A 41,582-nucleotide genomic window follows, 5' to 3' on the forward strand; every position below is an offset into this window, starting at 1 on the left:
TTTATCTACCCTTGACATCAACGCTACCACCTCAACATGCGCTGTATACGGGAACATGTCGACTGGTTGTACTTCTTTTGTTTTGTAGCCGCCGTCTTCTAAAATACGAAGGTCGCGGGCTAGTGTTGCTGGGTTGCATGATACATAGACAACCTTCTTCGGCTTTTGTTTTAAGATGGTTGTTAAGAGCGCTTCGTCACAGCCTTTTCGTGGTGGATCTACCATCAGTACGTCTGCTGTTTTGCCTTCTTTATACCAGCGAGGAATCACTTCTTCTGCTGGGCCTGCTTCAAAGTATGTGTTCGTAAAGCCATTCAGTGCTGCGTTACGTTTGGCATCTTCAATCGCTTGTGGCACAATCTCAACACCCATCACTGATTTAGCTTGTTTCGCAAGAAATAGCGAAATCGTTCCAATACCACAGTACGCATCAATTACGGTCTCATTACCTGTTAAATCTGCGTAAGCTAATGCTTGTTCATACAATACTTCTGTTTGGATTGGGTTCACTTGATAAAATGAGCGCGCTGAAATTTCAAAGCGGACATCTCCAATATAATCCTCAATTACTTCGTCGCCCCATAGAGGTAGTGTTTCGTTACCGAAAATGACATTCGTATCTTGTCCGTTCACATTTTGCATAATCGCGCGTACATTTGGTACAAGTGTACGAACCGTCTCAATGATGGCTTCTTTTTGCGCGAGTTTACGTTTTTTCGTTACGAGTACGACCATCACTTCATCCGTCGTACGTGCTTTACGAACGACCACATGGCGCAGTAAGCCTTGTTTTGTTTTTTCATCATAAGGTGTTAAGCCGAGCGCCCATAGTTTCGGTTTTAAGCCTTCTAAAATGGCATCTGCTTCAGCTGTTTGAATCAAGCAGCGATTCGTATCGACAATCGCATGTGACTTCGTTTTATAAAAACCAGCTACAGGTACTTCTCCCTCTAATCCGAATGGAATTTGCGCTTTATTACGATAATGCCATGGCTCTGTCATTCCTTTTACAGGGTGAACAGGTACATCGAGCTTACCGATTCGTTTCATCACATTTTCAACCATGTTTTGTTTCCACTTTAGTTGTCCTTCGTATGACAAGTGTTGTAGTTGGCAACCACCGCATTGATGAAAAATCGGACAGGGTGCTTCGACACGATCTGGTGATGGTTCGATGATGTCGATTATTTTCGCAAAACCATAATTTTTCAATGTTTTTAATACATGTACTTCGGCTGTTTCTTCTGGTAAACCACCTTGGATAAATAACGGGTAGCCGTCTACTTTTGCGACACCCGCACCGTCATGTGTTAAATCTTCTATATGAACCGTTAATCGGTCATTCTTCTTTACAGGTACAGTCATTGTTCACATTCGCAATCGAAAATTTATAAAATCTTATAATGTTACGTCTTTTCGATGTGCGTTCTCCTTTTTAACTTAGTTGTATCCAGTGATACAAAACGCCGTAACGAGCGTATGCACAGTTGCTTCATTCAATCTTATTATTGTACCACGAAACAAACAGGCAAAAAAGAAGGAATCGATTGAATCGACTCCCTCTTTCATATACGAACTATTCTTTTTCATCTCTTGTAGCTGGACCATCCATTTTTGCAATCCAGAAACTGATGATAATCGCTACGACTACAATCACAAATGGTGCATAGAATATTAAAAAGTTTTCCATTTGGAACACACTCCTTTAAGCGTGATGATCTTCTTTACCTTCTGTATAATTTTTATTGAAGACGAATAATTTTAAAATTAACCATAAGGCTGGTACGAGTAAACAAAGACCTAAAACGAATGTAACAACAAGCGCAATCGCCATTGTTTGGTTCGTGAATGAATCATATAGTGTGAGATGTGGATACATCAAGTACGGGTAATGGCTAATACCGTATGCGAAGAACGCAAGTAGGAATTGACCAATTACTAAACCGATCGCTAAACCAAACTTCATCTTTTTGAATAATAGATAGATTGTACCGATGAACATGAGCGCTGATAGTGCGAGTAGATACCATAGGTCTACCATACGATCATAGTGTTCTGGATTATGGCTTTTTAATTCAACCATAATACCGATTACTGAGATGACTAATGGGATTGCCCAAATTAACGCATATTTGCGTAGTAAGTCACGCGCTGCCATATCTTTTGCTTCATTCGCATACCATGTTAGGAATGTTGCAGAGATATACAGACAAGCTGAGATAGATAGTACAACGATACTCCACGTTAATGGGCTTGTGAATAATGCTTTATAATTCAATTCAGGTTGTCCTTTTACAATCTCAACAAATCCACCTTCTGAAATTGTTAATACGATTGATAGTGCGGCTGGCATTAAGACACCTGCAATACCGTACATCGTTGCATATCCTTTATGCCCTCTTGCACCGTATGCTTCAAATGCGTAATACGAACCACGAATACATAAAAGAATTAAGATGATACTTCCTGGAATCAACATCGGTTGACCGAAGTAGACAGCTGTTTTCGGGAAGAATCCGATAATTCCAACGAAGAAGAATACGAAGAATACATTCGTTACTTCCCATACTGGTGATAAATAGCGTTGGATGATTTTAGACAGGATGTGTTGCTTCCCTGTCATAATTCCATGTGCGTTGAAGAATCCTGCACCGAAGTCAATTGAACCAACAAGGATATAACCGAATAGGAAGATCCAAAGTACCGTAATCCCTAAAATTTCGATGTTCATTTCGAATCCCCGCCTTTCATTTTACGATCCGCTAATTCACGTTCTACAGGGTTTGATTTAAACATTCTAACTAATACGACCACACTACCGATTCCAAGAATGACATATAGAATACCGAATAGAATCGCCATTAAGCCGACGTTTCCGCTCGTTGTTGCGGCATCTGCGACTTTCATATACTTCACAAGAATCCATGGTTGACGACCAACTTCTGCTAACCACCATCCTGCTTCAATTGCTAAGAATGTTAGTGGTCCACCAAGTACGATGAGCCAGCGGAACCATTTTGAATCAACGAATAACCATTTTCTAATTTTCGCAATGACATACACTAAACTTAATAGAATCATGAACACGCCAATTGTTACCATGAAGTCGAATAGATAGTGAATGTAAAGCGGTGGTGTTTCATCTTTCGGAAATGCATTTAGACCTGTTACTTCTGCGTTAAAGTTATTATGTGCAAGGAAACTTAACATTTTTGGAATACGAATTTCGTATTTAATTTGCTCTGTTTCTTCATTTAACACCCCAAAAAGTATGAGGTCGGCATCTTTTTCTGTTTCAAAATGCCATTCTGCTGCTGCTAATTTTTCTGGTTGGTATTCTGCTAAATATTTTGCTGAGAAGTCCCCGATAATGGCTGTTGCAATAGAGAATACTAAACCAACCTTCATAAATAAGAAAAGTGATTTCTTATAATAAGCATGTCTTGAACCGCGAATCATGCGATACGCTGCAATCGCTGCAAGTAAGAATGCTGATGTCATAAAGGCTGATACAAGTACATGCCCTACTTTTGTAGGCATAGATGGTGAGAACATCGCTACAATCGGTTGAATATTAGTTAACTGACCATCCTGAATATCAAATCCTTGAGGTGAGTTCATGAATGCATTTACGATTGTAATGAATACTGCTGACATTGCTGAACCAACTGCTACTGGAATTAATAATAAGAAATGTTTTTTCTGATTCTCAAATCGATCCCATGTGTACAAGTAAATTCCTAGGAAAATTGCTTCAAAGAAGAACGCAAATGTTTCCATGAAGAGTGGTAACGCAATAACATTACCTGCTACTTCCATAAAACTTGGCCATAAGAGTGATAGTTGTAAACCGAATGCGGTCCCTGTTACAACCCCAACTGCTACGGTAATTACATAGCCTCGCGCAATACGTCGTGCGAGTAAAATATAGTGTTCGTCGTTCTTTTTAATCCCAAGCCACTGTGCAATCATAATCATTAAGGGTACTCCGACACCGATTGTTGCATAGATAATGTGGAATGTTAACGTGAATTCCGTTAACAGACGACTGAAAAATACTGAACTTTCATTCACCATGTTGCTTAGCCTCCTTAGCTAAAAAATGTAACTAACTACAATTGATATGAGCATAATAATTGCTGCAATGCCACAAGTCCAAATTAGAATCCGTTCTTGCTTTTTGTACATAGGCTTCTCCCCTTCATACGCTTATTATACCCCTCTAAAACGTCTTTAAATCGCTAATTCTTGACAGAAATGCTACGTATTCATGTGAAAAGTGTGAGGAAAAATTGCCATTCATGTGACAGTGATGAATGTCACACAAATGCCCTTGATTTTTAAAATGACGCGTGATTTTTTATCGTGAAATATTAATGAAGTTATAAACAGACAATATAAAAAAGACGCATCTATTGCCCACTAAACCCCTTCTTATTTTTCTTACAAACTCATTTTCTGTTTAAATTCTATAGAACAATAAAAAGCTGTAGAAAACATTTATCTCAAAATGTTTCTACAGCTTCCATATTTCTAAACTTATTCTGCTTCTATACGATCTTCTGCACGAATATCTTCAATTGGTACAAATAATTCAATATGGCGTTTTAAATTTTTAAACACAGCTGGTGCATCTCCACCATATTCACCATCTAAATTCAATTGAATCTTATCCTCTGAATAAACTTTAACCTCTTTTGCTTTTGTATAAATCACATGTGAATCTTTTAAATGTTCACCGCGTACAGCAAGTGTAACAAGTTTAATAAAATCAGCGATACTGCATTTTTTTAAGATGAATACAGAGAATAACCCATCATTAATACTTGCGTCTGGTGCTAACTTTTCAAATCCACCAACTGAATTCGTTAGACCGATTAAAAACATCATCGCTTCTTCTTCAAAAACTTCACCATCATATTCAATACGCATATTCGTTGCTTTAATTGATGGTAACATCTCAATACCTTTTAAATAATATGCAAGTTGACCTAAAACAGTTTTCAATTTACTTGGTACTTCATAGGTTAACTCTGTAATACGACCACCACCTGCAATATTAATAAAGTAGCGGTCATTTGCTAAGCCAACATCAACGGGTAATGTATCACCCTGTAAGATAATATCGACTGCTTTGTTAATGTCTCGTGGAATTCGGACAGCTCGAGCAAAATCATTCGTTGTTCCCATTGGAATCAAACCGATTTTCGGACGATTTTCAAACTCACTTACACCTGCAACGACTTCGTTCAATGTGCCGTCACCACCAACTGCTACGATTAACTCAAAATCTCTTTTAACCGCTTCTCTCGCTGCTACAGTCGCATCTCCTTCACAAGTTGTTGCATGACAAGAAGTTTCATAACCAGCAATTTCAAACTTCTCTAATACTTCTGGTAGATGTTTTTTAAAAGCTTCACGACCAGAAGTTGGATTATATATGATTCTTGCTCTTTTCATTCTTATACCTTCCTGCTTCTCAAAATTTTCCCTATTGCTAAAACGAATTCTCTCCTTAAGATGTTGCACTTTCCGTTCATTTTTTCCCTAAAATACATATTCCACTCTTTTCGAATGGAATATGAGTTGTTATATGAAATTAGATTACTTTTTCTAAAGCTTGTTTTTGACTTGCATACACCCAATGCCAAAATTGGTCGTTTGAAGCATTTTCCTCACCAATCATCGTATACATCTCTTTTTGAGCGGCATCGAATTCTTCTGATTCTTTTGGTGGTAATGCTTGACGACACTTCATTACGTAAGCTTGTAATTCCGGTGCGCGTGGTCCCCATGTTCCTAAAACTTCACCTTCTTCAGATAAGAAGATATAAATCGGAATAGCGCGTCCACCATTTGTTAGATAGCGATCAATCAAATCAAGGTTCTCATCGCGTAACACAGCACGTACGTCTAAGTCGGCGGCTTCTGCAATCTTGCGTAAGATGGCATTGTTAATCATCGCGTCCCCACACCAATCTTCTGTAATCACTAAGATATGTGGGCGCTTTGCTTTTAATGCTTCAATAAATGCTGAATCATCTGGTAATGTAAATCCATTATAAACACGATATGAATTATCCTTTAAAGTCGACATTTCGTCCATATATAAAGCAAGTGGTTTTCCTTCTTCAAAATACTGTTGTTCTGTTTTCATTCCATTCCCTCCTCGTTCTTTTTATTTCTTTTATGTCTTTATTGTAACAAATTCGTTTACTATTGACTATTTCCATATTTTTAACTAAACTGAATTTCTTATTCTTCTTACTGAAAGGACTTGATTTTATCCAAAAGTCACTCATCAAAAGCTATAATTTTTTATTATTTGGAATGCTCGCCCTCTTTATTCCGTTTCTTCCCGTTTTTATGAAAGCACAGGGAATGTCGGAAACAAAAGTAGGGCTTTTAATTAGTATAGGTAGTCTTATTACAATCATTGTGCAACCTACATTCGGTATGATTAGTGATCGTTTGAAAACGATTCGTAAAGTAATGCTCGTTTTAATTTTACTCACAACCATTAGTGGTTTTTTCTTATATCAAGCATCTAGCATGAGCTGGATCGTTATTTTTACGTTATTGGTGTATGCTTTTTTAATGCCTTTAGATCCACTTTGTGAATCATTAAGTTTTACAACAGCTGAAACATTAAAAATCTCCTATGGCTCTGTGCGCACATATGGCGCACTTGGTTATGCAGTTCTATCATTAATTGTCGGCTACATAATGGACTGGTTTGGTCTACATAGTATTTCTTATTTATTTGCTGTAGCTGGAATACTTGCCTTTCTATCTGTCTGGTTATTACGTGATGCACCACCAAGCCCTGTACCTGTAACGATTGAAGGTTTTAAAAAATTGATTTTAAATAAAGAAATTTTACTGTTTCTTCTATTAATATTAATCGCTTCTATCTCTGCACGTATGAATGATACATTTCTAGGTATTCACGTAATTACGTTGAATGGCGATAACAAACTTGTTGGGCTTGCGTTCTTTATCGCAGCGGCAAGTGAAATTGTCATCTTCGCTTTAAGCTTTATGTGGTTAAAGCCTGGGAAAGAATTATTACTCATCACGATTGCCATCTTCTTCTATGTAGTACGATTCTTCTTATCAGGAATTGTAGATAATCCTTATGCATTAATTGCTGTACAACTGCTACAGATGGTAACATTCCCAATCTTCTATACAGCGGCAATTCAGTACTTATATAAATTAGTACCACGCGAATGGCGTGCAACAGGACAAACTTTACTTGCACTCTTATTCTTTGGGTTTTCAGGTATGGTAGCATCCGCAATTGGTGGTTATGTGTATAATGTATTCGGCGGACACAACTTCTACTTCATGCTAACAGGTATCTCAGCAGTTGCTTTTTTATATGGAATTTTCCTATTAATTCGTCAAAAACGACAAACATCATAAAAAAAGACTTCGACATTTTTACGTGTCGAAGTCTTTTTCTATTAGCGATTGTGATTCCAAAAATCATCCATTGCGTGGTCCATATAGACCCAACCTTTCCAACCAATGTGTAGTGTGTCTGTGAACATGTAATTTTCATTTTCATGTTGTGACATATCTACATAAGCATAACCTGATTCACGCAAGAATTTATTCATTTTTGCGTAATAATCATCACGACGTTCTTTATCAAATTCTGCATAATCATACCACTTTCCATTCATTGGAATAGAAACAAACATTGGTTTTGCACCAACATCTTTAAAAGCATCCATAACTAATTTTAAATCTGCATACTCTGGTGAGTTGGTATATTCTTCGTCTTTTTTATAACCTTTTAATTCTTGTAGATTAGGCTTAACTTTTTTATCATAATAGCTTGTTTTAATACTATATTCATTATTCACACGCGGTTTACCGAATTCTTCTGCATTAGCAAGTTGTTGCTCAAATGTAAGACCTTTCACTAATGTGTCATCTGCTTTGAGATTACGTGGATTATGTCCAATAAATAGCGAATAATACAAATCTTTTTTATGTTGAATACTACGCGTCATACTTCCGACAGCCATCGCTATTTTACCGACAATCGGATATTTTTTATGGTTGGATAACTCATATTCATACATGGTGCGTAATACTGTATCACGTTTAACTGTATCAAATGTTAGCAGACGCTTCATACCACGCTTTTTAATCTCTGAATCGATTTCTTTATTGAAAGCTAAATCATAAGATTGCAACATCGAGTAGTTCGGTGAAAAATGGAATTCATCTAATCCCTCTTTTACAAACCATTGTGGTGAAACAATGAATACAACTTTTTTGTCTTTTAAGTTTTTCTTCTGTTCCACAATATTTAAAAAGTGAACTAGACTTTGCATACCACCACGCCCTACAAGATACGTATCGTATGGTGCGTCAGTAGCTTTTGCATAATTGTACGGATGGAATGGATCAAATCGTACAAGTTCAGATGAACCTAAAATCGGCATCATATTATCTTGTTGTAACATACGCGATTGCATATATTTCCCTTGATAAACAAGTGGATTCATTTCTGTTTTTGCAGCATCTACTTGTTCATCTGAAATCATTTTTTCAAGCCATTTATTCGGAAAGAATAAGAAGACTAGAAAGAGTGCAACCGCAACAAACAGCGGTACAAACGTTACTTTTTTCATGCAAGCTCTTCTAATTGCATTACAATATTATTCGGTGTATTCCATTCTTCACGATTAAATACTGTAATTGGTACATTGATGCCTAATTCATCTTCGAATGCTACTAACAAGTTGATTGTACCGAATGAATCAAGTAAACCTTCTTGGAATAAATCTAAATCGCGCTCCTCTAAAACAACATCGTCCTCACAAACATCTGCAATAATTTGAATTACTTTTTCTTTATCCATTTTTAAAATCTCCCTTACGTATTAGAATAGTGCGCCTGAGAAAATATAGAAACCAAAACATACAAAATTGAATGTAATGAATACTGAAATCGCATGCGTCCACTTATTATTTTTCCAAAATTTCTTCTTCTTGTTCCATCGTTCGAATACATCGAAACAAATAATGAGCAATGCTTGATACAGACCATACACAATGTAGTGAAGCTCTAAGCCATGCCACGCACCCATTAATAAGAACAATAAGAAGTAACCGATATACGATACTGTATAACGATTTTTAATCCAACGGTTTTTCATCATCCAAAATACAAAGCGCATGTATACGTAGTCACGGAACCAGAATGACAGGCTCATGTGCCAACGTTCCCAGAACTCTTTAATATTTCGGCTAATGAATGGTAAGTTGAAGTTTTTAGGTGTACGAATCCCCATTAGATAACTGACACCAATCGCAAAACAACTATACCCAGCAAAATCAAAGAATAAATACAGACTATATACATACATGTACGCTAGATGCCCTCCAAAAGAATCTAGAACACCGTATGTACGATCCGGTAAGAACACTAAGATTTTGTTATAAAGTAAAAAGGCTAAAATAAATTTATAAAGGAAACCTAAGAAAATCTTATTAATCCCTTTATAAACTAGCTCTCGGTATTCCTCTTTCGTTGGTACTTTTTTAAAATCACGATCAAATCGTTTCCAACGGTCGATTGGACCAGATGAAACAGTCGGGAAGAATAGTAGGAAATAAACCAATTCTGTAATTGGAATATCCTTCTTCATCATGCCGTCTCGTGTTTCCATAATCATTTGTACCGCTCTAAATGTAATATATGAGATACCTAAGAATCCGAAGATGTGTAAATTAAAGAACGGTAAAACTTTTACAAGAACTAACGGTAAAATCGCTAGTAATACACCAATGACAAAAACGGCTGTATGGTTTTTATTTTTACGATACGAATGGTAACCCTTAATTAATAACACTTGGAAAAGTGTAAATAATAAAATCGAAATGGTTGCCTTCCAATTAATCGTATAATTCCCCATATCTAAACCGAAAATCAATGCTAACATAACAACTGTAATAAACAGATTATATTTTCGAGATGATTTTCCTAAGAAACCAAGAATAATCGTTGGTAACAGCGCAATTGCTGTAATTAAGAAGAATAGAAAATCACTATATGGAATCATAAGCCTACTTCAACCGCCAATCTTTTACGGTCTACTTTACCATTCATATTGAGTGGTAGTGAGTCTAAATAGACAAACTTTTTCGGAACCATATAGTTTGGAATGGCTTTTAACAGCTTTTCCTTTAAATTCTTTGTTACTTTAAATGGCTTCTCAGTCATTTCATTGTGCAATGCAACACATGCTGTAAGTGCAGTTACTTCTTCTCCTGATTTAACAGGTAACACGACACACGCACCGACCTCGTCTAAAGCTTCAATTTGCTTTTCGATTTCCTCAATCTCCATACGATAACCATGTAATTTAATTTGGAAGTCCGAACGCCCTGCATAGAAAATATGTCCATCTTGGATATATCCTAAGTCGCCTGCCTTATAAACACGTTCGCCTTCATGCGTTTTGAAAACTTTATTCGTCTGTTCTTCTGCATACAGGTAACCTGATGTACTTACAGTTGGTCCAAAGATGACAAGTTCACCCTTTTCTCCATCTGTTACTTCTTCCATTTGTTCATTCATGATTTTTAAAACCCCTGTATCGACTGGCGCAATTGGTAAGTGTTCATATGTCTTAATCATATCATCTGTTACTTCAACAGCTGTCACAGCTACTGTTGTCTCTGTTGGACCATACAAATTATAGATTGTCGCTTTTTTGAATCGTTGTTTTAATTCTTTAACAACTTGTAACGGTAGTACCTCTCCACAGAACAAGAATGTTTGTAAATCAGGCATTTGTTCATCGTTCCACTCTGGATTCATTAAACAAATCTTCGCGAATGAGGGTGTAGATGTCCATACATTAATTGAGGAATCATGTAATTCTTCAAATAATAAACCAGCATTTTCAATTTGAGATTTTGTTATCGCATGTAACTCTCTTCCACCTGTTAAGGCTGGATATAAGTCCATTACGGATAAGTCGAAGGAGTAAGGTGCTTGATTTAAATACACACCATTTGGAAGCGAGCAAGCTTCGTTAATCCATGCAACAAAATGTCGTAAATTTGATTCAGAGATTTGTACGCCTTTTGGCTTTCCTGTACTACCTGATGTATAGATGATATAAAATACTTCATCTTCGCTAACCCATGTAGTTGGATTGTTTTGAGCTCCTTCTCCCTTTACAATCAAATCATTAGCTGCTTGTTGTTGCACAGCAATTTCTAAATCGAATTGCTCCGTTGTGATCATAAATGAAGATTTCGATGCCTCAACGATATGTGTAATTCGTTCTGAAGGAATCGAAATATCGAGTGGGATATATGGGTGACCTGCTTTTACAACTCCTAAAAATGCGATAATTTGTTTAGGAGACATATGTCCGTAAACTGTAATCGGGCTATTTTTAGGCAAATTCATTTTTTTTATGGTATGCGCCAATGCGTTTGATTGTTCCCAAAGTTCACCGTAGGTAACGGTTTGACCTGCTGATCGGTACGCTACTTTTTCTGGATGTTCCTTTGCAACAGATGCAATTTGTTGTAGCACATTCATAATATGCACTTCCTTTCACTAAAACTCGGTATATATAAATGGACCCGCGCTCATATCATGGAAACCGTAAATTAATACAAGTAACACCATAATGGCAAAATAAAAGAACGTTTGACCAATTGCTCGCGGAACACTCATTTTTTCTTCTTCTTTTTTTTCTTTATTTACCATTTGTACGCTCCTTTCCACCTTTTATTCTAACGATTTAAGCTTTAAAAAGTTTCATTTTCTTCGCTAAATATAACATTTATTACACCAATATAAATTTTATATTACAAAAAGGGCAAATGATAGTGGAAAATAGTCACAAATCTTTTCCATACTTTATTACCTCATTTAAAGTAAATGCTTATTAAAAAAATAAAAAAGACGTTCAGTGGTATCAAACGAACCATGAACGACTTTTTCAACTTATTAACGTTTGTTAATTTCTTCAATTAGTAATTTATTTACCATTTGAGGGTTAGCTTGACCGCGTGATGCTTTCATGATTTGACCTACTAGGAAACCAATCGCACGATCTTTACCATTTTTAAAGTCTTCAATTGATTGTGGATTATTATCTAGGACTTCTGTCACCATTGCTAATAAAGCACCTTCATCAGAGATCTGTACTAAACCTTTTGCCTTAACGATTTCTTCTGCGTTACCACCGTTTTCAACAAGCTCTTTGAAAACTTTCTTCGCAATCTTAGAAGAAATAGTATCTGCAGAGATTAATTTAATCATACCTGCAAGACCTTCTGGTGTTAAGGCTGTATCGGCTAATTCTTTTTGCTCTGCATTTAAGTAAGCATTTACTTCACCCATTAACCAGTTTGATGCTAGTTTTGCATCTGCACCAGCTGCAACAGTCGCTTCAAAGAAATCAGCTGTTTCTTTTGATAAAGTTAATACGTGCGCGTCATAGGCTGGGATGCCCATCTCTGCTACATAACGTTCTTTACGAGCATCAGGTAATTCTGGAATCATTGCTTTTTCGCGCTCTAACCATGCGTCATCAATTACGATGTCTACTAAGTCAGGCTCTGGGAAGTAACGGTAATCATCTGTACCTTCTTTTACACGCATTAATACAGTTTTACTTGTTTTCTCGTCGAAACGACGTGTTTCTTGCTTGATTTCGCCGCCTGCTTTTAGTACAGCTTCTTGGCGCTGTGCTTCATACTCAATCCCTTTACGAACGAAGTTGAATGAGTTTAAGTTTTTAAGCTCTGTACGTGTACCGAATTCTTCTTGACCGTAAGGACGGATTGAGATGTTCGCGTCACAACGTAGAGAACCTTCCTCCATACGAACGTCTGAAACGCCTGTATATTGGATAATCGCTTTTAGTTTTTCAAGGTACGCATATGCTTCCTCTGGTGTACGAATATCTGGCTCAGAAACGATTTCAACAAGTGGAGTTCCTTGACGGTTATAATCCACTAATGAAGCGTTCGTACCATGTGTTAATTTACCCGCATCTTCTTCCATATGAATACGTGTAATACCGATACGTTTCTTTTCGCCATTTACTTCGATTTCAATCCAACCGTTTTCACCAATTGGTTTATCAAATTGTGAAATTTGATATGCTTTTGGGTTATCAGGGTAGAAGTAGTTTTTACGGTCGAACTTTGTATGTTGGTTAATATCCATGTTTAGCGCAAGAGCTACACGCATCGCATAGTTCACAACTTCTTTATTCACAACAGGTAATACGCCAGGATATCCTAAGTCGATTACTGATATATTTGTATTGGGTTCAGAACCAAATTTGTTTGGAGATGGTGAGAAAATTTTTGAGTTGGTTTTTAACTCAACGTGTACTTCTAAACCGACAACTGTTTCAAAATTTGTCATGTTATTTTACCTCCCAAGTTTGAGGTGTTTTTGTATGGAAATCTGTTACGCGTTCGAATGCATCTGCAACACGGTAAACAGTTCCTTCTTCGAAATAGTTACCAATGATTTGTAAACCAACAGGAAGATCACCGTCAAAACCACATGGAATTGAGATAGCTGGAACACCTGCTAAGTTAATTGGAACCGTTAAAATATCATTCGCATAAACAGTCATTGGATCTTCGATATTTTCGCCTAGCTTGAATGCAGTTGTTGGTGTTGTAGGTCCAACAATGACATCATACGATTTGAATACTTCATCAAAGTCTTGTTTGATTAATGTACGAACTTGTTGTGCTTTTTTATAGTAAGCATCATACGTACCAGCTGATAATGAGTAAGTTCCTAACATAATACGGCGTTTTACTTCATCACCAAAACCTTGCGCACGTGTTTGTAAGTATAAATCTTCTAAGTTATCTGCTTCTGCACGGAAACCATAACGGATACCGTCAAAACGGGATAGGTTAGATGAAGCTTCAGAAGAAGAAAGGATATAGTAAGCTGCTAAAGCATATTTAGAATGTGGAAGTGATACTTCGTCTACAGTAGCGCCAAGTTCTTTTAACTTGTCGATCGCTGCTTGTACTTGTGCTTTCACACCAGCAGAAACACCTTCACCTAAATATTCTTTTGGAACTGCTACTTTAAGACCTTTAATATCGCCTGTTAATTGTGCAGCGAAATCAGGTACTTCTACGTTTGCAGAAGTTGAGTCATTTGCATCAACGCCTGAAATCGCTTCTAATAATAATGCGTTATCACGCACGTTGCGTGTAATTGGTCCAATTTGATCTAAAGAAGATGCAAACGCTACTAAACCGTAACGAGATACGCGACCATATGTAGGTTTCATACCTACTACACCACAGAATGCTGCTGGTTGACGGATTGAACCACCTGTATCAGAACCTAATGTGAATGGTACTTCGCCTGCTGCTACTGCTGCTGCTGAACCACCTGAAGAACCACCAGGTACATGATTGAAATTCCAAGGATTGTGAACAGGTTTGATGCTTGAGTTTTCGTTTGCAGAACCCATCGCAAATTCATCCATGTTAACTTTACCAACCGTAATCATGCCTGCATCACGTAATTTTTGTACAACTGTTGCATCATAAATTGGGTTGAATCCTTCTAAAATTTTTGAAGCACAAGTTGTTTCAAGTCCTTCAGTTACAATGTTGTCCTTTACACCGATTGGTAAACCAAATAGTGGTCCACGTTCTTCGAAAGGTACTTTGTCCATCTCAGCTGCTTGTGCAGTAGCTGCTTCTTTGTTTAGTGCTAAAAACGCACCTACTTCGCCATCAAGTGCTTCGATACGAGCAAATGCTTCTGCTGTTAAGTCTGCAATTGTTACTTCTTTGTTTTTTAGAAGTTCTTGCATCTCAGCAGATGTATGTTTAAACAATGACATCCGTATTGTTCCTCCTTCAATTAATTTATTCAGACATAATTGGTGGTACTTTAACTAGTCCATCTTGTTGTTCCTTGACGTTTTTCATCATCAAATCACGTGATAAACCTTCTGCTGCCACATCTTCACGAAATACGTTTACAAGCGGTAGAACATGCGTTGTTGGTTCTACATTCGTTGTATCTAATTCGTTCAATTGTGCCGCAAAATCAGTAATTGCAGCGAGTTGACTTGCGAATTTTTCCGCTTCTTCTTCTGTGATTGCAAGACGAGCCAATTTTGCTACGTGTTTCACTTCTTCTACTGAAAGTTTTGCCATTTGTTACACCTCCAAATTCGATAACCATACCTATGATAATATCATTTCTTTCATACAGTAAGCAAGGTACTTTTATGTAGTAAAGCGCTCGTAACATCTTGAAAATAAAGGGTTTTCTAAAAGTTTTGAGTTTGTTCACAGCTTAACATCGGTTTTAGTACATGAAAAAACGTAAGTGATGGATGTCACATCACTTACGTTTTTTTATTCGTTATAAAGATGGACAAACGTTTCGGATTCGCCACTCTTTTTAACAATCAATGCCTCTGGTCCATTTACAGACGTAATACTTACTTCTACTTTTAAATCTTTCGGGAATTGCTTCACGACTTCAGAAGCTGCATATTGTGTAAAACCTGTAATTTCTGAAGAACCATAAAACTTAATTGGAATTTTGATTTTTAGACTCTGCATACGATCTTGTGTATAGTAACCTGTACCGATGATATTCGCTGAGTTTGTAAAGTACGAATCAATTTTCTCTTTGAATGTGATGAAGTTGTCATTTACTTCACGGTACTTATCTTCAGGGTTTGACATTGGGAACTGTAAATACTTTTCGCTAACATTTTTCCAATCGTTAATTGTTGACTTACCTTCGCCTACTTCTGCATAGGCAATATACGTTCCTGGTACAATATCTCCCCGTGCAGATTGTTTATACAGTCCAATCGTAATAGGTATATTGGCTAAACCATCTATATCTCGTAGACGCTTTACAACTTTTGCAGCAATTTTTTTACCTTCTTCATTTAATGTAGCGTCTGGAATCGGCTCATCATACGTTGCGCCATAATCTTCCTTTTGATAGTAGTAAACTGAATTTAACGCTAAACCAATTGAAATGCCTGCTAATTTCACTTTATTCGAACCCGATTGTTTTAAATAGTCTTGTTCGATAATGTGTGCTAAGTAAACAGGAGCTTTTTTTGCACGCTCTGTTGGGCTCATACCTTTATCGCTTGGATTTAGACCTTCATCGGATTGATTTCTACGCGCCAACCACGATTGTACGGTTTCTTTATCTAAATATTGTCCTTCTTGGAAGAAGTATTCGTCTGGGTCATATACATTACGCGAGATACGTGTTAATCCTTGTTCTGCTTCTTGAATATCATAATTTGAATAGATATTCGATACAATGAGACCACGACTTGCACTTTCTTTATAAGGTAATAATGTACGATAGTATTTTCCTTCTGTAACTGTATTCGGCACAATTGTTGATTGACTATCATCTTTGTCTTGCGTTACAACTTTCTTCTCTTCTTTTGAAAGAGGACTTGTACATCCAGCTAATAAAGCAGCAGCTAGTATCGCAGGAATTAAGCGGCGTTTTTTCATCATTTCCTAAAACTCCTTCATTTAAGATAATTCTTCTATGAGACGTTCCTCATTCCACACTTCAATTCCGAGTTGTTCAGCTTTTGTTAATTTAGAGCCCGCATCCTCACCTGCAATGACAAGGTCTGTTTTCTTACTCACACTCCCTGTCACTTTGCCGCCAAGCTCTTCAATTTTCTTTTGAGCTTCTGAGCGATTTAATTGTGAAAGCTTACCTGTTAATACAATCGTCTTTCCATTAAATACACTATCAATTTCTTCGGTATTGATTTTCTTACCAGTATAATATACATTGACGCCTAATTGGCGTAAACGTTCGATTAATTCACGAACTTCTTCTTTTTCAAAATACGTGACAATAGAATCAGCCATCTTATCACCAATCTCAAACACTGCTGTCAACTGCTCCACTGTCGCATCCATTAACGCATCAATTGATTCAAATTCCTCTGCTAACAGGCGTGCTGCTTTTGCACCTACGTGACGAATCCCTAAACCAAATAATAATCTTTCTAGTGAGTTTTTCTTAGAAGCTTCAATTGCATCTAATAAATTTTGTGCAGATTTTTCACCCATTCGTTCAAGGGCAATTAATTCTTCCTTATTTAAGGTATATAAGTCTGAAACGTCTTTCACAAGTCCTTCGCGTAGTAGCTGACTAACTACACGTTCACCGATACCCTCAATATTCATCGCGTTACGTGAAACGAAGTGCGATAATCCCTCTGCGACTTGTGCAAAACAACTTGGATTTACACAACGGAGCGCAACTTCATCATCAATACGTACTAATTCACTGCCACAAGCTGGGCAGTGCGTCGGCATTGTAAAAGGCTCTAGTCCTTCAGGTCGTTGGTCGAATAATACTTGTTTTACTTCTGGAATAATATCACCAGCTTTACGAATAATGACCGCATCACCAATACGAATATCTTTTTCGCGAATGATGTTTTCATTATGTAGCGTTGCACGCTGGACAGTTGTTCCAGCAACTTGAACAGGTTCTAAAATCGCAGTTGGTGTAACAACACCTGTACGTCCAACTGTTAAGTCAATATCCAAAACTTTCGTCATGACTTCTTCAGCGGGGAATTTGTAAGCGATTGACCAACGCGGTGCTTTCACTGTATTCCCAAGCTCTTGTTGCTGGTCATAGCGATCTACCTTTACTACAATCCCATCAATTTCATAAATTAAGTTTGGTCTTTTTTCTGTCCATTCTTGAATGTATGCAAATACTTCTTCAATTGTTTGGCATTTTTTACGTTCGTGGTTCGTAGTGAAGCCAAGTTGATCTAAATAATCTAGTGCATCACTATGACTTGCGAGACCATAATCTTCACCACTACCGCCAATAGCATAGATGAATGTTGAAAGATTACGCTTTGCTGCAATTTTCGGGTCAAGCTGGCGTAAAGAACCCGCAGCTGCATTACGTGGGTTCGCGAACAGTTCTTCCCCCTGTTCAGCACGTACTTTATTTAAATTTGTGAATGACTTCTTCGGCATATAACATTCGCCGCGCACTTCAATTGTCACAGGTTCTTTTAAGCGAAGAGGAATCGAATGCACTGTTTTTAAATTCTCTGTAATATCTTCACCTACAAAACCATTTCCACGTGTTGCACCACGAACAAATAGACCATTGTCATACATTAGCGAGATGGCTAAACCATCTATTTTTAATTCACATACATAAGAGAAATTATCGCCAATCGATTGGCGAACACGCTCATCAAAGCTTTTTAAATCAGCTTCACTGAACGCATTCCCTAGACTAAGCATCGGATAACGATGTTCTACTTTATTAAATCCTTTTAAAATCTCGCCACCGACACGTTGGGTTGGAGAATCTGGATAAATCAAATCCGGATATTCTTGTTCAATCGCAAGTAATTCATGTAGCATCTTATCATATACATGATCAGGTACAGTCGGTTGGTCTAATACATAATAGGCATGTCCGTATTCATGTAATAACCGATTATATTCTGCGACTTTCTGTTCCAGTTCTTTTCTGTCCATTCTTTTTCCTCCATCTATTTCAGACTATACTTTTTCAATTGGTGCAAATTTCGCAAGTAAACGCTTGATGCCTGTTGGACTTGGGAAAGCAATATCGAGTTCCATTCCTTCACCCTCACCTTTAACACTTACTACTGTACCAATACCCCATTTTTTGTGTGACGCCTTATCTCCAGCAGCCCATGTTACTTTATCGCCACCAGATTCTTTATAATTCGTTGTTGTTTTTAATTTTGTTCCTGTATTCATTGGCTTGCGATAGCCAGATGACTGACGACGTGGTTCTCTTGAAGTTGCTTGATAACCGAAGCTTGTAGAAGCAATCTCCTCTAAAATCGCAGAATCAATCTCTTGAATAAAACGCGATGGACTATTAAAGCTACTACGTCCGAATAATGTACGTGTTTGCGCACATGTAATAATTAGCTGCTGCTCCGCTCGCGTAATGCCAAATGGTGATAGGTAACCCTTTGATATGATCTCCAGGTTTTCCCCCACCCCACACCGTGCTTGCGAGTTTCCCCGCACACGGCGCTCCATCTAATCATCAATAGTCAAATTCGCATTATTTTAATACTTCATAACCACATAATTTTCTATATTTGTTCAATTGTTTTAAATTAATATAGGCAGGTAAATCTTTTAACTTCAAATTCACATCATGTACGAATTTATGCGATGTTTTACTCAACATTATGAGATTACTATAATTATCCGTACCACCTAGACTTAACGGTATTTTATGATGTATATGAATTTCTTGTGGATCCATATATAGATATTCTTTATCTAAAATCGGATCTTTCTTTTGTTGATTCAAGAGACTTGGGATATAAATAATGTTACTACTATTTTTCCCTGTTTTTGTTCGATTTTCAAAGAAATAGTCCAACCATTCAAGTGCCTTATATCTCGTTTGATTCGGTTCCCATAGTTTGTGTACTTCATACATATAATCTGCTGTACTTTTCACACTATGTTGTCTCATTTCCCACAGATTAAGTAGTTGTCCATTTATGATAAAGCTAACATGAGGATTTCGAACTTTATCAATTTTTACTTTTTGTCGACTTCTACACATCTTTTTTATAAGCAATAAATGTATTCTACTTATTAGCCATGTTAAATTCGTACAGATATTGTAATAATTAAATATTCCTCTTATATATACGATGAAGTAATCCAAATTGCCTTTCCATAAACACCATTCAAGCCTAAGTTTAGTTTCTCTCCAAAGTTTCTTTTGGTCTTTTACCGAAATGATAAATGAATTTTGTTTGGTACTGTATGTTTTTCGATATTTATATCCTAAGAACTTCAGTTGTGCATCACCATGAATTGGTATTAACTTTGTTTTATCACGATTTATTTCTAATTCGTTTTCTTTACACCAATCTTCTAGCATCATTATTGCATCGTATATATCATATTTCCCTTTGCTAATTAATACAAAGTCATCTGCGTATCGAATAATTTTTACTACTCTACGATGTTTCAACCAATTAAAGTAAAATTCACGTCCACGTTTGTAATTTTTACCATGGTTTTTATGAATATTGGGGTTTTGGATAATTTGACGACCATTTTCTCGCTCAAAATCATTTATTTTATGAAGGCGAAGCTCAAAATCATGAAACATAACGTTGGCGAGTATTGGTCCTAAAATTGTTCCTTGTCTTAATCCAACTCCATTATATTTTTCTTTTGGTTGTATCAGGTCAATCCACATTAATCGCTTTATACATTTTAGAAATGCTAAGTCATGTATATTGTGGTTTAACTTTAACTTATCAAGTACTTTATCAATTTTTACAGTATCAAAGTATTCTTTCAAGTCGCAATCGTATATATGACCTTCATTATTATATTGTAAAGTAGTTGCGATATAGGACATACACTCTTGAGCATTACGATTTTTCCTAAATCCAAAACTTTCAGGATTAAATTGTGCTTCAAGAATAGGTTCAAGGATATTTTTAACACATTGTTGTGCAATCCTATCATATAAATTGGTTATGCCTAAAGATCGCATTTTTCCATTGCTTTTCGGTATCATTACATTTCTTGCTTTACCTCGTTTTGAACCAAATAATCGATTTTTGATTTCCTTTATAACATCTTCAATATCTAATTTCATAATGTCATTAAAGGTTATACCATCTGGACCTGCTGTTTTCTTGCCTTTATTACTACCTATAATTTTAATTGAACAAATAATATTTCTTTCATCAATGACATATTGCCACAAGTGGTTAAATCGTGTTTTAGTTAATGCTTTATCAAATAATATTTGTTCGACATCATTAATACCATATCGCCAAATATCCTTGTCTTTGACCTTCATATTCATCGCCTTCTTTCCACATGGGATAGCGATTACTATTGATGTTAGACTTGGGGCCTTCCCTCCACTTCCATTACAGAAGCTTCTGCAGTACTATGCCCCTACTGACTCCCCTATTCATGCTCTTTCATGCAATTTGCAATCCCCAAGCAATTACTAAACGTTAGGGGTCTCAAACGTTCCGATATTATTAGGTGTATAACTGTACTTAGGTTCCACCTTTATCCCGACTATATCTTTCCAGTAGAACAACCCGTTAGTTCTATCCATCAGAATTCCATACGATAAATCTTTTGGAATATAGTTAATTAGACAATATTTCTATCGCCCGCTCTACGAGACGTACATTCAGTGGTTCGTCATTAGCTATCTAAATCCTAACCATATACAGTTCCCAGCCCGCACCATGTTCACAGTATGTTTAACCTTTCCTCAGCTTGACCTGTTAGGGCTACTTAATGCGTCTTCACCCAACTTCACACAATCTGTTACCAGTATTGCATGTGGGAGTATTAGCTTCCATCTAGTCACGGAGATTATTTGGGTTCTCCGCCGTGGTGTCATAATATCAGTTGTTGCTAGTAAAATTTTTACTAACCCTGCCAATCCTTCACGATTTACGCGATTTCTGACAAACGTTTCATACCATAAGCCAAGCGTCTTTCCTCTTCCATCTCATCGTCATCTTGTAATGAACGTGAGTGTGGGAAGACATTCTCTTCCATACCGATAATGAAAACTACTGGGAACTCTAGACCTTTAGCTGAGTGCATCGTCATTAAGATGACACCTGTTCCTTGTTGTTCTTCTTCCTTACCTAGTGAATCAATATCTGCAATTAATGCGAGGTCTGTTAGGAATGCAACAAGTGATTTATCTTCACTTTGTTGTTCAAATGCTTGTGTTACCGATAAAAATTCATTGATGTTCTCTAAACGGCTTTGTGCTTCAATCGTCTTATCATTCTTTAACATCTCGCGATAACCCGAGCGCTCTAAAATTTCTTCAACTAATTCTGTGACAGACATATATTCTTGCATTTGCGTTAGATTTTGAATCATTGAGTGGAAATGAATCGCAGCATTTGTCGCCTTCCCTGATAGTCCCATAAAGTCGACTTCTGCTAGTGCATCGAAAATCGAACGATCTGCTTCTAATGCATTCACTGCAATACGGTCAAATGATGTCGCACCAATACCACGCTTTGGCTCATTAATAATACGCGCTAATGATAAGTCATCATCATTATTTGCAATAAGACGTAAATAAGCTAGTAAATCTTTAATCTCTTTACGATCATAGAATTTTGTACCGCCAACAATCGTATAGCTCATATTCGATTTTACAAGCATTTCTTCCATAACACGTGATTGTGCATTCGTACGATAAAGAATCGCAAAATCTTCTGGCTTACGATTATTCATAAGCATTTGCTCTTGAATCGTTTTGACAACGAACTGCGCTTCTGCTTTTTCATCATATGCGCGGAACACCGCAATTTTTTCGCCCTCTTCATTATCAGTTCGTAACTCTTTTTTTATGCGGCTTGTATTATTTTGAATCACATCATTTGCTGCTTTTAAAATCGTTTTAGTTGAACGATAATTTTGTTCTAACATAATTGTTCTAGCAGTTGAGTAGTCTTTTTCGAATGATAGGATATTTTGAATATCAGCTCCGCGCCAACGATAAATCGATTGGTCTGAGTCTCCTACCACACAAATATTTTCATGTTGTCTTGCTAATAACTTAACCAACGTATATTGTGTATGGTTCGTATCCTGATATTCGTCTACGTGGATATATTGGAAGCGTTGTTGATAATACTCAAGTACATCTGGTACTTCTTTAAATAATCGAATGGTCATCATAATTAAATCATCGAAATCCAGTGATTGATTTTTGCGTAGACGATGTTGATAGTTCTCATATACTTTCGCTACAGCTTGGTCGTATGGATTATTTGCGTCAGCTTGTTGTGAAAAATCACTTGATGTAATGCCTTCATTCTTTGCTGAGCTAATCGCATTTAAAAGTGAACGTGGCTCATGTTGTTTCGGGTCCATATTCAATTCTTTTAATGCGTTTTTAATAACAGAAAGTTGATCTGTTGTATCTAAAATCGAAAAGTTTTTATTATAACCAATTCGATCAATATCACGACGTAAAATACGTACACACATCGAGTGGAAAGTTGAAACCCACATGCGATCGCCTGTACCGTTACCTAAAATACCATCAATTCGTTCGCGCATTTCACGTGCTGCTTTATTCGTAAATGTGATAGCTAAAATATTTGACGGTTTAATCATCTTTTCAATTACCAAGTAAGCAATACGATGTGTTAATACACGCGTCTTACCAGAACCGGCTCCCGCCATGATTAGTAAAGGTCCTTCTGTAGCTTGAACAGCTTCAGCTTGTTGTTCGTTCATACCTTTTAATAAATTTTTTGTTAGTTGATTCATCATGCACCATCCTTCTACAAACATTTGTTCTTAAATTATATCGTACCTTTTACGGCTTTAACAGTTTTTAAAGCCTTTTTTAAATCTGTATAAATAATATTCCCTACAACGACTGTATCTGCAAATTGCGCCATCTTTTGTGCTTGTTCTGGCTCCGAAATGCCACCACCATAAAACAGTTGTGTCTGTTCTAATTCATGGGATACAGCTTCTACTACTTCCTCTGAGCCATACATACCGCTATATTCTAAATAAAGAATTGGTAATTTAAAATAATGTTCTGCCATACGTGCATAGGCTACAACATCTTCGAGTGATAAGTCTGTTTTTGCAGTTGTTAAGGTTGCTGCTTTACAGTCTGGATTCAAAATAACATAGCCCTCAGCAACAAGTTCATCCCAGTTCATCAGCTCACCAAACTCTTTAATAGCCTCATGATGTAAATCTTTCACCCACTCTGTTTTTGTACTATTAAGTACCGTTGGAATGAAGAAATAATCGTAACCTGGTGTGACCGATTCAATTGTAGAAACTTCTAAAATAACAGGTACTGAATAACGACGTACACGCGCGAGTAAGTCCAGTACACCATCCTCTGTTACATCATCTGAGCCGCCTACCAAAATACCATCTGTACCTGATTCACAAATTTTTTCTAAATGTTCATCTGAAATTTCTTTCGCAGGATCCAATTTAAAAACATGCTGCCAACTTTTAAATTCCATGACCTTACCACCTATTCTCTCTATTCTTATCATTAGTATACTAAAACTCACATGAAAATGAAGGGATTCAATAAAAATGAGAAATCGCTCGAAACTGCGATTTCTCATTTTGTCTTGTCAAAACACATCTTCATATTGTTTTAACATTTTCTGTTCTTTTCAAGCTGAAAGCCTATTTACGAGATGCGTCAAATGGTTGTTCATCTGGATATAAACGTCCAAGCATCTCATCATACGTATCATTTCCATAGTCGAAACAACGACGTACGCGTGAAATTGTTGCTGTAGATGCGCCTGTTTCGTTTTTGATTGTTTCATATGTTTTTTTCAAGCGTAATAAGTGCGCTACTTCAAAACGTTGCGCAAGTGATTGAATCTCACTCATTGTGCATAAATCATCAAAAAACTTATAGCACTCGTCTAAATCTTTTAGTTCTAATACAGCTTTAAATAATTGGTCTGTTTGATGACCCTTAATTTTTTCAATTTGCATCGTAAACGAAGGCCCCCTTCCACTTCTATTCTATAATTGCATCGTTTTCTTTACAATTCTATTTTAACACCAGAACTGCTTAGAAAAAAGTATTAACACTTTCATTCTGTAAATCATTAAAGTATTTTATCGCATTACAGATGGGAAGAGTACGCGTTTTTTCAAAACGTCGAAAATACCGCGTTGTGTTACACGAATATATGGTAAATGTGTTGATTGTAAAAATAACAGTGTATAGATGGCATCACCATGATGGAAACCACGCTCTTTTAACGCTTCTTTTAGTGCTTTTTCTTGTTCAATAATTTCTTCAACTGGTTGTTTTGACACATATCCACCCATTGTTAGTGGGATAGAAGCTAGCACTTTATGATCATCAATTAAGACGATTCCGCCACCCATTTTTTTCATTTCGTTGAAAGCTTGGTGCATCGCATGAATATCTTTACCAATTAAAATAATATCGCCCGTACAAGAGTACGACGTCGCAAAGCCTTGTAATGAGCTAGCAAAACCTTTAATAAGTGTATTTACACGCCATTTACCTTCTCGGTCAACAAGCATTAAATAACATTCATCATGGTCGTAACTTAATGTACCTTCATTAGTATGCAAGTTCGTGCTATACAACTTCGTAATGACATCGTTCACCATCTCAATTCCAAATGGCATTGAGAATTGGAAGTCGTCATCTGTCAATTCAACTGGCATTGAAAACTTATTAAAATCGCCCCAATCAATATCTTCCATTGTATGAACGCGTTCATTTGAGCGCTTCAGCCATACACCTTTTGATAATACATCTGTTGGTGTTGGATGGTATTCATCTTCTAAAATATTTAATGTAGCAAAGCGACCTGTCGCAATTAGACCATGTGAATGTGTCACATCGTAGTAGTTCGCAATATTATAAGATGCCATTTGATATGCATCAATTGGTTCTACGCCTGCATCGAGTGCCACTTGAATACATTGATCCATCAAGCCTTTTTCATAAAAGCTTGGTGTTGCACCGTCTGTTGTCATCATTAAGTGTTCAAAAATTTTCAGTTTTCGTTCCACAATTCCCTTTAATAAATCAGGAAGATCTGGACGAATCGATGAATAACGTAATGTCACTGCATAGCCATGAAGAATACGTTCTTCTACTTCTTCTACTGTCATCGCTTCATGGTCACCATCTGCACCGAATAATTTTAAACGAGCTAATGTACGTGAAGAAGCACCTGGTAGATGTGTTTCAATCTTTTTATGATGCGCACGCGTTCCTTGTAGCCAGTATAATAGTTGGTCATCTCCAGCTAGTAATCGTGGCCAAGCTGTTAATTCGCCGCCCATCAATACATCTTGACGCTCTCCCCATTCCATTAATGAAGCTGACGTAAAGAGATTGTGTTCACGTAGCAATTCTGTTTGTGAATCGTAACGCATCCACCAATAAAAGTGGAATGGTCGTTCTTTTAATGCATCCATAATACGAAATGCTTCTTCATTTTTTAATGATAAAAATAATGTTAAATTATCTGAAAGAAATGTCGTTGTTCCTGTCTGTCCTGCATAGTCTGCTAATGTTAATGGGTTATAGAGTTGATATGGATGAACATGTGGCTCAATGTAACCCGGTACAACTGTTTTACCTGCTGCATCCACGATTTCTGTGCCTTCCATCTTCGGTGGCATTTTAGGTCCTGCATATACAATACGCTCTCCTAAAATCCAAATGTTTCCCTCTACCCAATCTTTATAAATACTGTGCAAATAGCGAGCATTCGTAATCACCATTGAAGGAGATTTCTTTCCATCAATGACTGCGACTTGTTCGCGTATGTCATGTATTTTCCAATTTATGTGCTTCATACCTTAAACATCTCCTCCTATAAGTCTGTTGCATTAATTTATGATGATTAATGAATACAACGCATGAGTGATAATATGCTATCACACTCGTCGTTCATGGAACAAGCTTAATTTAGAATGTACAAACTTTTGTTGAATTTCGAATCAATTTTCTATTTTATGCATATTCTATTTTATAACTTCGTCTATGAAAACGCTATCATTAACCTTTAAGTTGTAAAAATATTTACATAACTATACATTTTAGATTTAACAAGCGAAAAAATAAAGGTAGAAGATGAAGTCATCCTCTGCCTTTATTTAGATTATTTATTTTACAGCTGAAAAAGTTCGCCAACCGATATCTTTTCTAAAGAAGAAATGTTGCCAATCTTTCTGTGCTAATCCTGCATATACTTTTTCTTGTGCTTCTTTTAAGTTTCTGCCTGTCGATGTTACTAATAAGACACGACCACCGTTTCCGACAAAACCTTCTCCTGCTGCTTTTGTTCCTGCATGGAAGATATTATGTGTCTTCGCTAACTCCGTTAAGTTCGGCAGTGCATGTCCATTTTCAACAGATTGCGGATAACCTTCTGAAGCAATGACAACACCTAGAACCGATTCATCCGACCATTGTAAATCAAATGGAACACCCGCAAGTAGGGCATCCATAAATAAACCGAAATCAGAAGCCATACGTTGTAATACGACTTGTGCTTCTGGATCACCAAAGCGTGCATTAAACTCAATCACTTTTGGACCATTCTTCGTTAAAATTAATCCTGCATATAAAATACCTGTGAATGGTGTACCTTCTGCATCCATCGCTGCAACAGTCGGCTTCACAATCGTCTCAAATGCTTCATCAACAATTGACTGCGGAATTTGTGGAACGGGTGAATAAGCACCCATACCGCCTGTATTTGGCCCTTTGTCGCCGTCATATGCACGTTTATGATCTTGTGCAATTGCCATTGGGTAGATTTGTCCTGCATGAACGAATGACATGAACGAGAATTCTTCACCATCTAAAAATTCCTCAATAACAACACGAGAAGATGAATCACCAAAACGTTGGTTGCCAATCATATCTTCTACTGCTTCAATGGCTTCTTGTTCCGTCATCGCAACAATAACACCTTTACCTGCTGCTAAACCATCTGCTTTAATCACAATTGGTGCACCTTGTGCGCGAATATAAGCAACTGCCTCATCTACTTGTGAGAATGTTTCATATGCTGCTGTTGGAATTTCATATTTCTTCATTAAATCTTTCGCAAAGGATTTACTACCTTCTAATTGTGCTGCTTTTTTACGAGGACCGAATGCACGAAGACCTGCTTCTTCAAATGCGTCGACAATTCCTTCAGTTAAAGGTTGCTCAGGTCCAACAAATGTTAAACCGATTCCTTCTGTAATCGCAAAATTAATTAACTCATCAAAAGAAGACTGTGCGATTGGCACAATGGTTGCATCTTCTTTCATTCCGTCATTTCCTGGTGCGACAAAAACTTGCTCAACAGATGGTGCTTTTTTAAACTGTTTGACAATCGCGTGTTCACGACCGCCACTACCAATTACAAGAACTTTCATACTCCTTATTCCTCCTGTTAAAAATAGGGACTATCCAATATGATAGGACAGCCCCAATTTAATTTAGATTAATGTTTAAAGTGACGAACGCCTGTTAAAACCATTGTGATGCCTGCTTTATTCGCTGCATCAATTGATTCTTGGTCACGTTTTGAACCACCTGGGTGGATGATTGCCGTAATGCCTGCTTCAATAGCTGCTTCAACTGTATCTGGCATTGGGAAGAATGCATCAGATGCAAGTGCTGCACCCGCTGCTTTTTCACCGGCTTGTTCTAAAGCGATTTTTGCAGAACCTACACGATTCATTTGACCAGCGCCAATTCCAAGTGTCATTTGCTCATCTGTAATTACAATGGCATTCGACTTCACGTGTTTCACAACAGACCAGCCTAAGCGCATAGCCGCCCATTCTTCTTCTGTTGGTTGACGATCTGTTACAACTTGAATATCTGCTTCATCAAAACCATAGCGATCTGGCTCTTGTACTAATAGACCACCTTCTACAGATACTGTATTAAATGCATCTTGTGTATGTTGATCGAAAGAGATTGTTAGTAAACGAATATTCTTCTTCACTGTTAATAGTTCAATCGCTTCTTTTGAGAAAGAAGGTGCAATAATAATTTCTAAGAAAATAGAAGCTAATTGCTCTGCTGTTTTTGCATCAACCTCACGATTTAGCGCAACAATACCGCCGAAGATTGATGTTGCATCTGCTTCGTATGCTTTATTGAATGCTTCTGCAATCGTTTCACCTGTGCCAACGCCACATGGGTTCATGTGCTTCACCGCTACAGCTGCTGGTTGTTTAAATTCCTTGATGATTTGAAGTGCTGCATTTGCATCTTGAATATTGTTATATGATAATTCTTTACCATGTAATTGCTCTGCGTAAGCAACAGAGAAATCAGAAGCAAGACGTTTTTGATAGAACGCAGCTTTTTGATGTGGGTTCTCACCATAACGTAATGTTTGTTTTAATTCATAAGTTAAAGTCATTTGTTCTGGGAATTCTTCGCCTAATTCTGCTGATAAATAATTCGAAATATATGAATCATATGCTGCTGTATGACGGAATACTTTTGCTGCTAAACGACGACGTGTTTGTAAAGTTGTTTGACCTGCATCTTTTAATTCAGCTAAGACACCTTCATAGTCATTTGCATCAACAATTACTGTTACATATTGTTGGTTTTTTGCAGCTGAGCGTAGCATTGTTGGACCGCCAATATCGATGTTTTCAATTGCATCTTCGAATGTTACATCTGGTTTTGAAATTGTTTCAACAAATGGATATAAGTTGACACATACAATCTCAATCGGTTCAATACCATGTTCTTTCATTTGTGCTTGGTGTTCAGCGTCATCATATTTTGCAAGAAGTCCACCATGAATCATCGGATTTAATGTTTTTACACGTCCACCTAAGATTTCTGGGAATTTCGTTACTTCATCAACAGATGTCACAGGTACACCATTATCTTGAAGATGTTTTTTCGTACCGCCTGTTGATAATACTTCGTAGCCTAATGCTACAAGTTCTTTTGCAAATTCTAATACACCTGATTTATCCGAAACACTAATTAACGCTCTTTTTGTCACAATTTTTCCTCCTCAGATTTAAGCGGGAAATTCCCTCTATGTAAAGATTTAATGCCACAATTTTTGTAAAGCTGCTTTATACACATCATGCTCAACTGCATGAATTGCCGCTTCTGTTCGCTCTCTATCTCCATCAATCACATCAACAGCCTTTTGCATAATAATCGTGCCTGTATCCATTCCTTCATCTACATAATGAACCGTTACACCTGTCACTTTCACACCGTGATTGAGTGCTTGTCCAATTGCATCTTTCCCTGGGAAAGAAGGCAATAATGAAGGATGAATATTCACGATTCGTGAACGGTATGCGTCTAATAATGTTTCACCAATTAAACGCATATATCCCGCTAGTACAAGCCACTCCACTTCTTTTTCTTCTAATACTTCTAAAATCGCTGCTTCATAAGCTTGTTTAGAAGAAAAATCTTTTGGACGAATGGCTAGTACTGAAATCCCCTTTGTTTTTGCACGTTCGATCACGTACGCATCTGGTTGATCTGTTACAACTAAACGAATCGTTGCTTGCAGTTCCCCTTGTTCAATTGCTTCAGCAATGGCTTGAAAATTCGAACCACTACCTGAAGCAAATACTGCAATGGACTTTTTAGTCATTACACTAAACTCCCATCATGCTCACCGTTGAATCGCACACCTTCACCAGCAACCACACGACCAATTGTGTAAGCTTTTTCGTCATGTTTTTCGACTAACTCAATGACTTTTTCAGCTTGTGCTGCTGGAACAGCTAAGACAAAACCGATTCCCATGTTGAACACATTATATAAATCTTTTTGTTGTAACTGTCCTTGTTCTGCTAGTAAATCAAAGATTGGTAGAACTGGCCAAGTGCCTAAATCAACTTCCGTTGCTAAACCTGCTGGCATCATACGTGGTAAGTTCTCATAGAAACCACCGCCTGTAATATGTGCCATACCATGTACATCCACTTCTTTTAATACATCTAGTACCGGTTTTGCATATAATTTTGTCGGCGTTAATAATGCCTCACCAATTGGACCAAGTTGCTCGTAACCTGCTACAACTGTATCTGGTGTGAAGCCTGCATCTGCAAACATGATTTTACGAACAAGTGAATAACCGTTTGAGTGAACACCACTTGAAGCAATCCCTACAAGTACGTCACCTTCTTGGATTTTTTCACCTGTTACAATATTTGCTTTTTCAGCTGCACCTACTGCAAATCCAGCTAAATCATATTCATCTGCTTCATATAGACCAGGCATCTCTGCTGTTTCGCCCCCGATTAATGCAGCCCCTGATTGTACACAACCATCTGCTACACCTTTAACGATTTGCTCGATTTTTTCTGGTACTGCTTTACCTACTGCTACATAATCTAAGAAATAAAGTGGTTCTGCGCCTTGTGCGACAATATCATTTACACACATCGCAACACAGTCAATTCCGATTGTGTCGTGCTTATCCACCATAAATGCTAATTTTAATTTTGTTCCTACACCATCTGTACCTGAAATTAATACAGGTTCTTTTAAATTCAGTTCAGATAAATCGAACATACCACCAAAACCACCGAATGTACCCATGATGCCTTTTCTTGCTGTGCGTTCTACATGTGATTTCATACGTTGTACAGCTTCATAACCTGCTTCAATATTTACGCCTGCTTGTTCATATGCTTTTGACAAGATCTTGGCCTCCTAGACTAATAATTCTTTTTCGTGCGGTAAAATCGTATCTGGGAAAATTTCTGTTGGATACTTACTTGTGAAACAAGCTAAGCAAAGTCCTTTATTCTCCCCTTCATATGGACGGTCAATCGATTCAACCATGCCCTCTACTGATAAAAATGTTAAGGAATCTGCACCAATCGCTTCACACATCTCATCCACTGAATGACTTGAAGCAATCAATTCTTCATGTGTTGATGTATCAATACCGTAATAACATGGATCTGTCATTGGTGGTGAGCTGATGACAACATGTACCTCTGCTGCGCCAGCTTCTTTTAACATTTTGACAATACGACGTGATGTTGTACCACGTACAATCGAATCGTCTACCATGATGACACGTTTGCCTTTTACTACTTGAACAACTGGTGATAATTTCATCTTCACACCACGTTCACGTAATTCTTGTGTTGGTTGAATGAATGTACGACCAACATAACGGTTTTTAATTAAACCTAATTCATAAGGAATACCACTTTCTTCTGCAAAACCAATCGCAGCAGAAATACTTGAATCAGGAACGCCTGTTACTACATCCGCTTCGATATGAGCGCATTCTTTTGCTAATTGTTTACCCATACGTTTACGTGCCATATGCACATTAATGCCATCAATATTCGAATCTGGTCGTGCTAAGTAGACATATTCCATCGCACACATCGCACGATTTTGAATTTCTGCAAAGCGAACTGATTGAACACCTTCATCATTGATGATCAGCATCTCACCTGGTTCCACTGAACGAACTGTTTCAGCACCGATTAAATCGAATGCACATGTTTCTGATGCTACGACATAAGCCTCGCCTAGCTTACCTAATGAAAGTGGGCGTAAACCATTACGGTCACGCGCTACAATCATTTCGTCTTTCGTCATCACTAAGAATGAATAAGCGCCTTCTAATAACGTCAATGCATTTTTAACTTTTTCGCTGAATGTTGCATGTGTACTCTTTTTAATTAAATGCGCTAATACTTCCGTATCTGAACTTGAATGAAAAATACTACCTTGTCGCTCTAAATATTTTTTCAAGCGATTCGCATTTACTAAGTTACCATTATGCGCAATCGATAAACTACCTGTAGATGAGTGGAAAAGAAGGGGTTGAACATTTTCAATCCCCGCCCCTCCTGCTGTTGTATAGCGAACATGTGCAATCGCTGCTTTACCATCTACAGACTTTAACTTTTCTTCATTGAATACATCATTTACAAGTCCTTCGCCTTTAACTGCTTTTAGATGATGACCATCTGATACAACAATCCCAGCGCCTTCTTGACCACGATGTTGTAAAGCATGTAAACCATAGTAGCTTAGGTGCGCTGGACTTTGATTACCCCATATCCCAAAAACACCACATTCTTCATTTAAGCCTCTGATTTCAGCAAGCATGGTATTGCCCCTTTCCAAGCATCTTGGAATTCTGCTACAGTGCCTTCAATTAACGGTTGTTGTTCGGATGAATTGATGACAATGTTGGCTTCTTCTGTTACGACACCGATTTGTTTTGCATCTGTTACCACTTCTTCAAAACGAGCTGCAAATTCTGGTTTTACGGTTACAACAAAGCGCGATTGTGATTCACTGAATAGAGCAGTTGTTGCCGATCCTTCTAACGTTACATTCACACCTAAGTTTGTACCGAATGTTGTTTCTGCGATTGCCACAGCTAAACCACCTTCTGCTACATCATGCGCTGATGCAACAAGTCCTGCTTGGATTGCTTGTAGTAATGCTTTTTGGCGTGCTGCTTCTACTTCTAAATCAATTGATGGTGCTTGTCCGAAAATACGACCGTTCATTAATTTTTGTAATTCTGAACCACCGAATTCTGTTTTCGTGTCACCAATTACATAAACAAAGTCACCTGCATGCTTCACTTCTTGCGTTGTTGCGTGTTGTAAATCTTCTACTAAACCGACCATACCGATTGTCGGTGTTGGGTAGATGGCTTCATTACTACGTTCGTTATAAAGTGATACGTTACCGCCGATTACAGGAGATTCTAATGCTAGACATGCTGCTGCAATACCATCTGCTGATTTTTCGATTTGCCAGAAGATTTCAGGCTTTTCTGGGTTACCGAAGTTTAAGCAGTCTGTAATTGCTAATGGACGACCGCCTGAACATACGATATTACGTGCTGCTTCTGCAACTGCAATTTTACCGCCTGTTTCAGGGTCTAAGTAGATATAACGTGAGTTACAGTCAGTTGTCATTGCTAAACCTTTATTCGTACCACGTACGCGAATAATCGCTGCATCTGAACCTGGTTTTACAACAGTATTTGTTCTTACTTGATGGTCGTATTGTTCATAAACCCATTCTTTTGAAGCGATTGTTGCTTGTTGTAATAATGCGCTTAATGTCTCTTTATAATCTGTTACTTCTGGTTCTGCATTTTCGATTTGTTGGAACTCTGTATAGTAAGCTGGAACTGCTGAAGGTTTATGGTAAACAGGGGCATCTTCTGCTAATGCATCTGCTGGCACTTCTGCAACAATCTCACCTTTATGTTTTAAGCGGAACATTTTATCGTCTGTTACAACACCTACTGATACGGCATCTAATCCGTATTTTGCAAATAGATCAATGATTGGTTGTTCTTCACCTTTTTTCACAACGACTAACATACGCTCTTGAGATTCAGATAACATCATTTCATAAGCTGTCATACCTGTTTCACGTTGTGGAACAGCATCAAGATTCATCTCAATACCCATGCCTGCTTTAGAAGCCATTTCTGCTGCTGAAGAAGTTAAACCTGCTGCACCCATATCTTGAATACCAACTAATGATTCGAACTTCACAAGTTCTAAACAAGCTTCTAATAATAGTTTCTCCATGAATGGATCGCCTACTTGAACTGCTGGGCGCTTTTCTTCTGCATTCTCGTCTAATTCTTCTGAAGCGAATGTTGCACCATGAATACCGTCACGACCTGTTTTTGCACCTACATACATCACTGTGTTCCCAACACCAGAAGCAACACCTTTTTGAATGTCTTTATGATCGATTAAACCCACACACATCGCATTCACAAGTGGATTTCCTTCGTAGCAAGGGTCGAACTGAATTTCGCCACCTACTGTTGGAATACCGATACAGTTACCGTAACCAGCGATTCCTGCGACAACTTCTTCAAATAAGAATTTCACACGTTTTGAAGCATCTAACTCACCGAAACGAAGAGAGTTTAACATTGCTACTGGACGTGCACCCATTGAAAATACGTCACGAATGATTCCACCAACACCTGTTGCCGCACCTTGGTATGGTTCAATTGCTGAAGGGTGGTTATGTGATTCCATTTTAAATACAACCGCTTGTTCATCACCAATATCCACGATTCCGGCACCTTCACCAGGGCCTTGTAGTACGTGCTTTCCTTCTGTTGGGAATTTACGTAGAACTGGTTTTGAGTTTTTATATGAGCAGTGTTCTGACCACATAACAGAGAATAGACCTGTCTCTGTCCAATTCGGTGTGCGTCCTAAAATCGATTCCACTGACGCAAATTCTTCATCTGTTAACCCCATAGAAGCATATAATTTTTGCTCCTTAATTTGTTGTGCTGTTGGCTCAAGCTTGGTTGACATTTGATTCCCTCCACTGTTTTACAATTGATTTGAATAAAGTAAGACCTTGTGTATTCCCAAGTACTTCATCTGCTGCACGCTCTGGGTGTGGCATCATGCCTAAAACATTCCCACGTTCGTTCACAATACCTGCGATATCCGCTAAACTACCGTTTGGATTTTCTGATTCATATGTGAACACGATTTGATTGTTTTGTTGTAGTTGTTCCAATGTTTCTGCGTCACAGTAATAGTTTCCTTCACCATGTGCAATTGGAATTGTGATAACCTCATCTTTGTTGTACTGATTTGTAAATAACGTATCATTATTCACAACGCGTAAATTTACGTCCTTACAAATGAATTTTAAATTCTTATTACGTAATAATGCACCAGGTAGTAATCCTGCTTCCGTTAGAATTTGGAATCCATTACATACGCCTAATACTGGTTTTCCAGCTGCTGCTGCTTTCTTTACTTCTTCCATTACATTCGATTGGTTCGCCATTGCGCCACAACGTAAGTAATCACCGTAGGAGAATCCACCAGGTACTAAAATACCGTCATATGCACTTAAATCTGTTGCATCATGCCATACGTATTCCACTTCTTCGCCTAATACGTCTTTAATCGTATGATACATATCTAAGTCACAGTTTGAACCTGGGAATACAAGTACTGCGAATTTCATGTTAGTTGGCCTCCTCGACTTCATAACGATAGTCTTCAATCACTGTATTTGTTAGTAGTTTTTCACACATTTCTTTAATTAACGTATCCATGTCGCGCTCTTTTGGTTCGATTTGTAGCTCTAAATATTTACCGATTCGTACATCTACTACTTCCTCGTACCCCATGTTATGTAGGGAACCTTGTACTGCCGAGCCTTGTGGATCAAGAATGCTTTCACGAAGTGTTACATAAACTTTTACTTTTTTCATTTTGTAAATCCTCCTAGACGAGATAATATGATTTCGTATACTTCTGTTAAACTTCCTAAATTACGGCGAAACACGTCTTTATCTAAGTGTTGCTTTGTTTCTTCATCCCATAGACGACATGTATCTGGTGAAATTTCATCTGCTAATAGTACAGTGCCTTGTTCATCGCGACCAAATTCTAATTTAAAGTCAACGAGCGTTACACCGATTTCATGGAAAAATGGTTGTAACACAGCGTTTACTTCTAAGCCTTTTTGATAAAGTGTTTCCACTTCTTCTGGTGTTGCAATTTCTAAAATATCAATATGTTCTGTTGTAATGAACGGGTCTCCTAATGCATCATCTTTGTAGTAATACTCAACGATTGGACGTTTTAGTTTTGTACCTTCTTCAATTCCTAATCGCGTTGCTAAACTACCTGCTGCAATATTACGTACAACTAATTCAATTGGAATAATCTCAACTTTTTTCACCAATTGTTCTGTATCGGAAATTTGACGGATGAAGTGTGATGGAATACCTGCTGCATGAAGCTTTTCAAAAATAAGTGATGTAATCTTATTATTTAAAACACCTTTACCAGCAATTTCTTCTTTCTTTTCTCCGTTGAAAGCTGTTGCGCTATCCTTATAAGCTACAAACAATACATTTCCCTCATCTGTCGCATATAATCTTTTTGCTTTACCTTCATACAATAGTTGACCTTTTTCCACGTTCATTCCCCCGGTAAATAATTTTGAGTATTGTGTTTTTTTGAAATATTAAAACTTTTAAAAGTTCATCCATTCCTTTCTCATCAACGAATTGAATCGTTGATGAGATGGAATGAAATAGATTCTTTAGTTTAAGCCTAATCTTTCAAAAATCATGTCTACATTTTTCAAATGATAGTTATAATCGAAGCAGTCTTCAATTTCAGCAGGTGATAGTAATGAAGAAATTTTTTCATTCTCTTCTACTAACGGACGGAATTGAATTTGTTCATCCCAAGAACGAGCTGTTAATGGTTGAACTGTATCATATGCTTCTTCACGAGATAGACCTTTTTCAATTAACGCAAGTAACACACGTTGTGAGTAAATTAAACCAAATGTACGTGTCATGTTACGCTTCATGTTTTCTGGGAATACTGTTAAGTTTTTCACAATGTTACCAAAACGATTTAGCATATAGTTCAGTGCAATCGTTGTATCTGGAATAATGACACGTTCTGCTGATGAGTGTGAAATATCGCGTTCATGCCATAAAGGAACATTTTCAAATGCAGTTACCATATGACCACGTACTAAACGTGCCATACCAACCATATTTTCTGAACCGATTGGATTACGTTTATGTGGCATTGCTGAAGAACCTTTTTGTCCTTTTGCAAACCCTTCTTCCACTTCACGTGTTTCAGATTTTTGTAAGCCGCGAATTTCTGTTGCAAACTTCTCGATTGATGTTGCGATTAGTGCAAGCACTGAGAAATATTCTGCATGACGATCACGTTGTAATGTTTGTGTTGAAATCGGTGCAGGTGTTAAACCTAATTTTTCACATACATATGCTTCTACGAATGGATCGATATTTGCATACGTTCCAACTGCGCCTGAAATTTTACCTGCTTCAATCGTTTTAGCAGCTGCTTCAAAACGAACTTGGTTACGACGCATTTCTTCTAACCAAAGTGCTAGTTTTAAACCGAAAGTTGTTGGCTCTGCATGCACACCATGTGTACGTCCCATGCAAACCGTCATTTTATGTTCTTTTGCTTTTTCAGTGATAATATCAATAAAGTTTTGAATATCTTTACGGATAATATCGTTCGCTTGTTTAATTTGGTAAGAAAGAGCTGTATCAACGACATCTGTTGAAGTTAAACCGTAATGTACCCATTTACGTTCCTCACCTAATGTTTCTGATACTGCACGTGTAAATGCAACAACATCATGACGTGTTTCTTTTTCGATTTCTAAAATACGATCGATTTCAAACGATGCATTTTCGCGTAATTTTTGAACATCTTCTTTTGGAATAACCCCTAACTCTGCCCAAGCTTCACATGCTAGAATTTCTACTTCTAACCATGCTTGATAGCGATTTTCCTCTGTCCAGATAGCTCCCATTTCAGGTCGTGTATAACGTGCGATCATAAATAAAGTCTCCTTCTACTCTGCCCATATACCAGAGTTCTTGATTTCGTCTAGGGTATGATTTACATCATCCGTCATTATTGTAACATGACCCATCTTTCGATTGTTCTTTGCTTCTTGTTTTCCGTAAAGATGAATGGACCAATCAGGGTATTTTGAGATTGAATTCGTTACAGGTACGACATGTTGCCCTAAGATATTCACCATAATCGATGGACTCCATAATTTTGGTTTACGTAATGGCCAGCCACAAATGGCACGAATATGTTGATGGAACTGCGAAATATTACATGCTTCAATTGAATAATGACCTGAGTTATGAGGTCGTGGTGCTAATTCATTAATCAAAATTTCTCCTGACGCTAATACAAACATTTCAACAGCAAGTGTTCCTATTAAATTCAGTTCGTCTGCAATTTTCTCAGCAGCCTCTATGGCTAATTTTTCGGTACTTTGTGTAATACGTGCTGGCACGATTGTTTCATGTAGAATATGATTCACATGAATATTTTCACCAACTGGTAAGCAATATGTTTCACCATGTACATTACGTTGTACGATAACTGAAACCTCCATTTCAAATGGAATAAATGCTTCTGCCACACAAGCCGAATGTGTGAATAAATCTTTTGCTAGCGATAAATCTTCAGCTGTCTTTACAATTTGCTGGCCCTTACCGTCATAACCTCCGCGTGCTGTTTTCACAACACAAGGATAACCAACTTGCTCAATTTTCTGCTCTAACTCTTGAAAATTGCGAGCTGTAATATAAGGTGCTACTGGTGTTTCTGCATTCGTTAAGGCAGCTTTTTCTAAAATACGATCTTGCGTCGTTTGTACAAGTTCTGCCCCCTGTGGTACGTACGCAATCTCTGTTAATCTTTTTAATCCTGCATAATCAATATTCTCAAATTCATATGTAATCACATCACTGACTTCAGCTAACTCTTCTAAAGCAGCTTCATCATCATATGGTGCTACGATGCGAATATCAGCAATTTGACCACAAGGTGAGTCCATTGCGGGTTCTAATACCGCAATTTTAAATCCTGCTTCTTTTGCAGCAATGGCCATCATTCTTCCCAATTGTCCACCGCCAATGATGCCGATTGTTTGTCCTGGAAATATGATTTTACTCACTTAGGTCACCTGTGCTTTCTATTGCTTTCATTTTCATTGCTTGTCTTCTTGTTTCTAATTTTTCTGCGATTTCTACATCAGTAATTGATAGAATCTGCGCGGCGAGTAATCCTGCGTTCGTCGCACCTGCTTTACCAATTGCTACAGTTGCTACAGGTACGCCGCCTGGCATTTGTACAATTGATAATAATGAATCAAGTCCATTTAACGCACGTGACTGCACAGGTACACCAATAACTGGTAACGTCGTTTTTGCTGCAACCATTCCTGGTAGATGTGCGGCACCACCAGCACCTGCAATAATTACTTGAATTCCTCTTGCTCTTGCTTCTTCTGCATATTCAAACATTAAATCTGGCGTTCTATGTGCAGAAACAACTTTTTTCTCGTAATCTAACTCTAATTCTTCTAAAATATCGCAGGCATGTTTCATTGTTTCCCAATCGCTTGAACTGCCCATAATAACGCCAATTTTCGGATTCATTTTTTATACGCCCCTTTGAACAAATAAAAACCCCTAAAGTAACGCGCTCTCCACCATAGTCATATGACTACGTGCGAAAAGCAGCTACTTAAGGGGTTCAAATATACAAATGTTCGTATTTACAAAACATTTAAGCAATATTTGTAATATCCTAAAGTCTTGTTGCTTCCCGCATAGTCCGACATTACGGTGTCGGGTAGAGACACTAGAGCCAATTCTCTAGCATATATGTGGGATTTGTTGTTTTCATACACATTGTAACAACGCAAAGCAAACAAGTCAATAAACACGCGAACTATTTATGAAATAAATTATTTTATCGTTCGTGTTTTTACTCTTCTATTTTTAAGCCTTTAAACTGAATGAGCTGTCGAACAGGTACAGGTTCACCGTTTTGCATCTCAAATAACGGTTCTTCTCTACGTCCTACCGGCATATAGCCTTCTTGTCGCATACGCTCTAAGCACGCTTCAATTGTTTCTGTTTCCTGAACTTCATACCAAACTGTTTTCTTTCCCAAAGTGACACTTCCTTATATAATGTTTAAGTTTCTCCATTATATAAGACTTGGAATCTTTTGTGCAACCTTACTATCGATTGCTGCTTGTGCGACATCGTTTGTAACATCTGTTTCAAAAACATTTGGAATGACCATACCACGTTCAATTTGTTCAGCTGTAACTAATTCTGAAACGGCTTTTACAGCAGCCATCTTCATCTCATCATTAATATCTGTAGCTTGTACTGCTAGAGCACCTTTGAAGATACCTAGGAAAGCTAACATATTATTCACTTGGTTTGGATAGTCTGAGCGCCCTGTCGCAATCACGCGTACGCCCCACTCCATCGCATGTTCATATGTGATTTCAAGATTTGGATTCGCTAATGCAAAAACAATCGGATCTTGATTCATCGACTGAATCATTGCCTCCGTTAAAACATTTGCAACCGATACACTAATAAAGATATCTGCACCAACTAATTGCTGAAGTAATAAAGCTTTCCCCTCCATTACAGGCATTGCTGCTTTTGGACCTATATCTCCTAAACCAAGTACTGCTATACCATCTGATATAACACCAATTAAATCCCATTTCATCGTATAGTCATATACTTTTTTAGGATCTTATTGAATGGCTAAACATGATTCCTCTACTCCCGGTGAATACACCAAACTTAATTCTTTGGAAGACTTTACCTCAATTTTTGGTTGTAGCTTCATTTTACCTCTAAAATTCTCATGTAGTTCTAAAGACTCTCTGCTCACCTTTGCATTACTCATCTCAGTTTTCTCCTTCGCTCGAAAAAAACCGTATCTTCTCAAATGTTCATTATTTCCGTTTCATAGTTCCATATCATAGGCGATAGATTTCAAGCTTTCAAGAAAAAGGATATTTCGTTCACTATTTTGTAATATTTAACATTTGCTCAAATTTTCACAAACACTTTTCATGTGCTTTTCACTTTTGTGATTAAGTGAGCAAGCATTTTATATGTTTTTTTATTATATTTGTTAATTTTCAACATAATTTTGTGATTATTTTCACATATAAATAAATTAGGTATTATTACTTATTTTTATTTTTCACAAAATTTTGAAGAAAGCTAATTTAAAAATATTTGATTTTCATTTTTATTTCAGATATAATATGAAAATTTTTATTATCCGATATTTTCATGTTATTTCTAAAAGCTTTTACAAGCACTGTATGCGTTTTGAGTATTATTCTATAGGATTTTTACTATAAAAGATATAAAATGCATTACAACTTATATAAATAAGCTTTTAAACTACATCATATATATTAAAAGAACTTAAAAGAAAAGTATTTTAAACACAACTAATCCTGTATGGTTTTCTAAAAACCATACAGGATTATTTAGATCAATTTCCACTTTGAAAAACGAATAAAGAGATACAAGAGCAAACGCAACCTTTCTAAATGAA

The 41,582-nt window shown here is 37.3% G+C and carries 36 protein-coding genes, 2 pseudogenes and 1 riboswitch; of the genes and pseudogenes, 1 reads left to right on the forward strand and 37 read right to left on the reverse strand.

Going from position 1 to position 41,582, the window contains the following annotated elements; all coding sequences use genetic code 11:
• The 6 genes from rlmD to KGI01_RS08160 form a co-directional block, all read right to left on the reverse strand.
• The coding region (gene rlmD, locus KGI01_RS08140; protein WP_141274284.1) for a 23S rRNA (uracil(1939)-C(5))-methyltransferase RlmD at window positions 1-1,365 on the reverse strand (1,365 nt) is incomplete at its 3' end.
• A gap of 211 nt (window positions 1,366-1,576) precedes the next feature.
• Complete coding sequence (cydS, locus tag KGI01_RS14205; protein ID WP_373863126.1) at window positions 1,577-1,690, reverse strand: cytochrome bd oxidase small subunit CydS family protein; 114 nt, start codon at window positions 1,688-1,690, stop codon at window positions 1,577-1,579.
• Window positions 1,691-1,705: 15 nt separating this feature from the next.
• Window positions 1,706-2,731, reverse strand: a complete 1,026-nt coding sequence (locus KGI01_RS08145) for a cytochrome d ubiquinol oxidase subunit II (protein ID WP_141274285.1) — start codon at window positions 2,729-2,731, stop codon at window positions 1,706-1,708.
• Complete coding sequence (locus KGI01_RS08150) at window positions 2,728-4,077, reverse strand: cytochrome ubiquinol oxidase subunit I (RefSeq protein WP_141274286.1); 1,350 nt, start codon at window positions 4,075-4,077, stop codon at window positions 2,728-2,730. Before KGI01_RS08150 ends, KGI01_RS08145 begins: the two co-directional genes overlap by 4 nt.
• 462 nt (window positions 4,078-4,539) lie before the next feature.
• Window positions 4,540-5,460 carry a diacylglycerol kinase gene (locus KGI01_RS08155; RefSeq protein ID WP_141274287.1) on the reverse strand — a complete coding sequence of 307 codons (921 nt, stop codon included), beginning with the start codon at window positions 5,458-5,460 and terminating at the stop codon, window positions 4,540-4,542.
• 139 nt (window positions 5,461-5,599) lie between these two features.
• Window positions 5,600-6,157 carry a thioredoxin family protein gene (locus KGI01_RS08160; protein ID WP_141274288.1) on the reverse strand — a complete coding sequence of 186 codons (558 nt, stop codon included), beginning with the start codon at window positions 6,155-6,157 and terminating at the stop codon, window positions 5,600-5,602.
• A 143-nt stretch (window positions 6,158-6,300) separates the two neighbouring features.
• On the opposite strand from KGI01_RS08160, the gene KGI01_RS08165 reads away from it, so the two are divergent.
• A complete protein-coding gene (locus KGI01_RS08165) occupies window positions 6,301-7,428 on the forward strand; it encodes an MFS transporter (protein WP_255314766.1) in 1,128 nt (375 codons plus the stop codon).
• A 41-nt stretch (window positions 7,429-7,469) separates the two neighbouring features.
• Here KGI01_RS08165 and dltD read toward each other — a convergent pair whose 3' ends face one another.
• The 31 genes and pseudogenes from dltD to KGI01_RS14210 form a co-directional block, all read right to left on the reverse strand.
• Window positions 7,470-8,651, reverse strand: coding sequence for a D-alanyl-lipoteichoic acid biosynthesis protein DltD (gene dltD / locus KGI01_RS08170; protein ID WP_141274289.1), 1,182 nt, complete (start codon window positions 8,649-8,651; stop codon window positions 7,470-7,472).
• Complete coding sequence (dltC, locus tag KGI01_RS08175) at window positions 8,648-8,881, reverse strand: D-alanine--poly(phosphoribitol) ligase subunit DltC (protein ID WP_087682254.1); 234 nt, start codon at window positions 8,879-8,881, stop codon at window positions 8,648-8,650. The genes dltD and dltC overlap by 4 nt, the downstream gene beginning before the upstream one ends.
• 21 nt (window positions 8,882-8,902) lie before the next feature.
• Window positions 8,903-10,084 carry a D-alanyl-lipoteichoic acid biosynthesis protein DltB gene (gene dltB, locus KGI01_RS08180; protein ID WP_141274290.1) on the reverse strand — a complete coding sequence of 394 codons (1,182 nt, stop codon included), beginning with the start codon at window positions 10,082-10,084 and terminating at the stop codon, window positions 8,903-8,905.
• Window positions 10,081-11,580: a D-alanine--poly(phosphoribitol) ligase subunit DltA gene (gene dltA, locus KGI01_RS08185; RefSeq protein WP_255314765.1), complete on the reverse strand. Its 1,500-nt coding sequence runs from the start codon at window positions 11,578-11,580 to the stop codon at window positions 10,081-10,083. Before dltA ends, dltB begins: the two co-directional genes overlap by 4 nt.
• An 18-nt stretch (window positions 11,581-11,598) precedes the next feature.
• Window positions 11,599-11,751, reverse strand: a complete 153-nt coding sequence (locus tag KGI01_RS08190; protein WP_231726972.1) for a teichoic acid D-Ala incorporation-associated protein DltX — start codon at window positions 11,749-11,751, stop codon at window positions 11,599-11,601.
• A gap of 243 nt (window positions 11,752-11,994) precedes the next feature.
• Entirely contained in the window at window positions 11,995-13,425 is a 1,431-nt protein-coding gene (gene gatB / locus KGI01_RS08195; RefSeq protein WP_141274291.1) for an Asp-tRNA(Asn)/Glu-tRNA(Gln) amidotransferase subunit GatB, read from the reverse strand.
• A gap of 1 nt (window position 13,426) precedes the next feature.
• The gene (gene gatA, locus KGI01_RS08200; protein WP_141274292.1) at window positions 13,427-14,887 is read right to left on the reverse strand and encodes an Asp-tRNA(Asn)/Glu-tRNA(Gln) amidotransferase subunit GatA; all 1,461 of its coding nucleotides are present in this window, start codon (window positions 14,885-14,887) and stop codon (window positions 13,427-13,429) included.
• A gap of 25 nt (window positions 14,888-14,912) precedes the next feature.
• Window positions 14,913-15,206 carry an Asp-tRNA(Asn)/Glu-tRNA(Gln) amidotransferase subunit GatC gene (gene gatC, locus KGI01_RS08205; RefSeq protein WP_141274293.1) on the reverse strand — a complete coding sequence of 98 codons (294 nt, stop codon included), beginning with the start codon at window positions 15,204-15,206 and terminating at the stop codon, window positions 14,913-14,915.
• Window positions 15,207-15,410: 204 nt separating this feature from the next.
• Entirely contained in the window at window positions 15,411-16,553 is a 1,143-nt protein-coding gene (locus tag KGI01_RS08210; protein ID WP_307723180.1) for a CamS family sex pheromone protein, read from the reverse strand.
• An 18-nt stretch (window positions 16,554-16,571) separates the two neighbouring features.
• Window positions 16,572-18,575, reverse strand: a complete 2,004-nt coding sequence (gene ligA, locus KGI01_RS08215) for an NAD-dependent DNA ligase LigA (protein ID WP_141274294.1) — start codon at window positions 18,573-18,575, stop codon at window positions 16,572-16,574.
• Window positions 18,576-18,599: 24 nt separating this feature from the next.
• Window positions 18,600-19,037: pseudogene (locus tag KGI01_RS13860) on the reverse strand (ATP-dependent DNA helicase PcrA); the annotation flags it as partial.
• A 103-nt stretch (window positions 19,038-19,140) separates the two neighbouring features.
• Window positions 19,141-20,919, reverse strand: coding sequence for a reverse transcriptase domain-containing protein (locus KGI01_RS08225; protein WP_170214759.1), 1,779 nt, complete (start codon window positions 20,917-20,919; stop codon window positions 19,141-19,143).
• A gap of 626 nt (window positions 20,920-21,545) precedes the next feature.
• Window positions 21,546-23,387, reverse strand: a pseudogene (gene pcrA, locus KGI01_RS08230) (DNA helicase PcrA); the annotation flags it as partial.
• Window positions 23,388-23,422: 35 nt separating this feature from the next.
• Window positions 23,423-24,112, reverse strand: coding sequence for a heptaprenylglyceryl phosphate synthase (gene pcrB / locus KGI01_RS08235; protein WP_141274297.1), 690 nt, complete (start codon window positions 24,110-24,112; stop codon window positions 23,423-23,425).
• Window positions 24,113-24,284: 172 nt separating this feature from the next.
• Window positions 24,285-24,605 (reverse strand): YerC/YecD family TrpR-related protein, encoded by a 321-nt coding sequence (locus KGI01_RS08240; protein ID WP_068450765.1) that lies wholly within the window; start codon window positions 24,603-24,605, stop codon window positions 24,285-24,287.
• A gap of 126 nt (window positions 24,606-24,731) precedes the next feature.
• Window positions 24,732-26,462, reverse strand: coding sequence for an adenine deaminase C-terminal domain-containing protein (locus tag KGI01_RS08245; protein WP_141274298.1), 1,731 nt, complete (start codon window positions 26,460-26,462; stop codon window positions 24,732-24,734).
• A 309-nt stretch (window positions 26,463-26,771) separates the two neighbouring features.
• Window positions 26,772-28,037 carry a phosphoribosylamine--glycine ligase gene (purD, locus tag KGI01_RS08250; protein ID WP_141274299.1) on the reverse strand — a complete coding sequence of 422 codons (1,266 nt, stop codon included), beginning with the start codon at window positions 28,035-28,037 and terminating at the stop codon, window positions 26,772-26,774.
• Between the two features lie 68 nt (window positions 28,038-28,105).
• Window positions 28,106-29,641 carry a bifunctional phosphoribosylaminoimidazolecarboxamide formyltransferase/IMP cyclohydrolase gene (gene purH, locus KGI01_RS08255; RefSeq protein ID WP_068450758.1) on the reverse strand — a complete coding sequence of 512 codons (1,536 nt, stop codon included), beginning with the start codon at window positions 29,639-29,641 and terminating at the stop codon, window positions 28,106-28,108.
• 48 nt (window positions 29,642-29,689) lie between these two features.
• Entirely contained in the window at window positions 29,690-30,256 is a 567-nt protein-coding gene (gene purN, locus KGI01_RS08260) for a phosphoribosylglycinamide formyltransferase (protein ID WP_141274300.1), read from the reverse strand.
• The gene (gene purM, locus KGI01_RS08265) at window positions 30,256-31,311 is read right to left on the reverse strand and encodes a phosphoribosylformylglycinamidine cyclo-ligase (RefSeq protein ID WP_141274301.1); all 1,056 of its coding nucleotides are present in this window, start codon (window positions 31,309-31,311) and stop codon (window positions 30,256-30,258) included. The genes purN and purM overlap by 1 nt, the downstream gene beginning before the upstream one ends.
• A gap of 12 nt (window positions 31,312-31,323) precedes the next feature.
• Window positions 31,324-32,748: an amidophosphoribosyltransferase gene (gene purF / locus KGI01_RS08270; protein WP_068450751.1), complete on the reverse strand. Its 1,425-nt coding sequence runs from the start codon at window positions 32,746-32,748 to the stop codon at window positions 31,324-31,326.
• A complete protein-coding gene (gene purL, locus KGI01_RS08275; RefSeq protein ID WP_141274302.1) occupies window positions 32,724-34,955 on the reverse strand; it encodes a phosphoribosylformylglycinamidine synthase subunit PurL in 2,232 nt (743 codons plus the stop codon). The genes purF and purL overlap by 25 nt, the downstream gene beginning before the upstream one ends.
• Window positions 34,939-35,625 (reverse strand): phosphoribosylformylglycinamidine synthase subunit PurQ, encoded by a 687-nt coding sequence (purQ, locus tag KGI01_RS08280; RefSeq protein ID WP_141274303.1) that lies wholly within the window; start codon window positions 35,623-35,625, stop codon window positions 34,939-34,941. Before purQ ends, purL begins: the two co-directional genes overlap by 17 nt.
• A gap of 1 nt (window position 35,626) precedes the next feature.
• A complete protein-coding gene (purS, locus tag KGI01_RS08285) occupies window positions 35,627-35,875 on the reverse strand; it encodes a phosphoribosylformylglycinamidine synthase subunit PurS (RefSeq protein ID WP_141274304.1) in 249 nt (82 codons plus the stop codon).
• Complete coding sequence (purC, locus tag KGI01_RS08290) at window positions 35,872-36,588, reverse strand: phosphoribosylaminoimidazolesuccinocarboxamide synthase (protein WP_141274305.1); 717 nt, start codon at window positions 36,586-36,588, stop codon at window positions 35,872-35,874. Before purC ends, purS begins: the two co-directional genes overlap by 4 nt.
• A 126-nt stretch (window positions 36,589-36,714) precedes the next feature.
• On the reverse strand, window positions 36,715-38,010 hold the full coding sequence (purB, locus tag KGI01_RS08295; protein WP_068450740.1) for an adenylosuccinate lyase: 1,296 nt from the start codon (window positions 38,008-38,010) through the stop codon (window positions 36,715-36,717).
• A 15-nt stretch (window positions 38,011-38,025) separates the two neighbouring features.
• Window positions 38,026-39,150: a 5-(carboxyamino)imidazole ribonucleotide synthase gene (purK, locus tag KGI01_RS08300; RefSeq protein ID WP_141274306.1), complete on the reverse strand. Its 1,125-nt coding sequence runs from the start codon at window positions 39,148-39,150 to the stop codon at window positions 38,026-38,028.
• Window positions 39,143-39,634, reverse strand: coding sequence for a 5-(carboxyamino)imidazole ribonucleotide mutase (purE, locus tag KGI01_RS08305; RefSeq protein WP_068450736.1), 492 nt, complete (start codon window positions 39,632-39,634; stop codon window positions 39,143-39,145). Before purE ends, purK begins: the two co-directional genes overlap by 8 nt.
• A gap of 154 nt (window positions 39,635-39,788) precedes the next feature.
• Window positions 39,789-39,886, reverse strand: a riboswitch (purine riboswitch).
• 79 nt (window positions 39,887-39,965) lie between these two features.
• Window positions 39,966-40,154, reverse strand: a complete 189-nt coding sequence (locus KGI01_RS08310; protein WP_087682262.1) for an NETI motif-containing protein — start codon at window positions 40,152-40,154, stop codon at window positions 39,966-39,968.
• A 36-nt stretch (window positions 40,155-40,190) separates the two neighbouring features.
• Window positions 40,191-40,733 carry a malic enzyme-like NAD(P)-binding protein gene (locus KGI01_RS08315; protein ID WP_373863128.1) on the reverse strand — a complete coding sequence of 181 codons (543 nt, stop codon included), beginning with the start codon at window positions 40,731-40,733 and terminating at the stop codon, window positions 40,191-40,193.
• Window positions 40,734-40,760: 27 nt separating this feature from the next.
• Entirely contained in the window at window positions 40,761-40,916 is a 156-nt protein-coding gene (locus tag KGI01_RS14210) for a hypothetical protein (RefSeq protein ID WP_373863129.1), read from the reverse strand.
• Between the last annotated feature and the right edge of the window lie 666 nt (window positions 40,917-41,582).

It is taken from the genome of Kurthia gibsonii (assembly GCF_006539985.1).
GTDB lineage: Bacteria > Bacillota > Bacilli > Bacillales_A > Planococcaceae > Kurthia > Kurthia gibsonii.

What these genes read in the sequence shown, in the direction of transcription:
- purL (WP_141274302.1), bottom strand. Translation starts at nt 34,955, where the DNA reads ATGTCAACCAAGCTTGAGCCAACAGCACAACAAATTAAGGAGCAAAAA.
- gatC (WP_141274293.1), bottom strand. Translation starts at nt 15,206, where the DNA reads ATGGCAAAACTTTCAGTAGAAGAAGTGAAACACGTAGCAAAATTGGCT.
- KGI01_RS08145 (WP_141274285.1), bottom strand. Translation starts at nt 2,731, where the DNA reads ATGAACATCGAAATTTTAGGGATTACGGTACTTTGGATCTTCCTATTC.
- KGI01_RS08225 (WP_170214759.1), bottom strand. Translation starts at nt 20,919, where the DNA reads ATGAAGGTCAAAGACAAGGATATTTGGCGATATGGTATTAATGATGTC.
- gatA (WP_141274292.1), bottom strand. Translation starts at nt 14,887, where the DNA reads ATGTCATTGTTTAAACATACATCTGCTGAGATGCAAGAACTTCTAAAA.
- KGI01_RS08245 (WP_141274298.1), bottom strand. Translation starts at nt 26,462, where the DNA reads ATGAAGCACATAAATTGGAAAATACATGACATACGCGAACAAGTCGCA.
- purB (WP_068450740.1), bottom strand. Translation starts at nt 38,010, where the DNA reads ATGATCGCACGTTATACACGACCTGAAATGGGAGCTATCTGGACAGAG.
- dltA (WP_255314765.1), bottom strand. Translation starts at nt 11,580, where the DNA reads ATGAATGTGCTACAACAAATTGCATCTGTTGCAAAGGAACATCCAGAA.
- KGI01_RS08190 (WP_231726972.1), bottom strand. Translation starts at nt 11,751, where the DNA reads ATGGTAAATAAAGAAAAAAAAGAAGAAGAAAAAATGAGTGTTCCGCGA.
- purF (WP_068450751.1), bottom strand. Translation starts at nt 32,748, where the DNA reads ATGCTTGCTGAAATCAGAGGCTTAAATGAAGAATGTGGTGTTTTTGGG.
- KGI01_RS14210 (WP_373863129.1), bottom strand. Translation starts at nt 40,916, where the DNA reads ATGAGTAATGCAAAGGTGAGCAGAGAGTCTTTAGAACTACATGAGAAT.
- purS (WP_141274304.1), bottom strand. Translation starts at nt 35,875, where the DNA reads ATGAAAAAAGTAAAAGTTTATGTAACACTTCGTGAAAGCATTCTTGAT.
- pcrB (WP_141274297.1), bottom strand. Translation starts at nt 24,112, where the DNA reads ATGGAATTTAAAAGTTGGCAGCATGTTTTTAAATTGGATCCTGCGAAA.
- ligA (WP_141274294.1), bottom strand. Translation starts at nt 18,575, where the DNA reads ATGGACAGAAAAGAACTGGAACAGAAAGTCGCAGAATATAATCGGTTA.
- gatB (WP_141274291.1), bottom strand. Translation starts at nt 13,425, where the DNA reads ATGACAAATTTTGAAACAGTTGTCGGTTTAGAAGTACACGTTGAGTTA.
- dltB (WP_141274290.1), bottom strand. Translation starts at nt 10,084, where the DNA reads ATGATTCCATATAGTGATTTTCTATTCTTCTTAATTACAGCAATTGCG.
- cydS (WP_373863126.1), bottom strand. Translation starts at nt 1,690, where the DNA reads ATGGAAAACTTTTTAATATTCTATGCACCATTTGTGATTGTAGTCGTA.
- KGI01_RS08240 (WP_068450765.1), bottom strand. Translation starts at nt 24,605, where the DNA reads ATGCAAATTGAAAAAATTAAGGGTCATCAAACAGACCAATTATTTAAA.
- purE (WP_068450736.1), bottom strand. Translation starts at nt 39,634, where the DNA reads ATGAATCCGAAAATTGGCGTTATTATGGGCAGTTCAAGCGATTGGGAA.
- KGI01_RS08155 (WP_141274287.1), bottom strand. Translation starts at nt 5,460, where the DNA reads ATGAAAAGAGCAAGAATCATATATAATCCAACTTCTGGTCGTGAAGCT.
- purQ (WP_141274303.1), bottom strand. Translation starts at nt 35,625, where the DNA reads ATGAAATTCGCAGTACTTGTATTCCCAGGTTCAAACTGTGACTTAGAT.
- dltD (WP_141274289.1), bottom strand. Translation starts at nt 8,651, where the DNA reads ATGAAAAAAGTAACGTTTGTACCGCTGTTTGTTGCGGTTGCACTCTTT.
- KGI01_RS08210 (WP_307723180.1), bottom strand. Translation starts at nt 16,553, where the DNA reads ATGATGAAAAAACGCCGCTTAATTCCTGCGATACTAGCTGCTGCTTTA.
- KGI01_RS08150 (WP_141274286.1), bottom strand. Translation starts at nt 4,077, where the DNA reads ATGGTGAATGAAAGTTCAGTATTTTTCAGTCGTCTGTTAACGGAATTC.
- purN (WP_141274300.1), bottom strand. Translation starts at nt 30,256, where the DNA reads ATGACTAAAAAGTCCATTGCAGTATTTGCTTCAGGTAGTGGTTCGAAT.
- purD (WP_141274299.1), bottom strand. Translation starts at nt 28,037, where the DNA reads ATGAAAGTTCTTGTAATTGGTAGTGGCGGTCGTGAACACGCGATTGTC.
- KGI01_RS08315 (WP_373863128.1), bottom strand. Translation starts at nt 40,733, where the DNA reads ATGAAATGGGATTTAATTGGTGTTATATCAGATGGTATAGCAGTACTT.
- dltC (WP_087682254.1), bottom strand. Translation starts at nt 8,881, where the DNA reads ATGGATAAAGAAAAAGTAATTCAAATTATTGCAGATGTTTGTGAGGAC.
- KGI01_RS08160 (WP_141274288.1), bottom strand. Translation starts at nt 6,157, where the DNA reads ATGAAAACAGAACAACAGTATTTTGAAGAAGGAAAACCACTTGCTTTA.